General features: G+C 41.3%; 52 protein-coding genes, 17 tRNA genes, 1 rRNA gene and 3 pseudogenes (1 of these 73 running past the window's edge). 58 read left to right on the forward strand and 15 right to left on the reverse strand.

Annotation, left to right across the window (positions count from 1 at the left end; genetic code table 11):
* Nucleotides 1-171: 171 nt before the first annotated feature.
* The 17 genes from rrf (at nt 172) to ACSLGF_RS13360 (ending at nt 1819) form a co-directional block, all read left to right on the forward strand.
* Nucleotides 172-287: ribosomal RNA gene (gene rrf, locus ACSLGF_RS13280) — 5S ribosomal RNA — on the forward strand.
* A gap of 9 nt (nt 288-296) precedes the next feature.
* Nucleotides 297-371 (forward strand) — tRNA-Asn (locus ACSLGF_RS13285).
* Nucleotides 372-375: 4 nt separating this feature from the next.
* Nucleotides 376-466, forward strand: a tRNA-Ser gene (locus tag ACSLGF_RS13290).
* A 19-nt stretch (nt 467-485) separates the two neighbouring features.
* Nucleotides 486-560: transfer RNA gene (locus ACSLGF_RS13295), tRNA-Glu, on the forward strand.
* A gap of 32 nt (nt 561-592) precedes the next feature.
* Nucleotides 593-668 (forward strand) — tRNA-Val (locus ACSLGF_RS13300).
* Between the two features lie 15 nt (nt 669-683).
* Nucleotides 684-760 (forward strand) — tRNA-Met (locus tag ACSLGF_RS13305).
* Between the two features lie 48 nt (nt 761-808).
* Nucleotides 809-885 (forward strand) — tRNA-Asp (locus tag ACSLGF_RS13310).
* Between the two features lie 19 nt (nt 886-904).
* A tRNA-Phe gene (locus ACSLGF_RS13315) sits at nt 905-980 on the forward strand.
* 6 nt (nt 981-986) lie between these two features.
* Nucleotides 987-1059, forward strand: a tRNA-Thr gene (locus ACSLGF_RS13320).
* Nucleotides 1060-1086: 27 nt separating this feature from the next.
* Nucleotides 1087-1171 (forward strand) — tRNA-Tyr (locus ACSLGF_RS13325).
* A gap of 13 nt (nt 1172-1184) precedes the next feature.
* A tRNA-Trp gene (locus tag ACSLGF_RS13330) sits at nt 1185-1258 on the forward strand.
* A gap of 24 nt (nt 1259-1282) precedes the next feature.
* A tRNA-His gene (locus tag ACSLGF_RS13335) sits at nt 1283-1358 on the forward strand.
* A 9-nt stretch (nt 1359-1367) separates the two neighbouring features.
* A tRNA-Gln gene (locus tag ACSLGF_RS13340) sits at nt 1368-1439 on the forward strand.
* Nucleotides 1440-1446: 7 nt separating this feature from the next.
* A tRNA-Gly gene (locus tag ACSLGF_RS13345) sits at nt 1447-1521 on the forward strand.
* Between the two features lie 5 nt (nt 1522-1526).
* Nucleotides 1527-1597: transfer RNA gene (locus ACSLGF_RS13350), tRNA-Cys, on the forward strand.
* A gap of 14 nt (nt 1598-1611) precedes the next feature.
* Nucleotides 1612-1700 (forward strand) — tRNA-Leu (locus ACSLGF_RS13355).
* A gap of 37 nt (nt 1701-1737) precedes the next feature.
* Nucleotides 1738-1819: transfer RNA gene (locus ACSLGF_RS13360), tRNA-Leu, on the forward strand.
* 311 nt (nt 1820-2130) lie between these two features.
* On the opposite strand, the gene ACSLGF_RS13365 is transcribed toward ACSLGF_RS13360, so the two are convergent.
* The 6 genes and pseudogenes from ACSLGF_RS13365 to ACSLGF_RS13390 form a co-directional block, all read right to left on the reverse strand.
* Nucleotides 2131-2265: a hypothetical protein gene (locus ACSLGF_RS13365; protein ID WP_456006157.1), complete on the reverse strand. Its 135-nt coding sequence runs from the start codon at nt 2263-2265 to the stop codon at nt 2131-2133.
* Nucleotides 2266-2299: 34 nt separating this feature from the next.
* A pseudogene (locus ACSLGF_RS13370) lies at nt 2300-2869 on the reverse strand (aminoglycoside phosphotransferase family protein); the annotation flags it as partial.
* A gap of 257 nt (nt 2870-3126) precedes the next feature.
* Entirely contained in the window at nt 3127-3675 is a 549-nt protein-coding gene (locus tag ACSLGF_RS13375; RefSeq protein ID WP_456006160.1) for a histidine phosphatase family protein, read from the reverse strand.
* Nucleotides 3676-3744: 69 nt separating this feature from the next.
* A complete protein-coding gene (locus tag ACSLGF_RS13380; protein ID WP_456006162.1) occupies nt 3745-3933 on the reverse strand; it encodes a hypothetical protein in 189 nt (62 codons plus the stop codon).
* A 142-nt stretch (nt 3934-4075) separates the two neighbouring features.
* On the reverse strand, nt 4076-4345 hold the full coding sequence (locus tag ACSLGF_RS13385) for a hypothetical protein (RefSeq protein ID WP_456006165.1): 270 nt from the start codon (nt 4343-4345) through the stop codon (nt 4076-4078).
* 65 nt (nt 4346-4410) lie between these two features.
* Nucleotides 4411-4851, reverse strand: coding sequence for a DUF7021 domain-containing protein (locus tag ACSLGF_RS13390; protein ID WP_456006167.1), 441 nt, complete (start codon nt 4849-4851; stop codon nt 4411-4413).
* A 511-nt stretch (nt 4852-5362) separates the two neighbouring features.
* Between ACSLGF_RS13390 and ACSLGF_RS13395 the strand changes: the two genes are divergently transcribed.
* Together ACSLGF_RS13395 and lepB are read left to right on the forward strand one after the other, a co-directional pair.
* Nucleotides 5363-7306 (forward strand): LTA synthase family protein, encoded by a 1944-nt coding sequence (locus tag ACSLGF_RS13395; RefSeq protein WP_456006170.1) that lies wholly within the window; start codon nt 5363-5365, stop codon nt 7304-7306.
* Nucleotides 7307-7462: 156 nt separating this feature from the next.
* Nucleotides 7463-8029, forward strand: coding sequence for a signal peptidase I (gene lepB / locus ACSLGF_RS13400; protein WP_456006173.1), 567 nt, complete (start codon nt 7463-7465; stop codon nt 8027-8029).
* 231 nt (nt 8030-8260) lie between these two features.
* On the opposite strand, the gene ACSLGF_RS13405 is transcribed toward lepB, so the two are convergent.
* Nucleotides 8261-9553, reverse strand: coding sequence for a homocysteine synthase (locus ACSLGF_RS13405; RefSeq protein WP_456006176.1), 1293 nt, complete (start codon nt 9551-9553; stop codon nt 8261-8263).
* 292 nt (nt 9554-9845) lie between these two features.
* Between ACSLGF_RS13405 and ACSLGF_RS13410 the strand changes: the two are divergent.
* The 8 genes and pseudogenes from ACSLGF_RS13410 to ACSLGF_RS13445 form a co-directional block, all read left to right on the forward strand.
* A pseudogene (locus ACSLGF_RS13410) lies at nt 9846-9965 on the forward strand (FbpB family small basic protein); the annotation flags it as partial.
* A 743-nt stretch (nt 9966-10708) separates the two neighbouring features.
* On the forward strand, nt 10709-10921 hold the full coding sequence (locus tag ACSLGF_RS13415) for a hypothetical protein (RefSeq protein WP_456006179.1): 213 nt from the start codon (nt 10709-10711) through the stop codon (nt 10919-10921).
* A gap of 116 nt (nt 10922-11037) precedes the next feature.
* The gene (locus tag ACSLGF_RS13420) at nt 11038-11784 is read left to right on the forward strand and encodes an ABC transporter ATP-binding protein (RefSeq protein WP_099728241.1); all 747 of its coding nucleotides are present in this window, start codon (nt 11038-11040) and stop codon (nt 11782-11784) included.
* Nucleotides 11762-13228: a hypothetical protein gene (locus ACSLGF_RS13425; protein ID WP_456006183.1), complete on the forward strand. Its 1467-nt coding sequence runs from the start codon at nt 11762-11764 to the stop codon at nt 13226-13228. The genes ACSLGF_RS13420 and ACSLGF_RS13425 overlap by 23 nt, the downstream gene beginning before the upstream one ends.
* Entirely contained in the window at nt 13212-14117 is a 906-nt protein-coding gene (locus tag ACSLGF_RS13430) for a PqqD family protein (RefSeq protein WP_456006186.1), read from the forward strand. Before ACSLGF_RS13425 ends, ACSLGF_RS13430 begins: the two co-directional genes overlap by 17 nt.
* Nucleotides 14114-14395, forward strand: coding sequence for a hypothetical protein (locus ACSLGF_RS13435; protein ID WP_099728238.1), 282 nt, complete (start codon nt 14114-14116; stop codon nt 14393-14395). Before ACSLGF_RS13430 ends, ACSLGF_RS13435 begins: the two co-directional genes overlap by 4 nt.
* A 279-nt stretch (nt 14396-14674) precedes the next feature.
* Complete coding sequence (locus ACSLGF_RS13440) at nt 14675-15331, forward strand: hypothetical protein (RefSeq protein ID WP_456006189.1); 657 nt, start codon at nt 14675-14677, stop codon at nt 15329-15331.
* Nucleotides 15332-15458: 127 nt separating this feature from the next.
* A tRNA-Gly gene (locus ACSLGF_RS13445) sits at nt 15459-15532 on the forward strand.
* Nucleotides 15533-15631: 99 nt separating this feature from the next.
* On the opposite strand, the gene ACSLGF_RS13450 is transcribed toward ACSLGF_RS13445, so the two are convergent.
* A complete protein-coding gene (locus ACSLGF_RS13450; protein ID WP_456006191.1) occupies nt 15632-16228 on the reverse strand; it encodes a hypothetical protein in 597 nt (198 codons plus the stop codon).
* A gap of 83 nt (nt 16229-16311) precedes the next feature.
* On the opposite strand from ACSLGF_RS13450, the gene queG reads away from it, so the two are divergent.
* From queG to ACSLGF_RS13500, 10 genes and pseudogenes are all read left to right on the forward strand, one after another.
* Nucleotides 16312-17460, forward strand: coding sequence for a tRNA epoxyqueuosine(34) reductase QueG (gene queG, locus ACSLGF_RS13455; RefSeq protein ID WP_456006338.1), 1149 nt, complete (start codon nt 16312-16314; stop codon nt 17458-17460).
* A gap of 61 nt (nt 17461-17521) precedes the next feature.
* Entirely contained in the window at nt 17522-18424 is a 903-nt protein-coding gene (locus tag ACSLGF_RS13460; RefSeq protein WP_456006194.1) for an amidase domain-containing protein, read from the forward strand.
* Nucleotides 18425-18467: 43 nt separating this feature from the next.
* Nucleotides 18468-18941 (forward strand): tRNA (uridine(34)/cytosine(34)/5-carboxymethylaminomethyluridine(34)-2'-O)-methyltransferase TrmL, encoded by a 474-nt coding sequence (gene trmL / locus ACSLGF_RS13465; RefSeq protein WP_456006196.1) that lies wholly within the window; start codon nt 18468-18470, stop codon nt 18939-18941.
* A gap of 166 nt (nt 18942-19107) precedes the next feature.
* A pseudogene (locus tag ACSLGF_RS13470) lies at nt 19108-19816 on the forward strand (YrpD family protein).
* Between the two features lie 578 nt (nt 19817-20394).
* Entirely contained in the window at nt 20395-22290 is a 1896-nt protein-coding gene (locus ACSLGF_RS13475; RefSeq protein WP_456006198.1) for a PrkA family serine protein kinase, read from the forward strand.
* A 140-nt stretch (nt 22291-22430) separates the two neighbouring features.
* Nucleotides 22431-23594 (forward strand): sporulation protein YhbH, encoded by a 1164-nt coding sequence (gene yhbH, locus ACSLGF_RS13480; RefSeq protein WP_456006201.1) that lies wholly within the window; start codon nt 22431-22433, stop codon nt 23592-23594.
* Between the two features lie 362 nt (nt 23595-23956).
* Nucleotides 23957-24589, forward strand: coding sequence for an HlyD family efflux transporter periplasmic adaptor subunit (locus ACSLGF_RS13485; protein WP_007497037.1), 633 nt, complete (start codon nt 23957-23959; stop codon nt 24587-24589).
* Between the two features lie 39 nt (nt 24590-24628).
* The gene (locus tag ACSLGF_RS13490) at nt 24629-26248 is read left to right on the forward strand and encodes a DHA2 family efflux MFS transporter permease subunit (RefSeq protein WP_456006203.1); all 1620 of its coding nucleotides are present in this window, start codon (nt 24629-24631) and stop codon (nt 26246-26248) included.
* 17 nt (nt 26249-26265) lie between these two features.
* Complete coding sequence (locus ACSLGF_RS13495; RefSeq protein ID WP_456006206.1) at nt 26266-26790, forward strand: NAD(P)H-dependent oxidoreductase; 525 nt, start codon at nt 26266-26268, stop codon at nt 26788-26790.
* A 13-nt stretch (nt 26791-26803) separates the two neighbouring features.
* On the forward strand, nt 26804-27163 hold the full coding sequence (locus ACSLGF_RS13500) for a hypothetical protein (protein WP_456006208.1): 360 nt from the start codon (nt 26804-26806) through the stop codon (nt 27161-27163).
* Nucleotides 27164-27274: 111 nt separating this feature from the next.
* On the opposite strand, the gene cspB is transcribed toward ACSLGF_RS13500, so the two are convergent.
* Together cspB and ACSLGF_RS13510 are read right to left on the reverse strand one after the other, a co-directional pair.
* A complete protein-coding gene (cspB, locus tag ACSLGF_RS13505; protein WP_003212277.1) occupies nt 27275-27475 on the reverse strand; it encodes a cold shock-like protein CspB in 201 nt (66 codons plus the stop codon).
* 211 nt (nt 27476-27686) lie between these two features.
* Nucleotides 27687-28778: a GGDEF domain-containing protein gene (locus ACSLGF_RS13510; RefSeq protein ID WP_456006210.1), complete on the reverse strand. Its 1092-nt coding sequence runs from the start codon at nt 28776-28778 to the stop codon at nt 27687-27689.
* Between the two features lie 97 nt (nt 28779-28875).
* On the opposite strand from ACSLGF_RS13510, the gene ACSLGF_RS13515 reads away from it, so the two are divergent.
* Both ACSLGF_RS13515 and ACSLGF_RS13520 read left to right on the forward strand, forming a co-directional pair.
* The gene (locus ACSLGF_RS13515; protein ID WP_456006212.1) at nt 28876-29001 is read left to right on the forward strand and encodes a hypothetical protein; all 126 of its coding nucleotides are present in this window, start codon (nt 28876-28878) and stop codon (nt 28999-29001) included.
* Between the two features lie 12 nt (nt 29002-29013).
* Entirely contained in the window at nt 29014-29256 is a 243-nt protein-coding gene (locus tag ACSLGF_RS13520; protein WP_456006214.1) for a hypothetical protein, read from the forward strand.
* Between the two features lie 35 nt (nt 29257-29291).
* On the opposite strand, the gene ACSLGF_RS13525 is transcribed toward ACSLGF_RS13520, so the two are convergent.
* On the reverse strand, nt 29292-29588 hold the full coding sequence (locus ACSLGF_RS13525; protein ID WP_456006217.1) for a spore coat protein: 297 nt from the start codon (nt 29586-29588) through the stop codon (nt 29292-29294).
* 253 nt (nt 29589-29841) lie between these two features.
* On the opposite strand from ACSLGF_RS13525, the gene ACSLGF_RS13530 reads away from it, so the two are divergent.
* Nucleotides 29842-30348, forward strand: a complete 507-nt coding sequence (locus ACSLGF_RS13530) for a YhcN/YlaJ family sporulation lipoprotein (protein ID WP_456006219.1) — start codon at nt 29842-29844, stop codon at nt 30346-30348.
* Between the two features lie 156 nt (nt 30349-30504).
* Nucleotides 30505-31380 carry a hypothetical protein gene (locus ACSLGF_RS13535; protein WP_456006222.1) on the forward strand — a complete coding sequence of 292 codons (876 nt, stop codon included), beginning with the start codon at nt 30505-30507 and terminating at the stop codon, nt 31378-31380.
* Nucleotides 31381-31409: 29 nt separating this feature from the next.
* Here ACSLGF_RS13535 and ACSLGF_RS13540 read toward each other — a convergent pair whose 3' ends face one another.
* Nucleotides 31410-32054 carry a spore coat protein gene (locus ACSLGF_RS13540; protein WP_456006225.1) on the reverse strand — a complete coding sequence of 215 codons (645 nt, stop codon included), beginning with the start codon at nt 32052-32054 and terminating at the stop codon, nt 31410-31412.
* 144 nt (nt 32055-32198) lie between these two features.
* Between ACSLGF_RS13540 and ACSLGF_RS13545 the strand changes: the two genes are divergently transcribed.
* The 3 genes from ACSLGF_RS13545 to ACSLGF_RS13555 all read left to right on the forward strand — a co-directional run bounded on the left by ACSLGF_RS13545 (nt 32199) and on the right by ACSLGF_RS13555 (nt 39192).
* Complete coding sequence (locus ACSLGF_RS13545) at nt 32199-35579, forward strand: CheR family methyltransferase (protein WP_456006228.1); 3381 nt, start codon at nt 32199-32201, stop codon at nt 35577-35579.
* Nucleotides 35580-35665: 86 nt separating this feature from the next.
* Nucleotides 35666-38572 (forward strand): 5'-nucleotidase C-terminal domain-containing protein, encoded by a 2907-nt coding sequence (locus ACSLGF_RS13550; RefSeq protein ID WP_456006231.1) that lies wholly within the window; start codon nt 35666-35668, stop codon nt 38570-38572.
* Nucleotides 38573-38625: 53 nt separating this feature from the next.
* Nucleotides 38626-39192, forward strand: a complete 567-nt coding sequence (locus tag ACSLGF_RS13555) for a class D sortase (protein WP_456006234.1) — start codon at nt 38626-38628, stop codon at nt 39190-39192.
* A gap of 41 nt (nt 39193-39233) precedes the next feature.
* Here ACSLGF_RS13555 and ACSLGF_RS13560 read toward each other — a convergent pair whose 3' ends face one another.
* On the reverse strand, nt 39234-40142 hold the full coding sequence (locus tag ACSLGF_RS13560) for an RluA family pseudouridine synthase (protein ID WP_456006237.1): 909 nt from the start codon (nt 40140-40142) through the stop codon (nt 39234-39236).
* Between the two features lie 109 nt (nt 40143-40251).
* On the opposite strand from ACSLGF_RS13560, the gene ACSLGF_RS13565 reads away from it, so the two are divergent.
* The 3 genes from ACSLGF_RS13565 to ACSLGF_RS13575 all read left to right on the forward strand — a co-directional run bounded on the left by ACSLGF_RS13565 (nt 40252) and on the right by ACSLGF_RS13575 (nt 43132).
* Entirely contained in the window at nt 40252-40602 is a 351-nt protein-coding gene (locus tag ACSLGF_RS13565; protein WP_327925494.1) for a DUF5365 family protein, read from the forward strand.
* Nucleotides 40603-40912: 310 nt separating this feature from the next.
* The gene (locus ACSLGF_RS13570) at nt 40913-41578 is read left to right on the forward strand and encodes an HAD family hydrolase (protein WP_456006240.1); all 666 of its coding nucleotides are present in this window, start codon (nt 40913-40915) and stop codon (nt 41576-41578) included.
* A gap of 15 nt (nt 41579-41593) precedes the next feature.
* A complete protein-coding gene (locus ACSLGF_RS13575; RefSeq protein ID WP_456006243.1) occupies nt 41594-43132 on the forward strand; it encodes a GNAT family N-acetyltransferase in 1539 nt (512 codons plus the stop codon).
* A gap of 45 nt (nt 43133-43177) precedes the next feature.
* Here ACSLGF_RS13575 and ACSLGF_RS13580 read toward each other — a convergent pair whose 3' ends face one another.
* Nucleotides 43178-43594, reverse strand: coding sequence for a hypothetical protein (locus tag ACSLGF_RS13580; protein ID WP_456006246.1), 417 nt, complete (start codon nt 43592-43594; stop codon nt 43178-43180).
* Between the two features lie 167 nt (nt 43595-43761).
* Between ACSLGF_RS13580 and ACSLGF_RS13585 the strand changes: the two genes are divergently transcribed.
* The 11 genes from ACSLGF_RS13585 (at nt 43762) to ACSLGF_RS13635 (ending at nt 57516) form a co-directional block, all read left to right on the forward strand.
* The gene (locus ACSLGF_RS13585) at nt 43762-44178 is read left to right on the forward strand and encodes a VOC family protein (RefSeq protein ID WP_456006249.1); all 417 of its coding nucleotides are present in this window, start codon (nt 43762-43764) and stop codon (nt 44176-44178) included.
* A gap of 88 nt (nt 44179-44266) precedes the next feature.
* Nucleotides 44267-45184, forward strand: a complete 918-nt coding sequence (locus ACSLGF_RS13590; protein ID WP_249705397.1) for an AEC family transporter — start codon at nt 44267-44269, stop codon at nt 45182-45184.
* Nucleotides 45185-45212: 28 nt separating this feature from the next.
* Nucleotides 45213-46805, forward strand: a complete 1593-nt coding sequence (locus ACSLGF_RS13595; protein WP_456006252.1) for a PucR family transcriptional regulator — start codon at nt 45213-45215, stop codon at nt 46803-46805.
* Nucleotides 46806-47058: 253 nt separating this feature from the next.
* The gene (locus ACSLGF_RS13600; RefSeq protein WP_456006255.1) at nt 47059-48399 is read left to right on the forward strand and encodes an aminotransferase; all 1341 of its coding nucleotides are present in this window, start codon (nt 47059-47061) and stop codon (nt 48397-48399) included.
* A gap of 179 nt (nt 48400-48578) precedes the next feature.
* Entirely contained in the window at nt 48579-49136 is a 558-nt protein-coding gene (locus tag ACSLGF_RS13605; RefSeq protein ID WP_034321630.1) for a glycerol-3-phosphate responsive antiterminator, read from the forward strand.
* A gap of 215 nt (nt 49137-49351) precedes the next feature.
* Nucleotides 49352-50167 (forward strand): MIP/aquaporin family protein, encoded by an 816-nt coding sequence (locus ACSLGF_RS13610; protein WP_456006258.1) that lies wholly within the window; start codon nt 49352-49354, stop codon nt 50165-50167.
* 15 nt (nt 50168-50182) lie between these two features.
* The gene (gene glpK / locus ACSLGF_RS13615; RefSeq protein ID WP_456006261.1) at nt 50183-51679 is read left to right on the forward strand and encodes a glycerol kinase GlpK; all 1497 of its coding nucleotides are present in this window, start codon (nt 50183-50185) and stop codon (nt 51677-51679) included.
* 139 nt (nt 51680-51818) lie between these two features.
* Nucleotides 51819-53480 carry a glycerol-3-phosphate dehydrogenase gene (glpD, locus tag ACSLGF_RS13620; RefSeq protein ID WP_456006264.1) on the forward strand — a complete coding sequence of 554 codons (1662 nt, stop codon included), beginning with the start codon at nt 51819-51821 and terminating at the stop codon, nt 53478-53480.
* 341 nt (nt 53481-53821) lie between these two features.
* Complete coding sequence (locus tag ACSLGF_RS13625; protein ID WP_456006268.1) at nt 53822-55567, forward strand: phospho-sugar mutase; 1746 nt, start codon at nt 53822-53824, stop codon at nt 55565-55567.
* Nucleotides 55568-55723: 156 nt separating this feature from the next.
* Nucleotides 55724-56869 (forward strand): GAF domain-containing sensor histidine kinase, encoded by a 1146-nt coding sequence (locus ACSLGF_RS13630; RefSeq protein ID WP_456006344.1) that lies wholly within the window; start codon nt 55724-55726, stop codon nt 56867-56869.
* The gene (locus tag ACSLGF_RS13635; RefSeq protein ID WP_456006271.1) at nt 56866-57516 is read left to right on the forward strand and encodes a response regulator; all 651 of its coding nucleotides are present in this window, start codon (nt 56866-56868) and stop codon (nt 57514-57516) included. Before ACSLGF_RS13630 ends, ACSLGF_RS13635 begins: the two co-directional genes overlap by 4 nt.
* A 152-nt stretch (nt 57517-57668) precedes the next feature.
* Here ACSLGF_RS13635 and ACSLGF_RS13640 read toward each other — a convergent pair whose 3' ends face one another.
* A protein-coding gene (locus ACSLGF_RS13640; protein WP_456006274.1) for a YhdB family protein crosses the window boundary here: on the reverse strand, nt 57669-57671 show its 3' end. 246 nt of this gene lie beyond the right edge of the window; 3 of the gene's 249 nt are visible here — the last part of the coding sequence; its start codon lies off the right edge, out of view — the gene reads right to left on this strand; its stop codon occupies nt 57669-57671.

Below are 57671 nucleotides of genomic sequence, written 5' to 3' on the forward strand. Positions count from 1 at the left end.
TGAGGTGGAAGCGTGGTGACACGTGGAGCTGACAGATACTAATAGATCGAGGACTTAACCTATATTCTAATGTGAAGCATGAACATTGTTATCTAGTTTTGAGAGAACATTTTTAAAATATCTCTTGATTTATTTTCAATACATAGTATAATATCTTTTGTCACTAAATTGTCTGGTGATGATGGCGAAGAGGTCACACCCGTTCCCATACCGAACACGGAAGTTAAGCTCTTCAGCGCCGATGGTAGTTGGGGGTTTCCCCCTGTGAGAGTAGGACATCGCCAGGCTTTCTTCATTCCGCAGTAGCTCAGTGGTAGAGCTATCGGCTGTTAACCGATCGGTCGTAGGTTCGAATCCTACCTGCGGAGCCAATTTGGAGAGCTGTCCGAGTGGCCGAAGGAGCACGATTGGAAATCGTGTAGGCGGTAACCCCGTCTCAAGGGTTCGAATCCCTTGCTCTCCGCCACAAGATACATATAATAGAGGGCCCGTTGGTCAAGCGGTTAAGACACCGCCCTTTCACGGCGGTAACACGGGTTCGAATCCCGTACGGGTCACCATTTTTATAGAATACATACCAGCATTTTTATTCGGAGGATTAGCTCAGCTGGGAGAGCATCTGCCTTACAAGCAGAGGGTCGGCGGTTCGAGCCCGTCATCCTCCACCATATCTTTTATATCGTCGCGGGGTGGAGCAGTTCGGTAGCTCGTCGGGCTCATAACCCGAAGGTCGCAGGTTCAAATCCTGCCCCCGCAACCAAATTATTTTATATACCAATAGGGAGTACTCATTGAGTGCAACCAAAATGGTCCGGTAGTTCAGTTGGTTAGAATGCCTGCCTGTCACGCAGGAGGTCGCGGGTTCGAGTCCCGTCCGGACCGCCATTTTTCAAAAGTAATACTTGGCTCGGTAGCTCAGTTGGTAGAGCAACGGACTGAAAATCCGTGTGTCGGCGGTTCGATTCCGTCCCGAGCCACCACTATTTGCCGGTGTAGCTCAATTGGTAGAGCAACTGACTTGTAATCAGTAGGTTGGGGGTTCAAGTCCTCTTGCCGGCACTGTTTTTCTTTATTATTTCCATATGTGGAGGGGTAGCGAAGTGGCTAAACGCGGCGGACTGTAAATCCGCTCCCTCCGGGTTCGGCGGTTCGAATCCGCCCCCCTCCACCATTTTTACTTTCATAGGGGCATAGTTTAAAGGTAGAACAGAGGTCTCCAAAACCTCCGGTGTGGGTTCGATTCCTACTGCCCCTGCCAATTATATGATTCATAACATCTATGGCGGTTGTGGCGAAGTGGTTAACGCACCAGATTGTGGCTCTGGCACTCGTGGGTTCGATTCCCATCAATCGCCCCATTTTATTATTGGGCTATAGCCAAGCGGTAAGGCAACGGACTTTGACTCCGTCATGCGTTGGTTCGAATCCAGCTAGCCCAGTTGATATGCGGAAGTAGTTCAGTGGTAGAACACCACCTTGCCAAGGTGGGGGTCGCGGGTTCGAATCCCGTCTTCCGCTCCAATCATGGCGGCATAGCCAAGTGGTAAGGCAGAGGTCTGCAAAACCTTTATCCCCGGTTCAAATCCGGGTGTCGCCTTTTTTGAAAAGACTGCCGGGGTGGTGGAATTGGCAGACACACAGGACTTAAAATCCTGCGGTAGGTGACTACCGTGCCGGTTCAAGTCCGGCCCTCGGCACCATTGATTTTTATCATAAGTTGCGCTCTTTAATGATCATGCCGGTGTGGCGGAATTGGCAGACGCGCACGACTCAAAATCGTGTTCCTCACGGAGTGCCGGTTCGACCCCGGCCACCGGTATCTATTAAAATTTTCATAATCGGTAATTGAATTTAATATACCGTTAAACTAACGTTTCTCCATTGTGGTGAGGCGTTTTTTTGTTTTCCCATCACCTCTAATCGAAGTTGCGAAGGGGAGAAAGCTATCGTAAGAACAACTTAAATGTTATAGTTAGTGGGTAATGTTCGTTCTTCAATATCCTTGAAAAAAGAAACACATTTCACAAAATTCAATAGAAAATTTGATTATTTGTCTGATGGGACGACTTATTCTCATCACCAAGTAGATCCTTTGTATAACTGTATTTATATATGGGCAAAAATACATCTCTAGATCATGACATCTTGAATGCCCTGAATTCGCTCTTGATCCACCTCAAATGTACTTAAACAAAGATCTTCATGTATATGATGAAACGAATACCACAAAGCGGATAGATAGGTTTCACAAATCTGAACAATCACACGCTGCTCCTCACTGCCCCCAAGCTCTAGTGCCTTCAATATGTTCTAATGAATCATAATGAACTACCTTACCTGTTTCGGTGCGAAAGAATCTACTTAAAGGAACACAAGTGTAAAGTGTATATGCTATATCCCAAAGCCTTGGACCAGGACTAGCAACATCAAAATCAATGATTCCAACTGGTTTTTCATGATTGAAAATAATGTTGTATATTGCAAAGTCATTATGGCACACAACCTCTATTTTGTTAGGAGTATTATCCATAAGTTCCCAATCGTCTGAAATTGGAAAGTCACGAACGGCATCATGATAAAGTCTTAGCATATTCGCTATTTCTTTTAAAGCATCATTAGAACACATGTATCCTTTTAAAGGATCATTCCCAGCTTCTCCTTCGATAAATGATAGTATCTCTCTACCTTGTTCATCAACACCTAAATATTTTGGGGCATAGCTGAAATTCTTTTTTTCCAAATGCTTTAGTAACTTGTGTATGTTAATATTGCCTGACTTTAATTCCCGTCGAACCGTATCTCCCGAACGATATACGTTTGAGACATTCCCTCCTGTCAGCAATTCTTCATTGTCGTACTGTTTTTTCATTAAAAGCCCCCTAAAGCCGGGTCACAATGACATTATCAAGCTGATACAAGATGAAAGAACAGTACCTATTTTCAAAAACAAGCAGTCTACTATGCTCAGCTTTTATCTGACTGGATTGAATTTCAGCAAACGGAGACAAGCGGGTTTATGAAATGGTGTGCGGAACTTGAAAAACCATATGAATGAGTGGAAGCCTTTTATTATCGCCAATAGGTGTATTGTGATGAGAAAACGACAGAATGGATTCTGCCGTTTTTTTATATGTTATGCCATATTCGTTCTATTTCTAAATGATCTGAGTTAAAGTATTTCAATACATAGATATCTGGATTGCTGAGCTTCTCCCACTCATTGAAGCCAATGTTCGAATCGGCGTGTTTGAGGAGCAGGCTCATGATATTGCCGTGTGTGACGAAGAGAGTATGATCTTCTTCTAAATATATTTGTTCGTATAGAATCTCTACGATCCTTTTCATGGCTTCCTGGCTGGATTCTCCGCCTTCATATGTGATGATTAAATCCGTAAAAGTGAGCTTTAGCTTTTCATACCAATCGTCCATTGATTTGCAGCTTAACACACGTTCAGAGAGACGTTCATCAATTTTCATCTTAAGTTGTTTTGCAAGGGCAAGAGGCTGAATGGTTTGGATCGCTCGTTTATAAGGACTTGAGATGATCTGATTGAGGTGTATGCTGGAAAAGAATTGGGCAAGTGTGTGTGATTGAGCGATGCCCTGCGCTGTTAAAGCCGCGTCTTTGGATTGTCCATCTGCTTGGCAGTGTCTGACGACATAATAGGTTTTCATGGGATTACACCTTTCATTAAGTATAAAAAAATCATCCAGTATTGGATGAGCATTCATGATCTAGGTTCATTAGTTCGTATCTGTTTCTTTATAGGGATCTGTGAGTTTGGAGGTCAGGTCTAAGTTGAACAAAAAATCATCTACGGTGTCTGTACCAAAGGGAAGTGTGGAAAAGTTGATTGGAATGCTGTCTTCTTGCGTTTCTGAAGCGACCGGCTGTTTGTGCTGCTTTTTTCGCCAGTTCTTAAACAAGCGCATGTGAAGCCCCCTTTTCTAAGAAAAAGATGGATTTATACATAATATACGGGGAGAGTTGTCCAAGCGTCAATTGTTTTCTTCAAAAGGTTCTATTAAATTGATACGAAAAGAGCCACAGTCAAGAGCGGCTCTTTTTGCATATTTACATGGCACGGCGTAATGCTTGCTGTACCTTTCGTTCGCATCTTAAGTTGTATCGCTTTTTATGGAGTTTATTCGTTTTCAATTGACCAATGACACGGCGAACATCTTGGTCATAAATGATGAGCTCTCTGCAAGTTTGATCATTTAATAACGCTTGAAACCAGCTATATTTTTTCAGATGTGCTGCGTTCCTTGAGATCTCTTCTTCATCTACCTGTAGAAAAAGGATGTACAGAGCAAGGGTAAAGATGTCTAAAATGAATCCCACATGACCTCCTCCTTTCATATGTTTCATTACGCTTAGAAAGAGGAAAGGTTTCATTCAATAGACATCTAAAAACAATCCCAGTGCATCAACCATTCTTTCGTTTCTTTGTCGTAATAGAAATACATGGTGCCATTATCACCGATCATGAAACGAGATTTTTCTTCTGAGGCGATTTGCAGCATGAATTCACCTGTACCTTTTCGTACCTGAAGAGTAATGATTGATTCTTTATGTAATTGTGCCTGTTTTTCCCGTAACCCCTCTTCATCTGTTAACCAGCAGAGTCTCACTTTTTCGGTTGTGATGCGGCCTTTTTCCTTCCATGCAATCAGTGGAATTGAAGCGGTCCAAAGAGATTCTTTTCCTGCTTTTCCTGCGCCTACTCCAGAAGGTCCTGTGACAGCAATCATGTCTACTAGTTCTTCTGAAAATCTTTCTTCAAATGCGTTCTTTGTTTGTTTTTCTTCATGTGATGTCCCCCCCAGCCATAAGAATGATATGATCAAAATCTATATCTTTATCACACCGCACATTAGCAGGGGAAATCAAGCCTTTTTTGCTTAAAACTGTTTTTTAGACTTACAGAAGGAGTGAAAATACATGGATTGCTGGAGTTGAGTCACAATAAAAGAGCAAATTGAGGAGTTGGGTTCGAATTTTGTATAAATTTGGGTAAATGAGTCGAAAAGCCTAGGTGATTCTTCCTTTTCTTTATAATTACTTTGACACGATTAGATGAAAAAAGTAAAGTAATACTAAGTGATTTACAAAACCTTCATCATCCACTGAAACATGAAGTGTTAGTGAATTTAATGTAAATGGATATTTTCCCTTTTATTTACTCGTATTTTTTTTGAAACTTATGATGCTTCTCATCCGTTATATTAAAGGAGCACATGTAACCGGCGGAGACAGGGCATCGGAATGCTGGGTGCAGAAGATTTACATTTGCAAAATGAATGTAAATTTTTTATGATTTCATTTATATCAGATCGAAAAAAAGAAAGAAGAGGTTTTATGAAAAAAATATTTGCGAACAAATATAGCTTTTTTGTTTTGGCTGTTCTTTTATTCTGGGCAAAATCTTACACAGCCTACAAAATGGACTTTAATTTAGGAGTGAAAGGTTCTTTTCAAGAGGGTCTTCTCTTATTAAATCCATTTAGTTCAGCCATCGTGTTTTTGGGACTTGCTCTCTTTTTGAAGGGGCGTAAATCTGCCATTGTTTTAATTGTCATTGATTTTATTATGACCGCACTTTTATATGCAAATGTAGCGTACTACCGTTTCTTTGATGATTTTTTGACTTTCTCAACAATGAAACAAGCAAGCAATCTTGGGGGAGGCATGACTGGCGGTGTGTTATCGAGCATTAAGCCACATGATCTTTTGTACTTCCTTGATATCATCATCTTGATTGCCATTGTGATTTGGAGACCGGAAGTGAAGAAATTCCAAATGAAAAAGACGTTTGCACTGCTTATTGTGGCTGCAGGTGTTGGGTTGTTCTTTGTCAATCTGCATTTAGCTGAAAAGGATCGTCCGGAATTATTAACGAGAACATTTGATCATAAGTATGTTGTCAAATATTTAGGTGTTTATAATTATACGATTTATGACGGGGTACAATCAGCGCAAAACGCAACGCAGGTCGCAAATGCGAGCAGTGAAGATTTAACTGATGTCGTGAACTATACGGCTTCTCACTATGCGAAGCCAAATGCAGAGTATTTTGGTAAAGCGAAAGGTAAAAACATCATTAAAATCCATTTAGAGAGTTTCCAGTCGTTCTTAATTGATTACAAACTAAATGGAGAAGAAGTAACGCCGTTTTTAAACAAACTGGCTCATGGAAAAGATGATTTTACGTATTTCGATAACTTCTTCCATCAGACAGGTCAAGGAAAAACAGCGGATGCTGAGCTGATGATGGATAATAGTATGTTTGGCTTGCCAGAGGGTGCAGCGTTTGTGACAAAGGGAGAAAATACCTACCAGTCGCTTCCTGCGATCCTAGATCAAAAAGCAGGCTATACAAGTGCAGTGCTTCACGGGGACTATAAGTCTTTCTGGAACCGTGACACGATTTATAAGCATATGGGAATTGATCAATTCTTCGATGCTTCATATTACAACATGGATGAAGAAAACCTTGTGAATATGGGTCTGAAGGATAAGCCGTTCTTTAAAGAATCAATCCCAATGTTAGAATCATTGAAAAAACCATTTTATGCACACTTAATGACACTGACAAATCACTATCCATTTAATTTAGATGAGAAAGATGCCACTATTCCAAAAGCAACAACTGGCGATAAAACAGTGGATAATTACTTCCAGACAGCAAGATATTTAGATGAGTCATTAGAACAATTCTTTAAGGATTTGAAAAAATCAGGTCTGTATAAAGACTCAGTTATTTTATTATATGGGGACCATAACGGTATTTCTGAAAACCATAACCGTGCCATGAGTGAAATCCAAGGAAAAGAAATTACACCGTATCAAAATGCACAAAATCAGCGTGTACCACTGATGATTCGTATCCCTGGTAAAGATGGCGGCGTGAATCATACGTATGGTGGTGAGGTTGACGTGATGCCAACACTTCTCCACTTACAAGGTATCGATTCAAACGAGTACGTGAATTTTGGGACAGATCTATTTTCTAAAAAACATGATCAAACAGTTGCATTCCGTAACGGAAACTATGTGACACCAAAATACACACTTGTAGATAACACTGTCTACGACACGAAAACGGGTAAAGTGATGAAGCAAAATAAAAAGACAGAGGCGATCAAAGCCCGTGTGGATAATCAGTTAAGTCTTTCAGATAAAGTGCTCTACAGGGATCTTCTTCGATTCCATAAGCTATCTGATTTTAAACCAGTGAATCCATCTGATTATTTCTATGGTAAAACAAACAAAGAGCAAGAAGCGGATTCTTCTGCTAAGTAACTGAGTTTTGGGCAAGCACAGAAAGGTGCTTGCCTTTTTCTCTCTTACAGCTTGATTTGTTGGCAAAATATGTTTATATTTAGGGGGAAACAAGCGTGACGTCAGCTGGAAGCTGGTGAAAACTCATTTCGTCCTAGAGGATTTCAGGAGGAGCTTATGACAACAAATACAAAAACACAAAAAAAGAAATCAGAGTTATGGGGCTGGATCAAAGCCATCTTAATCGCATTCATTGCTGTTTTTATCATTCGTAATTTTTTATTCGCACCGTACATTGTCAAAGGGTCTTCTATGGACCCGACATTGCATAATACAGAGCGGGTCTTTGTGAATAAAACCGTCGATTATTTCGGTGATTATAAACGAGGACAGATCATTGTACTTGATGGGGAAGACCGCAGCACTCATTACGTGAAACGATTGATTGGCTTACCAGGTGATAAAATTGAAATGAAAAATGACCAGCTATATGTGAATGGTCAAAAAGTGCCGGAGCCTTATTTAGCGTCAAACAAAAAGAAAGCAGCCGCAGATGGCACCTTGCTGACGCCTGATTTTGGTCCTCTTACAGTCCCTAAAGGAAAGTACTTTGTCATGGGCGACAATCGCCAGAAATCAATGGACAGCCGCAACGGCTTAGGTCTTTTTACAAAGAGTGATATTCAAGGGACAACATCATTTGTATTTTATCCTTTCCAAGATATTCGATTACTCAACCAATAATAAACAATAAAAAAGCACACAGCCGTGTGCTCAGATTAAAGAGAAAGTGGGGGTTTTCAAGACAAGGTGTCAACAAAGCCCTCATTTTTGTCTTTTCAACTGTTCACGAAACGATATATGGTGTTTTTTGCTTTCGTTACATTCAATATACGGTGTATCTAGACCTTCAAAAAAACTGTCGAGATTTTCTCGACAGCCTGAGCACACAGCCGTGTGCTTTTTTCTGTTTCTTTAAGACTGGCTTTTTGCAATCGCCTGCTCAAGATCTGCAAGGATGTCTTCAATCGCTTCTGTTCCAACAGATAAACGAATGAGTTCTGGTGTGACGCCTGTCGCCTTTTGCTCATCTTCACTTAATTGTTGATGTGTCGTACTGGCAGGATGAATGATCAGTGATTTAGAGTCGCCCACGTTTGCAAGGTGTGAGAAAAGCTGCACGGAATCAATGAGCTTTTTACCTGCTTCTCGTCCACCTTTAATACCGAATGTGAGGATTGCACCTTGTCCTTTTGGTAAATAGGTTTGAGCCAGCTCATAGGATTCATGGCCTTCAAGACCTGGGTAGCTTACCCACTCTACAAGAGGGTGATCCTGTAAAAATTGCGCTGTTTTTAACGCATTTTCACTATGTCGCTCGAGACGTAAATGCAATGTTTCTAAGCCTTGAAGAAGCAAAAATGAGTTAAAAGGTGACAGTGCTGCCCCTAAATCACGTAAGAGCTGTACACGTGCTTTTGTGATATAGGCCGCTTCTCCAATCGCTTCAGTATACGTGAGGCCATGATAACTTGGATCTGGTTCAGTCAGCCCTTTGAACTTATCACTGTCAGCCCAAGGAAACCCGCCGCTATCGACGATGACACCGCCAATTGATGTGCCATGTCCGCCAATGAATTTCGTAGCTGAGTGGACGACAATGTCTGCGCCAAACTCGATAGGTCTTAATAAATAGGGGCTGGCGAGCGTATTGTCCACAATAAGCGGAATATGGTGTTTGTGTGCAATGGCTGAGACGGCTTCAATATGTAAAATGTCGCCTTTTGGATTCCCGATGCTCTCTGCATACACTGCTTTTGTTTTATCCGTAATCGCTGCTTCAAGTTCTTCAAGATTGGATGAATCAACAAATTTCACTGTAATCCCGAGCTTTTTTAGTGTATGAGCAAACAGATTGTAGGTGCCTCCATAAAGACTGCTGGAGGATACAATTTCGTCCCCGGCTCCTGCAATGTTTAAAATAGAGTACGTAGTGGCTGCTTGTCCAGAAGAGACAGCAAGTGCACCAATTCCACCTTCAAGCTCAGCGATCCTTTTTTCAAATACGTCGTTTGTAGGGTTCATAATACGTGAATAAATATTTCCAGGTTCCTGCAGTCCAAATAAATTCGCCGCATGCTCACTATCTCTAAAACCGAAAGAGCTTGTTTGATAAATAGGTACGGCTCTTGAATAGGTCGCTGAATCAAGTTCCTGACCTGCGTGAATGGCTTTTGTTTCTAAACGAAATTGAAGTTCTTCTGACATGTGTGTATCCTCCTTTTGTTAGATAAAACCAACTACTTTGATAAGAAATATTTAATAAGACTATAAATCTTGTTTCATGCTTGGTCAACCATTTTTTAGATAAATCTGAAAAAACAATAAATATAGTTTACGGGTAGGAATAGTATGCATTAATATAAGCATACTGAAAACATCACCAAGAATGGCTGAGAAGGCTCTATCACTCAAGCATGAGTGAAGGGCCTTTTTTTATTTTCATCAGAAGGGAAGAGGAACATGGAGAAAAAGAGAAAAAACGAAAAAATACAGAAATCATATGGATCTCACACTAGACATTTTGATTGAGCGGAACAAATATGAGATTTACAGCAATCAAGAACGAATAGAAGCGATTTACGATCGAATTGATGAAAAGCATATAAGGTCAAAATAACTTTTGGGGTTAAGGGCCTTACTGTGTATATGTCTGATGACAACAGGGATCGAGATTTCATTGACAATTTCAATTATTATTGCGGATCAGTCTTTTTGGGAAGACATCCGAGCGGATGCGGAAAAATACATTGCCAAGCTGGTGAAATCAATGGGAACAATTATTTTTCTGATACAGTCTCTGCCGCAAGTTCCTCATAAATATAGAGAAAGTACAGCAGTCACTTCTAGGCAGCTGTGCTTTTTTCATCGAAAGGAAAGCGAGTCATATGTTGTGTCCTGCTAAAGAAGGTAAGGGCTTTTTTCCCAAAGTGCTTTCTTGTATATACATATTTTCGGTGTCAAGAGAAGAAGGAAAATATACTCACTTTTTTGTCGGAATTATCAGTAAATATTTCATAATTGGTGACATAACGACATGGAATTAGGACTTTTATATCTGATATATCGGAGGAATTCTTTCTATCTCACAAAAAAGAAAGAAGAAATAAATAAGATGATGAAAATGAACTATTTCAAAAAAAGAAGGAAAAATATGGTTTTATTGACATTATGTGGGTTTGTTAGTTCTTATGGGGTGGTAAAATCTAGTGGAAAAGAGAGGGTATACGCAGTTGAGAGTGAATAATTGAATAAAAAGTCACATTTTATCCAAAAGTATGTTCGGTCAAAAATGGGATCTTCTGTTGATGTTTGGAATGTGACGCCTATGATACGATCATCATAAGCTGGGAGGTGAAAAGTATGACTTATGCAGCGCCGCAAGTTGACTATTCCACTATGGAACCTGCTATTATGGACCAAGCTTGGTTCTTAGTATTTGTTGCAGTCCTTCTCGGATTGGGAGCAACAGTTGTTCTAGGAGCAGCAGTTTGGTGTTTAGCAAACGGCAAGGGTAGCTTTACAGGAGCCGTTCAGTGGGACAGTGGCTTAAAAGTCAAAATTGAATGTAAGTAGCTATACTTAGAATTCATCTTTTTACTTCTAAGATATGACACCAGGGCTAAACCGTCTGTGGCGGGCGGTTTAGCCTGATCTGTTTTTTAAAGAATATGCAGACACTTGGAGGTTATATGTTTACGATCGAGAATTTAACCAAGACGTATAAAAATAATGTGACTGCTGTCAATGATTTTCATTTAAAGGTTGCCCCTCATCAAATCGTTGCTGTTGCTGGACCGAATGGATCTGGTAAAACAACGATGATTAACTGTATACTCGGCATCATTAAGCATACAAAAGGAACGATTCACTTGCAGGACGTCACAAATGATGACCCATCCTTTAAAAAACAAGTAGCCTATATTCCAGATGACCTGCTGCTCCCTGAAGCATTGACTGGTGCTGAATATTTAGATTTTGTTTCTTCTATGTATGAATGTAAAACAATTCATAGAAGAAATCAACTAATTGAACTGTTTGATATGGACTCGGCTTTATCAAGACCGATCGAAACCTATTCACATGGTATGAAAAAAAAGACACAGCTCATTGCCGCCTTTATGCTTGATAGTCAATTGGTGATCATGGATGAGCCCTTTAGAGGACTTGATATTGAAGCGGTTATAAACACAAAGAAACTGATGAAGCGTTATGCCGAGAACCATGGTGCAATCTTGCTTTCAACGCATGATATGCTTTCAGCGGAAGAGCTGTGCCACAAAATCGCCATTATTTCTAAGGGAAATAAAATGGATGAAGGAACGGTCTCAGCCTTAAAGGAAAAGTATCAATCAAGCACACTGGAACAGGTGTTTCTGAAAGCTTCAATGTTAAGTGATAGGGGTGCACATTTTGATGAAATCATTAATCATTTCTAAAATGATGCTTAAAATGTGGCAGCAGGAGATGTATAAGCTCTTTGATACTCAAACGAAGCGAATCATTGTGGTCTTATTCTTTTTGTTTGCAGTCACAATGGGGGCCATCATTGGATATAGTTTTACTGGTGTCTTTATGAAGGCTTTCTTAAATGGAGATGAACGTTCACTTGGATTATTGGTTGTGTCGATGGCGATCAATGCATCTATTTTTACAAGCTTGTTATTTGTTCTGATCAAGGTCAGAACGCCTGAACAAGACCGGTTTTCTATGCAGCTCAGCTGGTTCCCGCTCTCTACCTTTCAGAAAAGTCTTGGATACTTCATTCCGATGGTGACAGTGGTGGCAGGGCTTGTTTTATTTTTTATCGGCATCTTGCTTTTACCTAATTTTATTGCCCAAGGAATCGGTATTTTCTTTATCCTCACTTTCTTTTTGATGGTGCTTTTGCAATCGCTGTTTGTCCTAATGCTGCTGCAGTTCATTTACAACATCACCTATTTGCTCGTTCTGAAATTAAAATTGCCGTTGCAAAAATTTGCAGCGATATTTGTTTTATTGGCACTGGTTGTGGCATATGGGTTGACGCATTTTGACATCAGTAAAATTCAGCAATCATATGTACAGTTTGATTATCATTTAATGTATTTGACAGCACCGTTTTTCCTTGCGGCACAAGGGATGTCTCCTGCAGGGGTAAATTATGCGATCTTAATCCTGTTCATCCTCTTATCTGCGGGCGGCGCATTTCTTTCTCTTGCTCTTATGCCGATTATGGCTGAGAAAAAAGCGTTAATTTTTTTAAACAAACTGCCATTCTCTTCTTCAAAAAAGTGGTCACTCATTGTAAAGGAAATCAAATCACAGGTGAGAAATGAAGAAAACATTTTAAACTTTCTCATTCTTCTTATTGTGATCTTATTCGTCCGTTATCAGTTTGCCTTCCGCTTTGAAGGAGAAGCGTTTTTTGTTCTATGTGCTCTAGCTGGATTAACAGCCTTTAATTCATTTGGCAATGATAAACGTATGCTAGGGATGTATAAAACATTTGGCCTAAGGTCGTGGGAAGTGGCTCTGTATAAGTTTATTGGACTTCTGTTCGTTGGTGTGATGCAAATTGCTTTATTCATGCTTACAACATTGACGTTTCCTGATCAGATCTCGATCCTTTTGATTGGGGCTGCTGTCCTCTGTAATGCAACGGCTCTCTTTTATGTGGTGGGTATTTTACTGCCCCTTGATCGAAATAATCCATACACCGGCATTTTTTCATTTGGAGCGCTTATTTTAATCATGATTCCCATTGTTTTTATTGGAAATTATGTCATAGGGGAGTCGAGTCAAACGCTTCAGTGGCTGCTTCTGGCAGGATTTGAAGGTCTGCTCATCTTTGCCATATACAAAGGTTTTTCATGGAGGTATTCACATGATTCAACTTCTTAACAGTAAGCTAAAGATTGAGCGGGTACCGGCTCTTGGACCGTATGTGACCTTACAAAAGAGACATTTGACTGATACGCAGTATGGAAGCACACTCCCGATTAATGAAAGTGCATATCATATGTTAACGAAAGTTGACGGCAAGAGGACAGAAGCGAGTATTACGGCAGAGCTCGCCGATTTGTTTCAGGTCGATGAGTCTGTGATTGCTCGTGATTTTTATCAATTGATGATGGGGCTGAATCAGCATCATTTGCTGTCTATTCATTATCAATCACCATATCGGATTGTCACAGCCTGCTGTCAATTTTTTAAGCAGTATCAAGTAAAGATGAAGGAACGGTTTGATTGCACAGGACACTCATTCCTTCAAATATTTGGGACGGCCTTGCTCATGGTGATGCGTAAAATCATCTTTTTCTGGGTGCTTTTCATGGTCATGGCAGGCATCGCCTTTTTATTCATCCCTGATCCATCGATTGCAGCCATTGCGATTTATTTTTCTATTATTTATTTCGGATTAATTACCGGGACCGCCTTGCATGAGGCAGCACATGGCTATGCACATCGGAAGTTTGCGGGACGGGATGGTCCCCAAGGTTTTTTTGCGAGTGATATGATGTCTGTGAAATTTGTGAGACCTGTATTAGATCCGTTTCAGAAAAAGCAGGTATGGATTACGCTGCTTGGACCGCTCGCACCAGGTGTGATCGGGGCAGCTGGCATCATTGTGACCGTGTTATGTCTGGAAGAGAACCCGATCTCGACAGGTTTCTTCATTTTTTCAATTACGTATTTTATTCAATTACTCTACCTTCTTCCGTTTATGGGGGATGGTAAGTCCATTATGAAGCAGTTATTGCTTCGTGGAATGGGAGGACAACGATCATGAACGTTCAGGCAATGAAACAAGGTGCTATTGTTGGTGGTTTCCTAGGATTCTTAGGCTTTCCGATGCTGACAATTGGTGTACTGTTCTATCATTTATTTCAATCAAAAACAAATGATGCATTATTATTTAACAGTCTCGCTTTTGAGATGGAAGGTTCGTCAGCGTTTACTTTTCAGATCAAGCCAAACTTTTTTATTTATATGATTGTCATTTTTGCGGCGAGTTTTCTCATTGTGGCATTGCTGTCGGCAATGAAACAGAAAAAAGCGAAAGATTAGGAGAATCCTCCTAATCTCAGCGTGTAGACAAACCCTCGCATTCGGTGTCAGTCCTGCGTGCCGGTGCTCACGAATGTCAAATTCGCTCCGCTCCAGTACTCGTCCTTCCTAGACTGCAAAGGTTTTCTATCACGCTGAAAAGAAGACAAAGGGCTAAAATAAAGGTCATTTTAGCCCTTTGTCAACAGTCTCAGATTAGGAGAATCCTCCCAATCTTTTTTTGTATGCTCAACCAAATTTTAGTATAATAAAGAATAAAAAATATCAAAGGGGATATCAATGATTAAAAAATGGAGCATACTTTTGTTCACTGTTTTTCTATTAGCAGGATGCGGTGAGAAGGCCGAAGAAACAACAACGACAGTGAAGACAGTATCTAAAAAAGAAACAGAACCCATATATAAGGATCAAGTAACAATCGAAAAAATGAAACTGACAAAGAAAGAAGAAAGCTTACTAGATGCCACAACCACTAATGAAATGGTGGCTCTTACCCTAAAGGGATTAACGAAGAAGAATAAGAGTATCACTTTTATTGGGAGTCATTATAAAAATGGTCGATTAGTTGATAAGGAAGCATCATCTGCCACCTTTGTTTTACATCAGGATGGAACCGATCAAACGATGAATGTGCTCTTACAACTGAATCATCAGAAAGATATATACGAATCACAATTTAGTATTTGGTCAGACAAGAAGAATGATGGAATGACAAAAGCGACTTCAAGCTTTCCATTCAAAGTAGATGATTATGTTTTTTCTGCACAATCTGAATCTGTCAAAGTGGCTTCAGGAGAAAAAGCACTAATTGCGTATACAGCTGCAATGGGGAAAGATGGGAATTTACCAATGCTTGAGGCCATCGAGAAGAACCCAGAGAAAGCGTTGAAGAATATGTCACATGCATACTTGTTTTATATCCAGCTAGATAAATAACTATCTTAATATATATGGAGAATATGAAGTTTTTTGACGAAAAATCTTCATATTCTCTTGACGAATTGTTAAGAAAGTTGTAACATAATAAAAGTCAAAGCAATGATGTTGCTTTTAAAAGATTGATGCGGGTGTAGTTTAGTGGTAAAACCTCAGCCTTCCAAGCTGATGTCGTGAGTTCGATTCTCATCACCCGCTCCAATACATAATTTTGTTTATAACGCAGTATTTCGTTTCTTAGATAAACGAAGTGTTGCGTTTTTTATTATGTCAGTATAATGTGAAAAAAGCACTGTCAGGCTACAGTGCTTTTTCAATGAGTTCATATTTGCTTTCTCTACCATGTATTTGTATAAACATCTTCGTCAAGGATTGTATAAGAGCTTCACTCTTTTCCCGGGAAATAGATGGCGGGAAAAGGATGATTTGAAGAATGTTCTTTGTGTCTTGAGAAATTTGTGCTTTACTTGCTTGAGAAAATAACCCTTTAAGTCCCGTTTCGTCCTGCCATTCGATGTGACCAGCATCATTTTTTGCAAGTGAAAGTGGCTCTTTTAGGCGATCGGCATCTAATGTCAGGATGGGCAAGAAATATTTTAATGAGAAAAATATCGACAAATCCTGTACGGAATTGGTCGAGTCAATAAATTGTTCCTTTTGAATATCAGAAAGAAGTGGAAGGAAAGGAATGTCTTCTATAAGATCAGTCCATTCTTTGATCGCAGGTACTTCTTCCAAGGCTTTATCTTCGTATTCAAAAAACAAAGACTCTTGAAACAAGCGTAATCGACCTTTTAACATTTGAGGTGATTTACCGACCTCAATATGTGAATATTCAATCTGTCCAACATGGATAGACGGGCTTTGAGGATAAGGAATTTCCATATGTATCTTCACAGTGACTCACTCCAATCGGTCATGATACACTCGTATTATACTGAAAACAACAGAAGAAACAAAGAAAGGAGGTTTACAAGGTGATTCATGTTGGAGAATTAAAAGAAGAATTGATTCAATATGCGAAAGAAATTGGTGTCGATAAAATTCGATTTGCAAGTGCTGATACATTTGATTCATTAAAGGACCGCCTGATCTTACATGAATCGTTAGGGTATTTGTCCGGCTTTGAAGAGCCTGATATCGAAAAACGAACAAACCCTTCTTTGCTGCTTCCAAAGGCCAAATCAATTGTTGCAATAGCGCTCGCGTACCCTTCCAAAATGAAAGATGCCCCTCGAAGTACAAAGGATGCGAGAAGGGGGATCTTCTGCAGGGCTTCATGGGGAACGGATTATCATGTTGTATTGAAAAAAAAGCTTGATATGCTCGAGGAATTCTTGCGAAGCAAACATGTCGATATACGAACAAAATCAATGGTGGATACAGGGGAACTGTCTGATCGTGCTGTAGCAGAACGCGCTGGCATTGGTTTTAGTGCAAAGAACTGTATGATTATCACACCAGAGTTCGGCTCTTATGTGTACTTGGCTGAAATGATCACAAATGTCCCATTTGAACCGGATGAGAAAATTGAAGACCAGTGCGGGACGTGCAATAAATGTGTGGATTCGTGTCCAACGGGTGCGCTTGTGAATCCAGGACAGCTGAATTCTCAAAGGTGCATTTCGTTTTTAACTCAGACAAAAGGGTTTTTACCTGACGAGTTCCGTTCGAAAATAGGGAACCGCTTGTATGGGTGTGATACGTGCCAAATAGTCTGCCCGATCAATAAAGGAAAAGACTTTCATCTGCATCCTGAAATGGAGCCGGACCCTGAAATTGCAAAGCCGCTTTTAAAGCCGCTCCTTACGATCAGCAATCGTGAGTTTAAGGAAAAATACGGTCATGTATCAGGATCATGGCGGGGGAAAAAGCCCATTCAGCGGAATGCGATTTTGGCACTCGCTCACTTTAAAGACGCATCTGCCTTACCAGTTTTGATTGAATTGATGCACAAGGATCCAAGGCCGGTCATTCGAGGCACGGCCGCTTGGGCCATTGGCAAAATTGGCGACGTGCAGCAGCTTTCAGAGCTGGAAAAAGCTCTTGAGCGGGAAAGTGATGAAGAAGCGAAACAAGAGATGATCAAAGGGATTGAGTTCTTACAGACACCTTTAAATACTAAATAACACCCCTATGAACATAGAATGTACCAAACAGAGATTTTAAAAAAAGTTTGGTGGTGTCTGTGTGAATCAATTATTAGCGCAAACGTTAGAAGACAGGCTGGCGTATTTATTAAATGACAGTGCGATTAAACAGCCGCAGCTCATGTCTGATGTGGAAGCAGTAGAACGAAAAAAGGAGCTTTTTGCTAGAAGACAGGTTGAGATTGTGAAGGCGAAGGCAAAAACAAAGCTTCTAGATTCAACAATTCAGGATGATGGGGCTCAGCATGTGCAATATCTTGCCCATCTCACTTATGTCTGTAAGGATGTAGACGATTCTTTTTATTTGGAGGAACAGGTTGAAAAAAGAGAAGCGTTTCTTTATAACGACATGCTTGTCAAAGATCGCATGATGCAGGAGGAACGGCAAAAGGAGGAGCAGGTGGATGAGCGCTTCCAGAACGAGGAACAATTCGGGAGAGCCTTTCACTATGATCGGCGGGCAGCCGTGCAATATGCGGAGACGTACTGGAATAAACGGAATCCAGCCTACAAGAATTTTGAAGATAACTGTACAAATTTTATTTCACAATGCTTGAAAGCAGGGAATGCACCAACGAGAGGGTATCCGAATCGCGGGTCTGGCTGGTGGGTGCGTCCACATACGTGGAGCTACAGCTGGACGGTGGCCCATTCGATGAAAAACTATTTAGCGAATTCTAAAGCGGGCTTAAGGGCAAAGAAGCTAAAAGAAGCGCAGGAGCTTCAAATTGGTGATGTCATTTGCTACGATTTCGAGGGTGATGGAAGGTATAATCATACAACCATTGTTGTTGATCATGATAAAGGCGGAATGCCTCTTGTGAATGCACAGACGTATGACAGCCGCATGCGGTTTTGGTCATATGAGGATTCGACTGCCTATACTCCAGCTATTCGTTATACGTTTTTTCACATTTTGGACGATGCCGCAAAGGATAGTTAATGGTATAATGTTGAGCGGAAAAGAAAATTAGAGGTGAACTTTTTTGGGACTTCATGTCGTTTTATATCAACCAGAGATTCCAGCTAATACTGGAAATATTGCGCGTACATGTGCAGCAACAAATACAACACTTCATCTGATTCGTCCGCTTGGTTTTTCGACAGATGACAAAATGCTGAAGCGTGCTGGACTCGATTATTGGAAGTATGCCAATGTGGTCTATCATGATTCGCTCGATGAATTGTTTGAGGCCCATCCGAAGGGGCAATTCTTCTATATCACAAAGTTTGGCCAAAAGCCGCATACAACGTTTGATTACTCTCGGCTAGATGAAGACTATTTCTTCGTCTTTGGCAGAGAGACAAGTGGATTGCCGAAAGATTTGATTGAACGAAATATGGACCGCTGTCTTCGTTTACCGATGACAGAGCATGTTCGTTCGCTTAATCTATCGAATACAGCAGCGATCCTTGTTTATGAGGCACTTCGCCAGCAGCAATATCGAGATCTCATATAAGATCATGATGAAAGCCGAGATACCCATCTCGGCTTTTTTATGTGAGATTAGAATCAGGGAAAAATATGACTTACTTATACTTTTTTTGACATGTTAAAAAATAGGTAATTTGATAGATTGTGATCGCATTTTCAAAAATGATGAATCCATTAGGAGGAATAATGAGATGAAAAAACTACTGATCACTAGTGCCATTAGCTCAGCTATTTTAATGGGGATCGTTCCAGTCAGTATCCCAGGCCTCTCTCAGACGCAGGAAATAGAAGCAGCGCAATGATCTAAAGGAATTGGCGGGCGTACTTATATCAATAGTAATGGATCTATATTGGTCACAAAAATTCAACTTCCTTCCACGATGAGTGTGTCTAATGGGACAGCTTATATTTTATTCTGGATTCACAGGATCAAAAGAAGCGGATATTGGTCTTCAATACAGTCCAACCTATAATGTATGGAAACCTACGATGAAGGTAGGAACAAATAATCAAGAAACATATATCGAAGGACAGAGTGATTTTACGTATACAAAAGGATTTAAGCCTGGAAGTACTGTTCAAATGACCATTTATCAAAATTTGAATGGACATACAAGAGCGACTTTCTGGGGGACAAACAATGTTGGTTATACAAGACGCATTATCACAGAAATTCAAAACTCAAACATTGGATCTGTGACCAAATGGAAATGACTTTCGACGGTTGCAGTGACTGACGATATTTATCGGAAAGATATTCGGGCAAACTTCTCTACTCGTTTTACTGATATCACATTAGATAATCGAGCAGTCACACCGGTGATAGCTATGCAAGACTTTACTTCGATTCAGGTGTCAGGAAATACAGTGAATATGCAAGTGCTGAAAACAACGAACTAAATGAAAAAAGGATGTTCCGCTGATGGAACATCCTCAGCGTGTAGACAAACCCTCGCATTCGGTGTCAGTCCTGCGTGCCGGTGCTCACGAATGTCAAATTCGCTCCGCTCCGGTACTCGTCCTTCCTAGACTTCAAAGGTTTTCTATCACGCTGAAAAGAAGACAAAGGGCTAAAATAAAGATCATTTTAGCCTTTTGTCAACAATCTGAGGATGCTCCACTGATGGAACATCCTTTTTTTCATTTACCAGGCTTGCCTTCGTAGCCAGCTGTGAAAATGGATACTAAAAACGTAATGATGACGCCCATCATAATGACCGTTCTCATATAAGCTCCCCCTTATCCCTTTGTTCCTGTCCGCTGCCTGTTTCATATGATGTGAAGTTCGCCTTGAAAAGCAGGAGAAGAAGATCATTTTTCTCCTGTTTTTCCTTTATTATGAAGGGTCTTGCGGATGGTTGTCAATTCAGTTTGGCAATTCGTCATTTTGAAGAACGAAAGCATGTAATAGGACGCCTGCGCATAGATTGTAAAACAGTATCTGATTACTAGCTTCAATCTTGAAAGAGGAGGTTCATATGGATATTTTAAAGAAAATTGAACAGCACAGAGAAGAAGAGCAGCGTCTCAAATGGGAAGGCACATTCAGCGATTATTTAGACATTATTAAGGAAAATGCACTTGTCGCTCAATCTGCTCATTCTCGCGTTTATCATATGATTAAAGACAGCGGGATTGAAGAGGAGAATGGGGTCAGAACCTACAAATTTTTTGATCAGGAGCTTTTTGGATTAGAGGAATCACTGGAAAGGCTAGTGGAGGAATATTTTCATCCTGCTGCAAAGCGATTAGATGTGCGGAAGCGTATTTTATTATTGATGGGACCGGTAAGCGGCGGGAAATCGACGCTTGTAACAAGGCTGAAAAGAGGACTCGAAGCCTATTCCTTGACAGACAATGGCGCAGTCTATGCGATCAAAGGCTGTCCCATGCATGAAGACCCGCTTCATCTCATTCCGCAAAATCTGCGGGAGGATTTCTATAGAGAATATGGTATTCGTGTGCAGGGGAATTTGTCGCCTCTGAATATGATGAGACTGGAAGAGGAATATGGCGGCAGAATTGAGGATGTAAGGGTTGAGCGGATCTTTTTCTCAGAGGATAAACGGACCGGCATTGGTACCTTCAGCCCGTCTGATCCGAAATCTCAGGACATTGCCGATTTAACAGGCAGCATCGATTTTTCAACCATTGCTGAATTTGGATCAGAGTCAGACCCTCGTGCATACCGGTTTGATGGGGAACTCAATAAAGCAAACCGCGGGATGATGGAGTTTCAGGAGATGTTAAAGTGTGATGAGAAATTTCTGTGGCACCTTCTTTCATTAACGCAGGAAGGAAATTTTAAGGCAGGCCGATTTGCCTTGATTAGTGCGGATGAATTGATTGTCGCTCATACGAATGAAACCGAGTACCGGTCGTTTATTTCAAATAAGAAGAACGAGGCCCTTCATTCAAGAATTATTGTGATGCCGATTCCTTATAATTTAAAGGTGACAGAGGAAGAACGGATTTATCATAAAATGATTTCAGAAAGTGATGTTTCAGACGTTCATATTGCACCGCATACGCTGAAGGTGGCAGCGATGTTCTCTATTTTGACGAGACTCAAAGAGCCAAAGCGTTCTGATATTGATTTGGTGAAAAAAATGCGTCTGTATGATGGGGAAAGTGTCGAAGGCTTTCAATCTGCTGACATAGATGAGATGAAAAAGGAATTTCATGACGAAGGGATGAGCGGAATTGACCCGCGTTATGTGATCAACCGAATTTCATCCACCATTATTCGAAAGAATATGGAATCGATTAATGCGCTGGATGTGCTTCGTTCCTTAAAAGAAGGGCTTGATCAGCATCCATCCATTTCAAGCGAAGATCGGGAGCGTTATTTGAATTTTATTTCTGTCGCGCGAAAAGAGTATGACGATATTGCGAAGAAAGAAGTTCAAAAGGCATTTGTGTATTCGTATGAGGAGTCTGCGAAAACACTAATGGATAATTACTTAGATAATGTCGAAGCTTACTGCAATAAAAACAAGCTGCGTGATCCGTTAACTGGTGAAGAAATGAATCCTGATGAAAAGCTTATGCGCTCAATTGAGGAACAGATCGGTATTTCTGAAAATGCCAAAAAGGCATTCCGAGAAGAAATTCTCATTCGTATTTCGGCTTATGCGAGAAAGGGCAAGCGTTTTGATTATAATTCTCATGAGAGATTACGAGAGGCGATTCAGAAGAAGTTATTTGCTGATCTAAAAGATGTGGTCAAAATTACGACATCGACGAAGACACCAGATGAACAGCAGCTGAAAAAGGTAAATGAGGTAGTGGCTAGACTGATTGATGAGCATGGCTATAATTCAACAAGTGCAAATGAACTTTTAAAATATGTAGGCAGTCTTCTGAATCGTTAATAAATGAAGGAGGCATTATTGGCGCACATCCGCACCGGTAATGTCTTTTTTAGAAATGATCGTCATCTTGGATGACCGCAGCATACGATAAAGGAATCGATAGTTAGAAGAATTGCGCAAACAGGTGAGGAGGGGGATGGATGTCCCGGCAAGAAAAAAGTCAGTTTATTGTTTCTCAGGAAGACTGGTCCCTCCATCGAAAAGGCTTTGACGACCAGCAGCGTCATCAGAAAAAAGTCAAAGAGGCGATTAAAAACAATTTGCCGGATCTTGTCACAGAGGAAAGCATCATCATGTCTAATGGAAAAGATGTTGTCAAAATTCCGATTCGTTCATTAGATGAATATAAAATTCGGTACAACTACGACAAGAATAAGCATGTGGGTCAAGGTGCTGGAGATAGCCAGGTTGGTGATGTTGTCGCGCGTGATGGATCAGACAGTAAGCAAGGGCAAGGGAAGGGTCAAGGTGCTGGAGATCAAGCAGGTGAGGACTATTACGAAGCAGAAGTTTCATTAATGGATCTGGAGGAAGCGCTGTTTCGTGAACTAGAACTGCCAAACCTGAAACAAAAGGAGCTTGACGACATCATTGTCGAGCAAATTGAATTCAACGATATTCGCAAAACGGGCTTAACAGGAAATATCCATAAAAAACGAACGATGCTTTCCGCATTTAAACGAAATGCGATGACGGGAAGTCCTTCCTTTTATCCAATCTACCCAGAGGATATCAAATATAAAACGTGGAATGAAGTGACCAAACCAGAGTCGAAAGCCGTCGTTTTGGCGATGATGGATACGAGCGGAAGTATGGGACTTTGGGAAAAATATATGGCGAGGAGTTTTTTCTTTTGGATGACACGTTTCTTACGGACAAAGTATGAGACGGTTGATATTGAATTTATTGCCCACCATACGGAGGCGAAGGTTGTAGAAGAGGAACACTTCTTCTCGCGGGGTGAGAGCGGGGGAACCATTTGCTCGTCTGTCTATCGAAAGGCACTAGAGCTCATAGACGAACGATATCCGCCGTCACGATATAATATTTATCCTTTCCATTTTTCTGATGGTGACAATCTGACCTCAGACAATGCGCGGTGTGTGAAGCTTGTTCAAGAAATTATGAAAAAAGCCAACTTATTCTGTTATGGTGAAGTGAATCAATACAACCGGCACTCTACGTTAATGTCAGCATATAAGCATATTCAGGATGAGAAATTTAAGCATTATATTTTGAAGCAAAAATCAGACGTTTTTCTCGCATTAAAAAAATTTTTTCAGCAGGAAGAAGTTCTTTCTTAAATAGCACATTTGAAAAAACCTTTCAGCATAAGGGCTGAAAGGTTTTTTGTGTGGAAAAGGAAGGGATCACCAGAAAAAAAGTAAAACTTTCTCTTTGACATTTCAATTTACATTTATTAATATTTAATCTTGTTAAATATAAGTTTTTCAAAAAAGATGCCGATCGTCTTTTCTTCTTTTTCTGCTTTTTGCTCATGAGTGAACAATAAGTATAAATGGGCTGCACACCATTTTTCAGCGGAGTAGATGAAGGGGAAATGTCAGCTTTATGAGCTTGTTTCATATTCTGTAAGATGATGGGCATTCTAAGCTTGCTAAAGCAGATGACACTATATTTTTATACATGAAAGGAGAAACAAAACATGAACAGAGGGCGTTTATTACTAACGAATATCATTGGCCTTATTGTGATTCTTGCTATTATTGCCGGGGGTGCTTATTACTACTACGAAAGCACAAACTTTGTAAAAACAGACGAGGCAAAAGTGACAGGTGACATGTATCAAATTACAGCACCAGCAGCTGGACAAATCAAAGGCTGGGATATCAATGAAGGTGACGAAGTGCAAAAAGACAGCACAGTTGCAAAAGTTGAAGGGGAAGCAAAAACAAACATTAAAGCAGTAGCTGATGGCACATTAGTCAAAAAAGAAGTACAAAACAATCAGCAAGTGCAGCCAGGTACAGTTCTTGGTGAAACAATTGACCTAAGCAAGCTTTATATCACAGCAAATATCAAAGAAACAGACATTAAGAACATTGAAAAAGGTGACAAAGTCGACATCGTGGTAGATGGTGATCCTGATACAACATTTGAAGGAACTGTTGAACAAATTGGTTATGCGACAAACTCAACATTCAACATGCTGCCAGCAACAAATTCAAGTGGTAACTATACAAAAGTGACACAAAAAGTAGCAGTCAAAATTTCAATTAAAAACCCATCTGACAAAGTACTTCCAGGTATGAATGCTTCTGTCAAAATTTCATCTTAATGATGATTGATATTAAAAAATGAAAGGAGGTTGTCTGGGATGGCAAATCAACCTGCAGCGACAAAACAGGGAACAGGCTCCTTGTCTTTACTGATCATTTTAATGGCCGGTTTGTTCGTAGCGATTTTAAACCAAACGCTTCTGAACGTAGCCATGCCCCATTTAATGACTGAATTTAATGTCAGTGCGACGACCATTCAGTGGCTTACAACAGGTTACATGCTTGTCAACGGTGTGCTGATTCCGTTATCCGCATTTTTAATCACACGTTTTGGACAGCGCAGCTTATTCCTAGTGGCCATGATCTCGTTTACACTTGGTACCTTTATTTGCGGGATTGCACCGAACTTTTCTACGATGCTCATTGGCCGCTTGATTCAGGCAGTCGGTGGCGGTATCTTACAGCCGCTCGTTATGACAACAATCCTTTTTATTTTCCCTCCGGAAAACAGGGGGAAAGGAATGGGGATTTTTGGTCTTGCGATGATGTTTGCACCAGCTGTAGGACCAACATTATCTGGTTACATTATTGAACATTATTCTTGGCGTATTATGTTTTATGGCCTTGTACCAATCGGTGCGATTGTCATTATCGCGGCTTTCTTTATGTTTAGAAATATTGTAGAGCCTAAAAAGATCAAGCTGGACACCCTTGGCGCGATTCTTTCAATCGTTGGTTTTGCTTCGCTTCTATACGGAGTGAGTGAAGCGGGGAGTGATGGTTGGACAGATCCGATCGTCTTATCGACGATTATGATTGGTGCGCTTGCGATTATTCTCTTTATTTTCCAACAGCTAAAAGCCGATAATCCGATGCTTGATTTCCGTGTATTCAAATACAGCATTTTCTCATTATCAAGTGTCATTAATATCATTATTACCGTTGCCTTATACACTGGGATGTTCCTCCTGCCGATTTATCTGCAGAACCTTGTTGGGTTTACGGCATTGCAATCCGGGCTATTAATGCTTCCAGGGGCACTTGCGATGCTGATTATGTCCCCGATTTCAGGGATTTTGTTTGATAAATTTGGACCTCGTCCGCTTGCGATTGTGGGGATGCTCATTACCGTTGTCACCACATACGAGTTTACAAGGCTGACCATTGATACATCCTATAGTCACATTGTGCTCATGTATGCAGTACGTGCATTTGGTATGTCACTGCTTATGATGCCTGTTATGACAGCTGGGATGAACCAATTACCACAGCATTTAAACAGTCATGGTACAGCGATGTCTAATACATTAAGACAAATAAGCGGTTCAATCGGTACGAGTTTGATCACAACGATTTATACGAATCGGACAACTTTCCATTATTCCAATATGGCGGATCAAACAAATACTTCTGACCCGTTCTTTATGAATTCATTCCAAGCGGCTGTGTCGAATGTGATGCATCATATGGGCATGACAGCTGAAGCTGCTCAAAAATATGTATCCACCCAGCTCTTTACGAAAGCACAGGTCGATTCAAACGTGATGGGCATCAATGATGCTTACATGTGGGTCACATTATTCTGTGCGGCCGGTGTCATTCTCAGCTTGTTCCTGAGAGATGTACGTAAGGATAAAAAACGAAAAGATCAGCAGCATAAGAAACAAGAAATGACGCTGCTTCCAGCACCTAAGGAAGCAAACCAAGATGCAAGATAAGTGTGGAGGGACCGTACATGAAAATTTATGTCGTATACGATAGTGAAGGTGACCATACAAAAGCACTTGCAGAAGCTATTGCAGCAGGCGCAGGTGAAACAGAGCAAGCTGAAGTATTCATTGATCATGTGAAAGATGCGGATATTCGCACGCTTGATCAAATGGATGCGATCATTTGGGGCTGCCCTGGTCACTTTGGTACCATTAGTTCTGGATTAAAGACATGGATTGATCGTCTTGGCTACTTATGGGCAGAAGGAAAACTCATCGATAAAGTCGGTGCTGTTTTCTGTACAACTGCTACAACGCACGGCGGTTTAGAAATGACGATGCACAATTTGATTACGCCAATGTTCCATCAAGGGATGCTTGTGGTAGGCCTTCCTGGAAATGTTCCAGAGAATGCTTTATACGGCTCTTATTATGGAGCAGGTGTGACATGTCCAATTGATTCTGATGAATTGATTTCTACGGAAGGCATTGAACTCGGGAAAGCATTAGGAAGACGTGTAGCATCAGTCACTGCGTCATTTAAGCGATAAGGAGAGGGTTCTTTTGGCGACGATTATTGTAGCGTTAGTAGCTGCTGTTCTAGTCATTATCGGATTAGTAGCGTTCAATGTCAGACACGCTTCGGTCGAGAAGGAAGAGATCAAAGAAGGTGTGTCTAATCAGTCTGACGTGCCGCGCAGTGAGCCAGAAGTTGCGGCGAGACCTGTAGAGCCTGAAGAAGAAGAAAAAGCGTCAGAGCCTTCTCAAACGGACGAACACGTGTCTGGCGACGATTTCTATAGACAGGCGCTTCAAAAGTTTAAGCAGCCAGAACCACCTGTCAAAAAAGAAGAACCAGAGACAAAAATGAATGATGATATGTATCGTTCTGCTTTGCAGAAGCTAAAGCAGAAGGACAAATAAAAAGAGAACCTCTCGTCAGGTTCTCTTTTTGATTGCATAAAAAAACCGCCGGCAGAAGCCGAGCGGTTTTCCTTCACTCTATAAAGTGCTAAAAGAGCAGATGCTCTTAAATTACGCTTTGTTAACGTTAGCAGCTTGTGGTCCGCGGTTACCTTCAACGATTTCGAAAGAAACTGCTTGACCTTCTTCTAAAGTTTTGAAGCCTTCGCCTTGGATAGCAGAGAAGTGAACGAATACATCGTCTTGACCTTCTACTTCGATGAATCCGAAACCTTTTTCAGAGTTGAACCATTTTACTTTACCTTCTAACATGAAATTTCCTCCTAAAGCGATCTTAACGCTTAAATTCACTATTCTTGCTCTTACACAAACTTCAAAGACGAAAACTCTTTCAAAACTTTCTTCTTAAAGATGATACGAACAAAAATAATTACCTTTACTTTACCAGTGTTTGCGGGAAAAAACAACTGTTATACGAAAACTTTTTTAAAAATAATTAGTGCTAGCAAATTGAGGAAAAAGCCTATGCCAAAGGGTCTCTTTTTCTCTCTGAAAAGCTCACTTGATTTCGGCCTGACTGCTTCGCTTTATAGAGTTCCTGATCAGCAATAATCGGTAATTGTTTGATGTTTGCACTTGTTCCACGATAATAAGCACATCCGAGTGACACAGTAATGTAAATGGACATTCCATTTTGTAAATAAATCGGCTGATCCGCAATTTTTCTCCGCAATCGTTCTGCAATTTGCCATGTTTTTTCAACTGAACAATTCGGTAGAAGCACAGCAAATTCTTCACCGCCGATCCGTCCAATATAATCAGAGCTTCTTGTGTTTTTGATCAGCCTTGTCCCGATTTCTTTTAAAACGATATCTCCCTCATGATGTCCATATTGATCATTGATGGATTTGAAATAATCGATGTCTAGGTAAATAAGGGACATTTGATGGATAGGCTGCTTTAATTTTAGAGAAAAAGCATCACTTAATACCTCATCAAATTTCCGTTTATTTAAAACACCTGTTAAAAAGTCATAATGAGCTTGGAATTTATACAAATTTAACAGCTGATAGGCTTTTGTTTGTTGCTCAATGACATAAAAATTAAATAATACGGCAATATACGAGAAAATCCAATAAGCGAAATGCATTTCAAATGATATTTCATGTGCGAAGGTGATAAACAAAATGGTTGCGATCACGTTGCTGATCGTAATAGATAACAGCATTTTCAAGACATGATTGATATGACGTTCAGCAATCAAAAAAGAGGCTGTGGCGATAAATATCATGGAAAAAATATTGATGAAAGAACCGACGTTGGCTTCGATTAATAATCGACCAATAATGACAACACATACCGCAATGAACGTTTGCGCGATGCCTCCATAAAATGCTGTTAAAATAAGAGGTATATGTCTTAAATCGATGATGGCTGGTCCTGCTTTAATAGAAAAAAACATTATGAGGACACCGAGTAACCCAGAAAGCATGCCTTTACATAGTTGTCTGAGCAAGGTATCTTCTTTCTTTAAAAAATTCTCTCTAAACACAAGCATAAATAAATAATGGAAAGTGACAAGAATTGTTATATTAATAAAGAGGTCTCTTAGCAAAATAAAATCACCTTTTTAAAATTACTAAAATTTGTTGCAAAAGAAAAGGGAAAAGGGATAATTAATAAAAATTTCAATTATGAGAGGTTTGAAAAGAATGCGGAGAAAACGATTCCCAGATGAAACGGATTGGCTTTCTTTTTTTGAAACAGAGCCTGATGAAGAGCTTGATCAACAGATGCCGATTGAATATCAAGATGTGACGTTTCGATTTGAGAACTAAGAGGAGTAATTCGTGGTCACCATGTCGCTCGAGATGCAAGAATTCTACTTAAAGGCCGTTCGAAAAATGAACGCTTCGGTTTTAGGGATATATGATTTTAAAACCGTGCGTCATGTAGAGATTAAAAAGGACCGGCAAAAGGAGAAAGAGCTGTTGCTCATATTAGATACTCGTGACCGGTTTATCACAACGGTTGAAATCACTTTTTTACCTTCCTTTTGTCTGATGGTCAAAGAACATTTTTCAGGAGAATAAACAGGAGCCTTTTTCTAGAAAGGCTCCTGTTTGACTTATTTGTGCTCGATGTCATTGATCACTTGCTGGATGGATTCATCATCCATCACATTCATGACACTTTCATCAATGTGAAGAGACTGTGCATAAGACTCTTTTGGCTGATGTGTTCTTGATGCTGACTGATGCTGATTCGTGTGATTTGGTTGGACAGCTGTGAACGCTTGCTTGATCATTTGCCCAACTTCAGCAGTCCCTTTTGATTCTTTGTGCGAGTGTGTTTCATGACGAAACGGCTCTTGATGTTGATGAGCATTGCCTTTCATCATTGAAAACATATTCATTTGAGTCATGCTTCTCAACCTTCTCCGTAATACTGGGGAGAATAATGCAATGATGGCTGTTGAAGCAGCGATTATTGTGCCAGTGCTCATGCCTGTTCTTTTTTTAAACAAACGAATCCCTCCATTTGGTCGTGATGATCTTTCATCATGTTTAGGATGACCAAACGAGGCTGAATTATGAATTCATTTTGCTGAAATAGAGAATGTGTGCATAAAAAGTTGATTGAATGAAAAACCTATAATCAAAAGGAGGGAATAATTGATGAAAAAGAAATGGATGCTTTCTTTACTACTCGTTCCAACATTGATCACCACTGGATGTGGAATGAACAACCAAGGAAATGAGCGAAGAGGAGCAATGGAGCGACAGTATGAAAATGTCACATATAAGAACGACAATATGAGACAGGATCAGCCAAATGTCCAAACACCTCAGAACGTCAAAGAGGCAGATAAGGCATCAGAGCTTGTAGCCAACATGTCTGAAGTGAAAACAGCTAACGTGCTTGTCACAGGGAAAAATGCATTTGTTGCCGTCGTGCTTGAAGGTAATAAAAGCGGCGATGTGACAGACGATTTAAAGAAGAAAATTTCAGACAAAGTAAAATCAACGGATCAAGAAATTAATAACGTGTATGTATCCACTAATCCAGACTTTGTTGATCGTATGGAAGGGTACGGAAAGCGTATTAGAAGCGGAGAGCCAATTTCAGGATTCTTCGATGAATTTACTGAAACCGTTAGACGCATCTTCCCTGAATCAAAATAGCTACGACAAAAGCCGTATGTCATATGCGGCTTTTTTGTTTGGAACCGCACCTTGCGCACCTGACTGCATAAAGTAAAAAATATATCACCTCTTGTTGATCTTTGTTTTTTCATAGAAAGAGAAAGAGGTTGCAGGATGAATTCAGGTGGGGAGTAAATGAAAGCAAAGCCGTCATTGATTCATAAAAAGCTTGTAGGCGGAATGATTGCAGCAGGTCTTATTTTTTATGCTTTCACCGCGTACTTGATTTATGTTACGTTTCAGCTGACAGAACAATATTTAGAGCAGCAGTTTTCTCCTAAAACGGTATTAACGGAGGGACTCAATAAGCAGGTCTATGAGCATATCAGAATTTACTATGCAGAGGAAGAGGCTGAATTTGTCGATCTGACAATAGAGGCCTTGGATCAGGCAAAGAAGAGAACAGCGTCGGTGTTTCAGTTTAATACTGACAAACCTTTAGACATTATTTATTTTGATGATAAGGATACGATCGAACAATTTGCCGGCATCAAACATATTACGGGTTTTTACTCTGATGATGAGCAAATGATTGGATTATACCCAGATAAACGTGAAGAATTGTTAAAGAAAGAGACACTGCCTTTATACTTTTTCAACACGCTATTCATTCATGAGTATGCGCATTTGGTTTTCTATGAAAAGGTGCACGCATACAAGGTGTCTCCAGTGATCTTTCCTCTTTGGTTCCATGAAGGAACAGCAGAATGGACGGCCTATGACGTGTTAAACGCCACGTCTGAACGGTTCGACGTCGTTCCTTTTCAATCTCTTCATTCTGATCAAGATTGGCAAGAATCTCGTATGCTCTATGAGACGGATGTTTATTTACAAAGCTATTATATGATCTATGAGCTAGTGCAGCTTTACGGACGAAGCATCATACATGAGATCATGGAGGAAACGGCGAAAACGGGCCGATTTGATAGAGGCTTTGAACAGGCGACAGGGCAGCGGCTAACTGACTTTGAAGAACAGTTTAAAGTGATGTATCAAAGAAAAAACAGCTGACCGGAGAAATGGGTCAGCTGTTTTTTTGTTTAATGAAGTGGTTTTTGCTGATTGGCTTTGCTTGGCGGCATTTGTACTTGCCCCTGCAACGGAACGAAAGTAGATGTCATGGCTTGCATGTCTTGGCTAGAAAGCTGCGGAACTTGATAGTAGGCATGTTTGTTTTGATACAAGAAAATTTCATACGCCATTTCGATAAAGTTCGGAATTTGCGCTGCAAGCACACGTCTGACAACAGGATTGGTTACTTCTAATGCTGTCATCGAAAGTAGCCCTGCGTGTGATTTGACTAGGCCGAGCATATGCCCTGTGATGCCTGAGTCTTTTACATCTTGTAATGACTGATTCGGCTTCTTCGGCTGAGAAGGTTTAATCCCATACGTCACCTGTGTATCTTCTTTCATCATATAAGTGGCAGTTTCTTCACTAGGCTTTTGTCCAGTAGAAAAACAATCTACAGTGACATTGTACTGGGACAAAACAAATTGATATTGTCGATCTAAGATGTCGGATAATGCTGGATCTTGGATGAATTGTCGTAAAATCATATATTGATCCAAAATATTGATCGTACCTGCTAAAATTTCATGTAAATCGAATAATTCATGTCCGCCATGGTTGAATTCAGGCTGGGGGGCAGTTCCTTGAACGGATGGTTGCTGATCGTTTTGCATAGAGATTCCTCCTTTTGGTTTATACAATCTGTTTTAATGTGAGGATGTTTTCCTTTTTTCATGCAAAAACATTATTTACAATTAGAGGGTTTTCTTCCTTTTTGTCGAAAAAAAGTATCAGACGAATGAACATGGGGGTACCAGATGCAGGACAAAATCATTAATCGTTTGATAGAAGATGAACTTGTGCAGGCACCAGTGATTGGCATCGGAGTTTCGCCGTATGAACAGCACCATCTTGAGGCTTTTTTTCAATCGTTTCCACACAAGCTAAATGCCTCTTTTATTGTTGTGCAAAATCGTGTGACGGCCAGTTGTATAACGGATGTGGAAGCACTTGTTTTACCGATTGGCTACCGGGCAAAAACGATTAAACATGGTGAGAAAGTCATGAAAAACACGATTTATTTTTGTCCGCAGGGTGCGGTTGTGACATTGACAGAAGACAAGCGTCTGCACATATCAGAGCAGCTTTCAACTGATCAGACATGCGCTGTCAACTCGTTGTTTCAGTCGCTTGCCAATGTGCAAAAGGAAGAGGCCTTTGCCATCTTTTTTCAAAAAGGCTTTTGTGTGGGGAATGGTTTGCTTCAATTGGTTGATCAAGGCGGTACAGCCTTATCATGCAGTGAGACAGATAGTAGACTAGACAGTATCTATCATCAACATTTTAAAGACCCTTCTACCCTTGCAGCATATATGACCAACATCATTAACATCCCACATGTCGATGTGGCAGATCCCGTGTTGGGAAGAATTGTTGAACGTCTTGAAATGCATAAAGGTATTGCCTTTTCACCCTATGAAAAGCAAAAAATGCTCTCTGTGATTCAAAAGAGAATGCGAAATGCAAAACAACCAATTTCATTATTGTCTGAGTACGATCGTTTATTAGAAATAGAACCAGATGAGCTTGAGCGTTTACATGTACAGCTGTTAAGCGGCATGACTTCTTTTTTTAGAGATATGGAAGCTTTTCGTGTATGTGAACAGAAAGTCATACCGTCGATTATTGAGAATACGATGAAAAACGGGACATCTCGATGCCGCGTTTGGATCGCTGGATGTTCTACAGGGGAAGAAGCCTATTCCTTTACAATTTTATTTTTAGAAGAAATGAAGCGAAGGCAAGTATCAATTGAACTTCAAGTATTTGCAACTGACATCAACCGGAAAGCCATTCAAACGGCAAGTAAAGGTCTTTACTCGGTAGAGTCTATGGCAAGGATGCCGGAAAAATGGCGGGCGCGATATTTCGAAAAAAAAGGTGACGTTTTTATTGTGAAGCAGTCGCTTAGAAAACATATTGTCTTTGCTCCTCACAATTTATTGATCGATTCACCTTTTATCCACCTCGATTTTATCAGTTGTCGAAATGTTCTCATGTACTTCCAGACGGAAGTACAAAAACGAGTATTGTCCCGATTCCAATATGCTTTAAAGGATCAAGGAATGTTGATATTAGGGCCAAATGAAACTGTACCCAATATCCCTCGTTTGTTTCATTTATTCAATGAAAGGTGGAACATTTACACCCATTCAAACGTTCCTAAATACAATGTACCTTGGACACATGATGCTCGTTATGTGGAGTTAAAAGAGCGAGCTGCACAATATATGCAAGAAGTGAGGAAGGATTATGACGCATGCATGGTGATCAATGATTGTGACAAAATCCTGGCGATATCTAAGGGTGCCTATTCTTTCCTAGAGCATACAGAAGTGCCAGATCAATCATGTGAATATGTGACACCTGATTATATGAAAGAGATGTTGAGCCAAACCTTTCAAAAGGTGTGGACAGATGAGACAGAGGTTGTGTTTCAGCACGTCCTCATTTCGGAAAAAGGCAGAAAGCAGTATGCAGATTTTACCGTGAAAAGTTTTGACCGCCGTTTTAAGGGAGTATACGTCATTCTTATTCGGATGAATGAGAGAGGAAAAAATCAAAAGAACGGTAGGGACAAAGGGATGCTAGATCAGAATTCAGTCTATCAACAGCGTATTGTCGATTTAGAAAATGAACTCAATGAAGTCAAACAAAAAGAGCAAGAGGCAAGGGCTCAATTAAAAGCGAAAAACACGCAAATAGAGGAGCTTGAGAAAAAACACGAACATTTTATTAATATCATAAACAACTTAAAGGTGACAAGAGAAGAACTGTACCGCCCCTCTGTGAAGCCAGAGCTTGCGACGTTGTTTGTGGACCGGGACATGAATATTCGCTATTACACTCCTACAGCTGCCTCTTTATTTACTTCAGCTCAAATAAGGCACCAGCAATCCTTTCAGTCGATGGCTAAGAAAATAACACAGGAAACGCTTTATCATGATATTCAATCCGTCATATCAGACAGGCGCGTGATCGAACGTGAAATTGAAACGAACGAAGGAGAACAATTCACTGTTCACATTACACCTATCTATGATCAGGATCATGAGGGGGCGGTGATGACATGGATCAAAATGACGGAAATGACGAAAATGAAACAGTCACTTCATCTTGCGGTGACAGCGCTTGATAACAGCCATATTCATATTGTTGTCGCAACAGAGGAAGGCACCATCCAATGTGTGAATCAGCGCTTTTGTGAGTTTGTACAGCAGCATGAATATGATCTCATCGGCAAAGATATTTTTTCTGTCTATCATTCGCTGTGTCAATGTGATGAACTAGTGAAGCAATGGGACGTTTGTTTAAGAGATGGCAGCTGGACAGGTGAGCTTTACTTTCAGGATTTATCAGGACGCGAACGATGGGAGAGAGTTTCTTTACACAGAATAGATGACCCGGACAAAATGCAGTCAACCGTGATGCGGATTTCGGAGGATATTACAAATCAAAAGCAGTCAGAGAAGATGCTGATGAAGTCTGAGATGCTGTCGGCAGTGGGCCAGCTTGCAGCCGGCATTGCACATGAGATACGTAACCCGCTTACGTCGTTAAAGGGATTTTTACAGCTGATGATTCAAAGTAAAAAGTATCAAAAGGATTATGCAGATGTGATGATGTCAGAGTTTAATCGGCTTGAGGCGATTATTAACGAATTCCTAGTGCTTTCTAGAAGCAAATCTGTGAAATTCGAGCCGGTACATGTCAATCTTCTGCTCGAAGAAGTCATCATGGTCGTTGAATCGCAGGCGGTCTTAAAAGGCGTGTCCATTCAAAAAAACCTTTCTCCGTCACTGCCAAACATTCAAGGCATACCGAATGAATTGAAACAAGTTTTCCTGAACATCCTTAAAAACGGAATTGAAGCCATGGATGGCGTGACAGGTGTCATCCAAGTGACCTCGGTACTGAAAAACAATCAAATGATGTTGATATTTGAAGACCAAGGAAAGGGCATACCAGAAGACGAAATTGGGAAACTGGGTGAACCTTTTTATACAACGAAAGAAAAAGGGACGGGCCTTGGATTGATGATGACCATTAAAATCATTGAAAGCCATGGCGGCACCATTCGTTTTGAAAGCAAAAGCCTTGAGGGGACACGGGTGATTATTACGTTTCCAATGAGTTGATGGAGATAAGTTTTACATGAAATCCATTCAACATCAATATTTACTTTGTACACTATGAGAGATGAAGTTCAAAGGGGAGAGATCTAATGAAACGTATTCTATCAATTCGAATGATCTGTTGTTTGGTTTTGGTGATCTTTAGTCTGCAATCCTTACTGCCTGGCATGATGGCAGCAGAGCAGGCCAGGGCATCTGAGAAGAAGGAAACCGTGTGGAAACAAATGAAGCCAATGAAGATCAAGAAAGCCCGTCAGCTGATAGGAGAGACGGTTATGGTGAGCGGAATTGTGACAGCAGATCAATCCGCTATAGGCAATGGGAAACTATCAACATATATTCAAGACAAAACAGCTGGAATCAATATTTATTCAGCGCAGCCTAAAAGTTTCCCGGAACTGAAAGCCGGCATGAAGGTGACGGTGACTGGCAAGGTTACGTCTTATAAAGGGCTGATCGAAATTGTGCCAGTTCAAAACCGCCTGAAGATAGATGCTGTGAATCAAACATTGCCAGCGCCGAAACGAGTCTCCATTCAACAACTGGAAACGGATCAGGCAGGTAAATATGAAGGAAGACTTGTGAAGGTAAAAGGCTACGCAGAATCAAAGCCGGATCAGCCTGCTGGCGGTGGATACAATGTGGTCATCATAGATAAAAAATATCACAGTACTATCCTTAGAGTGATGGCCGATACAGGTGCCATTGATCAGGTGAAGACAGGGAAATGGTATGAGTTTACAGGGGTTTTAAGCAGGTACGATACGCTGCAGATGCTTCCAAGACACAAGGATGATGTCAAACTGCTGAAACGCCAGCCAAAGCCGCCGAAAATCAAGAAAGAATATCAGGCAACGGTTGACCGTGTGGTGGATGGAGATACCATTCATTTAAAAAAGCCTGTGCTAGGTACAACCAAGGTGCGCTTTGTCAATATGGACACGCCTGAAACCTATCATAAGCCAACAAATGAATTAGATCAAAACCAACTGCGCTTTGGACAGCAAGCGACTGACTATTTAAAATCGCTTCTTTCAAGCGGTGATAAAGTCACGTTAAAAATTGGTCCTGAAGCGAAGGATGGCTACGGACGTCTGCTAGCTCAAGTGAAAACCAAAAAAGGGGTCAATACGAATTTAGAGCTTGTGAAAAAAGGATATGCCCCCACTTATTTCATCTGGCCAGTTGGAGATGAAAAAGACTATCATACGTTCCAACAAGCAGTTAAAGAAGCGAAGGAAAAAGGGCTGGGTATTTGGAACGAAGCGGATCCTCTGCTGGAACAGCCGTTTGAATTTAGAGCACGCGAGCAGAAAAAAGGACTCACACGTTATGTCGGTGATTCATCTGCGAAAACCTATGTATCCCCTGAAAACTGGAAAGATGTAGACGTAGATAAACGTGTCTTTTTTGCTTCAAAAGAGGAAGCAGAGCAAGCTGGATATCAGCCGGCAGAGGAATCCAGCGAAGTACCATTAACGATTTTAAGCATAAATGATTTACATGGTAAAATTGATCAAGAATACGAGCTGGATATAAAAGGTGATGGCAGTAAAGGAATGTACGGACGAATGGATTATGTGGCGGCATATATGAAACAAAAACAAGCAGCACACAAAAATACAATTACGGTCCATGCAGGGGATATGATTGGTGGAAGCTCTCCGGTATCTTCTCTTCTGCAAGATGAACCAACAGTTGAACTCATGGAGAACATTGGCTTTGATGTTGGCACGGTCGGCAATCATGAATTTGATGAAGGCGTAGACGAGCTATTGCGTATCTTAAATGGCGGAGATCACCCTAAAGGCACAAAGGGGTATGATGGCCAGAACTTTCCGCTCGTTTGTGCGAACTGTGAATACAAGGATACTGGCAAACCGCTTTTACCTGCCTATGAAATCATAGATGTCGAAGGAATTCCTGTGGCATTTATCGGTGTTGTGACGAAGTCAGCCGCAGGAATGGTGATGCCAGAAGGGATTAAAGACATTCAGTTTACAGATGAAGTGAAAGCCGTCAATGAAGCAACGAAGGAACTAAAGCAAAAAGGGGTCAAAGCCATTGCGGTACTGGCTCATATGACAGCCTCTCAAAATGGCGATACCATTACTGGGGAGAGTGCGAAGCTTGCCAAAGAAGGTGATGACGAAATTGATGTCATTTTTGCAGGACATAATCACGAAGTGGTCAATGGAGAGGTCAATGGGAAACGAATCGTTCAAGCCTTTGAATATGGGAAAGCAATTGGCGAGGTCAATGTAACACTTGACCGGAAAACGAAGGATATTGTCAAAAAGAGTGCTAACATCCAATATGTAGACCAATCTAGTATTGAAAAAGACAAGGAAGCAGCCGCCATTTTAGCTCATTACGGAAAAGAAGTTGAGCCAATCATTAGTGAGGTTGTGGGAGAAGCAGGCGTAAAAATGGAAGGCGGCTATTCAAATGATGGAGATACACCGCTCGGTAACCTCATTGCGGATGGCATGAGATATTCAATGAAAAGTGACTTTGCCATGATGAATGGCGGTGGCATCAGGCAAAACCTCGAAAAAGGGCCGATTACTTGGGGAGATCTCTTTAATATTCAGCCATTTGGCAATGTTTTAGTCAAGCTGGAGATTAAGGGGAAGGACTTGGTTGAGATCATTGAAGCACAAATATCTCCTCAATTTGGGCCAGATTATAGCATTTCGGGTTTTTCATATTCCTATGATCCGTTAACATATAAAGTAGTCGACTTGAAGCTGCCAGATGGTTCAGCCGTTGCTTTCGATCAAACGTATACACTCACGGTGAATAACTTCATGGCAACCGCAACTGGAAGTAAGTATGCGCCGATAGGCCGGCTAGGGAAAAACCCTGAAACGGGCCCAGAAGATTTAGAAGCAACCGCTTCCTTTGTGAAGAGCTTTGAGGGTGCTTCCATTGTGTATCAAAAAGAGGGAAGAATTCAAAAAGCAAAACAAGAAGAAAAGGCAGCAGCAAGCTGAAGGAGTATCATCTAAATAAAATGTAATGGTTCATCAAACGAAGGAGCTTAAGCATGAAAAAGTGGCTGGCACTTACTGTGATGACAGCAGGTATTGTCCTGCTCGGCTGGGGAATTTGGCAAATCGCCTCTACTCATCTTCAAACAGCACAATCATTAGAAGAAGCGAAGAAGGCCGTAGCGGTCGATCAAGGGATGTCAAAGAAGCAGTTTGCTCCTCAAATGGGGAAAGCTGCTGGCATTTTGACGATTCCGAAATTAAAAGCAGACCTTCCCATTGTCGAGGGGACAGATGCGGACGACCTTGCCAAAGGAGTAGGGCATTATAAAGGCAGTTATTACCCTGATCAGAATGGACAAATCGTTCTGTCAGGTCACCGGGATACGGTGTTTCGCCGGACAGGGGAGCTGGACATTGGGGATCAGCTGAAAATCACTGTGCCGTATGGTGAGTTTGTTTATGAAATCACGCATACGAAAATTGTGGATCAGCATGATACATCCATTATCACCTTGCAGAATGAAAAAGAAGAGCTGGCGTTAACTACATGCTATCCATTCCATTTTGTCGGCAATGCACCAGAGCGGTACATTATTTATGCAAAAAGAGCATCTGTATAATGGAACAAGAGCCTGCTGTTCATATGCAGGCTCTTGTTCGTTTAATGGATGATCTTGTCCATTAGCTCTGCCATATCAGGTGGAAGCGGCGCCTCTATGGTGAGATGCTCACCTGTAAATGGGTGTTTCATGTCTATTTTTTTGGCGTGAAGGGCACATCTATTTATACGATCACGTATACCGCCGTATAATGTATCTCCAGCTAAAGGGTGCCCGAGGCTGCTAAGATGGACACGAATTTGATGCGTCCTTCCCGTCTCCAATTGAAGCTTGACGGCTGTCATCTGTAGGTGTTTATTGTTTTCGATGACCTGAAAATGAGTCACAGCACTTTGTCCAGTAGGAGAGATTCTCCGTCTGACTGCATGGTGCTTGTCACGGCCGATTGCGGCATTGACGGTGCCTTTCTTTTTCTTGAACAGTCCTTCTGCGATGGCGATGTATGTTCTGTTAATCGTTTTTTTAGAAAGCATTTGATCAAGGACAGCATGTGCTAACCTGTGCTTTGCAAAAATGACGGTGCCGCTTGTGTCTTGATCAAGCCTGTGTATATGTCTCACCCGCTTCTCTTCCCCATTTGCTTGAAAGTGGAAGGCGACAAGGTTGGCCAGTGTGCCCATTTGTCCTTTCTCATTCGGATGCGTCGGTCGACCAGCTGGCTTTTGCACAATCAATAAATGCTCGTCCTCAAACAGCACCTCTAATTCACCATATTCTGGCGTGACATCACTTTCTTCCGTTTCAAATAAATCGATGATGATCTGGTCACCTGTACTGACTTTTGCTGCGTGAAGGGCAGGCTTCTGGTTTAAACGTATTTTATGATGCTCCATCCAAAAATGGATGATCGGTTTAGAAGCAGACACTTCTGTTTTTAAAAAATGACTCAATGAAGTGCCATGCTGCTGCTCACCTACTTTTAGTGAGAGTGTGTGTCCTTTTATGATCATGATATCGATTCCTCTCTTTGGGTATATATAGGAAACACTTACCTTGGCGAACGCCTTTTTTTCTGTGCTATTCTGAATGGAGAAATAACGACAGAGAGGTAGATGTCACGTGAGATTAATGAAAGCTGCTACAGACCTGCAGGAGCAGGCAATTGAAGAAATATCAAAGGATGTTGAAGATCTTTTATCCCATGTTGTCAATGAAGAGCAGCAGGAAGCGCGTCAAAAACAGCGCCCGCTTACATTCATTGATGGGGTTTATAACGGGACGATGGATGATGCTTTTCGTATTTTATCGGGCCTTCAGCTATTACATACCATTATTTTAAAACCTAAACGTCATGTAACAAAACAAGATCGTGAGTTATTCGAGCGGAACCGTGAGCAGGTCAATGCGTGCGGCTTTTCTTTTCCGTTTGACTTAGACGATTTTGTGAGCCGCCACCTTCAAAATGCGTAAAAGTTGGTGTGAACTTCCTTGTTAACTTACAAGGTGGTCGCACATACTATTTTTAAGGGAACGGAGAAACCTTCAACATCTGTAATACCAAACCCGCTCTTTTTCAACATTGCTTATTTCTCCACGAATCGGAGCGCTTGGACCTCTTGCAGAATGAATCGAACATGATAGGAGCCTGACAAAACGATGCAGGCTCCTTTTATACATAATCATTTTAGCAGACATTCATCTTTGAAAGTCAATTTTATTCACGATATGATAGCAGTGAGTATCATGTTTCAGACTTTCGTAAAAAAAAGGAGTGGCCTCGTTGGTAAAGGCGATTATATTTGATTTTGACGGATTAATTTTAGATACAGAAACACATGAATATGAAGTTTTACAGGAAATGTTTGCGGAGCATGAATCGGAGCTGCCTCTTTCTGTATGGGGGAATGTCATTGGGACGCAGGCAGGCTTTAAGCCATTTGAATATTTGGAAGAGCAGTTAGGGAAGACGTTAGATCATGAGGCACTCACATCGGACCGGCGTTCCCGTTTTCAAAAGAGAATGAAGGACGAATCAGCAAGACCTGGCGTAGAAGCTTATTTAGAAGCAGCTAAGGAGCTGGGGATCAAGATTGGACTTGCTTCCAGTTCAGATTATAAATGGGTGTCTGATCACCTGAAGCAAATTGGTCTTTTTGATTACTTTGAATGTATCCGCACGTCTGATGATGTGGAAGAAGTCAAACCAAATCCAGAACTTTATTTGCAAACCGCAAGCTGCTTAGGGGTAGAGCCGAAAGATTGCGTGGCATTTGAGGATTCTGTGAATGGCTCAGTTGCTGCCAAACGAGCAGGCATGAAATGTGTCATCGTGCCAAACAAAGTGACGAGCACGCTGCAATTTGAAGAATATGATGTCAGATTAGAATCCATGGCTGAAATCGAATTGCTCCAGCTATTCCATCAGCTTGAAAAAGAGGACCAGTAAGGGGGCAAAGACATCATGGCAGAAAAACTAGATTTAACGCGTTTTGAAAAAAGAATGGTGATCCGTAATATTAGGGAAGAAGATATTGACCGAATCATTGCGCTGCAAGAGGTATGCTTTCCGGGCATGGATCCTTGGAAACGAGAGCATCTTGAAAGTCATCTCGAGTATTTTCCGGAAGGACAGTTTTGTGCGGAATTTGAGGGAGAAATCATTGGCTCTTGTTCAAGTTTATTAATTAACTTTGATGAATACGATGATCGGCACACTTGGCAGGACATTACAGATGATGGGTACATCACGAATCATAATCCAGATGGAATGAACATGTATGGAATCGAAGTGATGGTTAGTCCTGAGTACCGCCGCATGAAAATTGGTCATCGTTTGTATGAAGCTAGAAAAGATTTAGCAAGAAGATTAAATTTAAAAAGCATCATCATTGGCGGACGCATCCCGAATTATCATAAATATCAACAGGAAATGACGCCTCGCCAATATGTTGAGCAGGTGATGCTGCACCAAATTTATGATCCAGTTTTATCTTTTCAGCTGTTAAATGAATTTAGTCTCATGCGGATCAATCCGAATTACTTGCCGGATGATAAAGCGTCTAGCACATATGCGACGTTAATGGAATGGAACAATGTAGATTATCGTCCGCAATCGAAAAGATATTATAAATCGGCCTTCCCGGTTCGAATTTGTGTGATTCAATATGCGATGAAACAAATTCATTCCTTTGAAGAATTTATGAATCAGGTGGAGTATTACGTTGATGTCGCATCAGATGCGTCGGCTGACTTTGCCGTTTTCCCAGAAATTTTCACGACACAGCTCATGTCTTATTTAGAAGAACGATCACCAAGTCTTGCGGTACAGCGGATCACGGAATATACCGAGGACTACATTAATTTGTTTACAGATCTCTCTGTGAAGTACAACATTAACATTATCGGTGGGTCCCACTTCGTTGAAGAGGAAGGGAAAATCTACAATATTGCGTATTTATTTAGACGTGATGGAACGATTGAAAAACAATATAAGCTCCACATCACACCGAATGAAAGAAAATGGTGGGGAATTTCAAGCGGTGATCAAGTCCGGGTATTTGATACTGACTGCGGCAAAATCGCGATCCAAATTTGCTACGATATTGAATTTCCTGAGCTTGCTCGGATTGCTGCTGACAAAGGAGCAAAAATTATTTTCACTCCGTTCTGTACAGAAGACCGCCAAGGCTATTTACGGGTGCGTTACTGTGCGCAGGCTAGAGCGGTTGAAAATCAGATTTATACCGTCATCTCTGGAACTGTCGGAAATCTTCCGCAAACCGAAAATATGGATGTTCAATATGCACAATCTGCTATTTTTGCCCCTTCTGACTTTGAATTTGCAAGAGATGGGATTGTAGGAGAATGTAATCCAAATATTGAAATGGTTGTCGTCGGTGATGTCGACTTAGAAATTTTAAGAAGACAGCGGCAAGATGGCACGGTACGCCAGCTGAAGGACCGAAGAAGAGACGTGTATCATATTGAATATAAGAAATAACCAAAAGAAGCGCCCCGTTATGATGCGAGGCGCTTGTTTTTATGTTTACATTTTCTTTAATGCTGATGTAGCAATGTGAGCAAAGCTTTTGGCAGCTAAAAATGGAACACCTGATTTGACGAGAGATTGATAAATCGTTTTATCTACTTGTTTCCATGTAAGAGTCGGCTCTTCTAAAAGACTTTTTAAATCAGGCCCTACATGTTGATTGAAAAATTGTTCAAATTGTTCACGCTTTTCTTGTCCTGCAATCACTTCTAATTTTTGTAACCATTTTTCTTGTTTTTGAAATGAAAGTTCAATGTTTTGTTTAATTGTGTCGGTGATTGAAGGAAGCTGAAAATCACTCTCTGTTGTGACCTGCTTAGTTTGAATCGATGCAGCATCAGCTGTCTGTGTGAATGGTGAAGCGAATAAAAGGACAGTAGTGGAGAGCATCAAAGATTTTGCGATTGTTTTCATAATGAAAACCTCCTAGTTCATTTAGTATTGTGTTCGATATTTATTATACATTTTTGTTAAAATAAGGTAATGGGTCTTGGCGCTTATTTTTTCATGTGACAAAGGGATGCCGAAGCAAAAGACGAATATACTGGAATGGAGATCATGGGTTCAAAAAGGAGAGGAATATGGGACGACAATCGAAACATTTGTATATCAACTTGCCGGTAAAGCATGTCAAGGAATCAAGGGTTTTTTTTGAGCAGCTCGGCTTTGACTTCCAACAGCAGTTTACGAATGATCAGGCCGCTTGCTTGGTCATTGACGACACGATCACCGTCATGCTGTTATCCCTTAAGCATTTTCAATCCATTTCAGAGAAACAATTGGTCGATGCAAAGCAGGCATCTGAGGTGATTATCTCCATGCGGGTCGATTCAAGAGAAGAGGTTGATGAACTGGTAGAGCAAGCGATTGCAGCAGGCGGTTCGCCGTTTAAGGAAAAGCAGGATCATGATTTCATGTATGGATGGAGCTTTCAGGATCTTGATGGTCATTTGTGGGAAGTGTTCTATATGGATGAGGAGAGAAGCGACCTTTCATAAGGGTGCTTCTTTTTTATTGTTTATCAGTGGTATGATAATGAGGAAGCAAAAGGAATAAGGAATTCATCTAGAGAAAAGTAGGTGCAGCATGGAGTTTTTACTTGTCTTAATGCCAGTGTTCGGCATTTTCCTCATAGGGTATATCGGGCAGAAGGCAATTGGTTTTGACATACATACGCTCTCATCAATGTCTTTATATTTAATGTCACCATTTCTTGCGTTTGAAACCTTTTATCAAAACAAAGTATCGATGGACTATGTGTACCTATCCATTTTTGTCGTAGGGCTTTGCCTGTCACTTGTTTTATGTGTCTTCATTTTATCTCGGATTTATGGTTATTCGAATGAAACGTATTGTGCCATGATTCTGTCGTCAGCATTTATGAATAATGGGAATTACGGTACGCCCGTTGTCCTGCTTGTTTTCGGAGCAGCTGGCTTAGATATAGCAATCGTTTTAATGGTTCTTCAGCAGCTTGTCATGAGTACAATCGGCATGTATTATGCAGCCAAGGGCGGAGAGGATGCGGGAAATCTAAGGGTCGTTTTGAAAAAAGTGCTGCGGATGCCGATTGCTTATGGGGCACTCATCGGTCTATTATTTCAGCTCATTGACCTTTCATTACCTAAAGAGCTCATGACGGGTGTACAGCTTGTTGGGGATGCAGCCATACCGACGATTATGCTCATATTAGGCATGCAGCTGGCAGTGATTTCTTTTAAACAAGTGGAGTATCGAAATATTTCCTATGCTGTGCTGTTGAAGCTGTTTATCTCACCACTGATCGCATTCGGCTTTACGCTCATTTTACCGGTAGATGATTTGGTGAAACAAATTATGGTCTTAGTTGCAGCCATGCCGACAGCAGCGAATACAACGCTGATGGCTGTACAATTTCGAACGAAGCCTGAGTTTGTCTCAAGCACGACGTTTCTCAGTACAATCTTAAGTATCGTCACTTTACCTGTTTTATTATGGATTTTATCCATGCACCCTCTGGGATAGGGGACGGCAAACAAAGGGGGACATATGAATGAATACAGATGTTCATTTTCAAGTGAGTGATGTGTTGAAAACGAAGTATTTTACGCATGCGAAAGTATTAGCTGGGGAAAAGGGACTGTTTCGGCAGGTCAAATGGATACATGTGTTAGAAGTACCTGCTGTAGAGGATTTGTTAAATGGAGGCGAGCTTATATTAACAACGGCCGCAGGTTTCCATGATCAGTTGGATGTATTTAAAGAGTTTTTAAGGCAGCTGATTGACTCAGGTGCAGCCGGCTTGTGTATTGAATTTGTTCCGCTGCGCTTCGATGTGCCGGAAGAACTGATGGCCTATGCAGAAGAAAGAGATTTTCCACTTATTCTGTTTACAAAAGAAGTGAAATTCGTCAACATCACGCAGCATCTTCATACGATGATGATCGAGCGCCAGTATCAAATGATGGCCGACTTAGAAGCACTATCATCAAAGCTGAATGAGCTTTTACTGACCCCTCATCCGCAGATGGATATTTTAGATCAAGTGTATCAGCACTTAAGAGGCATTCTTTTACTCATACCTGTTCAAGGCGAGCCGATTATTTTATGTGATTCTTCTAAACAAACTGACGAGCTTGTCATAAATTATTTGCAGTATGCTTCCTTGCCAAAAGGATACGAAGTGACTCAAAAACAAGTCCTCGCACTCAAACAGACATTTGCAGATCTTGTGCTCATTCATCAATCGAACACACTCTCAGAATTTGAACTGCTCGTGATGGATAAGGGAGCGAATGCCCTTGCCCAGCAAACCTTAAGAGAGCTTTATACTGAAGAACTGAAGAAGACAAAAGAGAATGAATGGCTGCAAAAATGGTTCCAAGAAGAGCATACAGAAAGAGACATTTTAGAGCATCTTGAAGAAACGGAAGGACTGAAAAAACCAACCGGCTGTGTAGTCATGCTCTTTCAAAAACATCATCAAATCGAAGAAATTGCAGGAAATCTTTACTTTCTCGTATCTTGCCGCTCCATCTTTCAGCGTGCCGGTTTCCATCTGATCGCTTATGAGCATCAAGGACAAACCTTGTTTATTTTATTGAACACGAGAAAGGTAGAGGACTGGAAGGAGCGAGCAGAGAAGGCAGCAAATGAAATGAGGCAATTATATGATCGTGAGCAGCCTCGCGGAACCGTGATCAATTTTGGCATCGGTCAATATTGTGAGCAGTTTCAGCATATGAGAAAAAGCTTTCAAGCAGCGAAAGAAGTGCTCCATTTAAAAAAAGTAATGCCGCACCGAGTGGAAAGCCCGTTTTATCAAGATTTACATATGCTCCGTCTCATGCCTGTTATGAAGGAAAGCGGTCTATTAAAATGCATGGTAAAGGAGTATTTAGAGCCGGTGATTTTATATGATAAGCAAAATAACGGGAGGCTCTATCAAACGCTGAATATCTTTTTGCAGACGAACGGATCTAAAAAAGAAACAGCAAGCCAGCTCTATATTGTCAGGCAGACACTTTATCATAGACTGGATAAACTGCATGCTTTGCTTGGAGAGGATATGATGCAAGCACCGAAACGCCAAGCGCTTGAATTTGCGATCCTTGCTTATGAATTTCTGCAAGGGAATCGCCGTTAATGAGGTTTGTTAGATTTACGAATGCATCAAGTAGAATGTCTTATGGTTCTTTTCAATCAGTTGACGATCTGTCTAATGTAATCTGCCTGGCCCCTTTTTTATAATAAAAGTAACAATTGGTTCTCTCTTAGAGGCGGCCTTGTTTCAGTTTCATATGCCTCACTTTTCATCCATATAATGAATGAAGAGGCAATGTACTGGACCGGTCTAAGCTTCTTTAATGATGAAAACGGATACATGGGGGCGTGGGAAGATGAAAATACATGAGCAAGCTCAAAATCTTCAGGCAAAAGATGATCAGTTGATCTGGCATCATATGAAAGGGACAAACAAAGAAAATGAAAGCATGGTCATTCACGAGGCAGAAGGCGCATGGGTGACAGATATTCATGGGAATCGATATTTAGACGGGATGTCAGGCCTTTGGTGTGTAAATGCCGGATATGGCCGAAAAGAGCTTGCAGAAGCGGCGTATAAGCAATTAAATACGATGCCTTACTATCCGCTTACACAAAGCCATGTACCAGCTATTCAGCTGGCTGAGAAGCTAAGTGAATGGCTTGGGGGTGACTATGTCATCTTCTTTTCCAACAGCGGTTCTGAAGCCAATGAAACCGCATTTAAGATCGCAAAACAATATCATGCGCAAAAGGGAGAGAGTACACGAACAAAATTCATCTCCCGATATCGATCGTATCATGGCAATACAGCAGCAGCTCTTGCTGCAACGGGTCAAGCGCAGCGTAAATATAAATATGAACCATTAGGGCAGGGCTTCATCCACGTCGCGCCTCCTGATCTGTATCGGCACCCAGAGGACCAAGAGAATTTGGCAAGTGCTGCTGCGATTGATCAAGCGATGACGTGGGAATTAAGTGAGACCATTGCTGGGGTCATCATGGAGCCGATTATTACGGGAGGCGGTATCCTAATGCCGCCAAAAGGGTATTTGAAAAAGGTCAAAGACATCTGTGAAGCTCATGGAGCGCTCCTCATCGTGGATGAAGTGATATGCGGCTTTGGCCGAACAGGAAAGCGGTTTGGTTTTATGCATGAGGAAGTGAAGCCAGATATCATCACAATGGCAAAAGGGATCACAAGCGGCTATTTACCGCTTTCTGCAACATGCGTCAAACGGGAAATCTATGAAGCCTATGCAGGAGAAGATACGTATGACCGGCTGCGTCATGTCAATACATTTGGCGGTCACCCTGCTTCCTGTGCGGTTGCAGTTGCCAACCTAAATATCATAGAAAATGAGCAATTAGTGGAACGTTCTGACACACTTGGTCGAGACATGCTCGAACGTTTGCAAGAGTTAAAAGAACATCCATTTGTCGGTGATGTCAGAGGAAAAGGCTTGCTGTTTGGGATTGAACTTGTACAGGATCAACAGTCAAAAAAGCCAGCTGATCCTAGTGTTGTCGGTCAATTGATTGCAGAATGTAAAAAACGCGGTTTAATCATTGGGAAAAATGGTGATACGGCCGCTGGCTATAATAACGTTGCCCAGCTTGCACCACCGCTAAATATTACAGACGAAGACGCGGCATTTATCATCAACACCTTAAAAGAAAGCATGGCACAGCTATAGCAGAGAGACTTCTCTGCTTTTTTCTATGTGCGGGATCTATTCATTCGATAAATAAGATATCTTCATCAAGTTGCTAGGTGAAATCTGCAATGGGACACACTAGGTGTATTGAAAAAAAGAAGAGATTCTATTACTGTAAGGAGAAGGCTGAACCAATACACTTTAGAAGGAGACGGCATATGAGTTTTCATGATCAACCCATTCTACCTGCTGTTCGCAATATGAAGCAATTTGAGGAATTTTTAAAAAGCCCATTTACATATGGAGTCTTACTTGATGTTCACTTAGGCAGGCTTAAGGGCATCATGAATGAGGCGAATGCCCATCACAAAAAAATGTTTGTCCATGTCGATCTCATTCACGGGATCAAACATGATGAATATGGAACGGAATTTATTTGTCAGGAAATGAAGCCGGCAGGAATTATTTCTACTAGGTCTTCTGTCATAGTGAAAGCTAAGCAAAAAAAGGTATATGCGATTCAGCGAATGTTTTTACTTGATACAAGTGCGATGGAAAAAAGCATGGAGTTTGTCGGGAAACATCGTCCGGATTTTATTGAAGTATTGCCGGGGGTCGTGCCAGATTTAATTACAGAAGTGCGTGAAAGAACTGGAATACCAATATTTGCAGGGGGATTTATCCGAACAAAAGAAGATGTGGAAAGAGCGCTTGAAGCAGGAGCAACAGCTGTGACGACATCGAACACAAACCTTTGGAAAGCGTTCCAAAAGTGAAAAAGATAAAATGTGAAAATTGATTGACAACGTTTTCATCCTCTGATACTATAGCACTAAGTTAATATCATGTGATGGAGAAACGGAGATCCACAACAGCGCTTTACTAGGTGACAAATGACCCTGATGTAAAGTATGTTTGTTGTGGATCTTTTTTCTTTATCTTTTCTACACATTCATAGGGGATGGCAATCGAACCAGAGGAGGAATTTTTCATGACACCATTTTGGGGTGAAGTCGTAGGTACAATGCTGCTCATTATTTTTGGAGGCGGTGTGTGTGCGGCCGTAAATTTAAAGAAATCGCTCGCCTATCAGTCCGGCTGGATTGTAATCGCTTTCGGGTGGGGATTTGCAGTAGCCATTGCAGCTTATGCAACTGGAGGAATTAGCGGGGCGCATTTAAACCCGGCGCTGACAATTGGTCTTGCTCTAGAAGGAAGTTTTCCTTGGGCTGATGTTCCAATGTATATTGTCGGTCAAATGCTTGGCGCATTACTCGGAGCTATTATTGTCTTTTTACATTACTTACCGCACTGGAAAGCAACAGACGATCCAGGTGCAAAACTAGGTGTATTCTCAACTGGTCCTGCGATTCCGCATACCTTTGCAAACGTACTCAGTGAAGTCATCGGTACATTTGTATTGGTTCTAGGAATCTTAGCGATTGGTGCAAATAAATTTGCAGACGGAGTGAATCCGCTGATTGTTGGTTTCTTAATTGTAGCGATTGGTCTTTCATTAGGTGGAACAACTGGTTATGCAATCAACCCTGCACGTGATTTAGGTCCAAGAATTGCCCATGCAATTCTGCCGATTCCAGGTAAAGGTCCATCGAATTGGAAATATGCTTGGGTTCCTGTTGTTGGTCCCATTTTAGGCGGTGCATTTGGCGGTGTTTTCTACAATGCAGCCTTTAAAGCGAACGTCACTCCAGTCTTTTGGATTGTAAGCGTTATTTTAGTTGTGGTATTGTTAGGACTCTATGTCTCTACGAAAAACCAAACAAATGCTGTAAATGAAAGTATGTAAGGGGAGGAAAACACCATGGCAAAAGAAAAATATATTCTCGCATTAGATCAAGGGACAACAAGCTCAAGAGCGATCTTATTTGATCAAGAAGGTAAAATTGCACATACATCACAGAAAGAATTTAATCAATATTTTCCGAACCCTGGCTGGGTAGAACATAATGCAAACGAAATTTGGAGCTCTGTTCTATCTGTTATTTCAACCGCTTTAATTGAATCTGGCATTGAAGCAGATCAAATTGCGGGTATCGGAATTACGAACCAGCGTGAAACAGCTGTTGTTTGGGATAAACATACAGGCGCACCAGTTTATAATGCAATTGTTTGGCAGTCTAGACAAACGTCTGGCATTTGTGAAGAGTTAAAAGCCCAAGGACACAATGAGACGTTTAGAAATAAAACAGGTCTTCTCATCGATGCTTATTTCTCAGGCACAAAAGTGAAATGGATTTTGGACAATGTAGAAGGTGCCCGTGAGAAAGCAGAAAATGGCGACTTATTGTTTGGCACAATCGATACATGGCTCATTTGGAAAATGACAGGCGGAAAATCACACGTCACAGATTATTCCAATGCGTCAAGAACGTTAATGTTCAACATTTACGATTTGAAATGGGACGAAGAATTACTTGATATCCTAGACGTACCTGCTTCTATGCTTCCAGAGGTCAAACCATCTTCACACATTTATGGTGAAACGACGGACTATCACTTCTTCGGTAAAAATATCCCGATCGCAGGAGCGGCGGGAGATCAGCAGTCTGCTTTATTCGGTCAGGCTTGCTTTGAAGCAGGAATGGCGAAGAACACATATGGTACAGGATGTTTCATGTTGATGAATACAGGGGAAAAAGCCATTAAGTCGGATCATGGTTTATTAACGACGATTGCATGGGGCATTGACGGTAAAGTTGAATATGCTTTAGAAGGAAGTATTTTCGTAGCCGGCTCAGCGATTCAGTGGTTGCGTGATGGACTGAGAATGTTTAAAGACTCGAAAGACAGCGAGGCTTACGCAAAGCGTGTCGAGTCAACAGATGGCGTATATGTCGTTCCAGCATTCGTTGGTCTAGGCACACCTTACTGGGATAGTGATGTCAGAGGCGCTGTATTCGGTTTAACACGCGGTACTTCTAAAGAGCACTTTGTCCGTGCAACGTTGGAATCACTTGCTTATCAAACGAAAGATGTTTTAGATGCGATGGAAAAGGATTCAAACATCTCATTAAAAACATTGCGTGTCGATGGCGGGGCTGTGAAGAATGATTTCTTAATGGGCTTCCAAAGTGATTTGCTGGATGTACCAGTAGAACGTCCAGAAATTAATGAAACGACGGCACTCGGTGCGGCCTATCTTGCGGGAATAGCAGTTGGCTTCTGGAACGACCGTTCAGACATTGCAAAACAATGGAACCTTGAAAAGCGCTTTGACCCTAAGATGGAAGAGGACAGCCGTGACTCGTTATACAGCGGGTGGAAAAAGGCTGTAAAAGCAGCTCAAGCTTTCAAATAAACAAAAAGTATGGTATACTTCAAGTAAGTTAATAGAACGGTTGGAGAACTGGAGAGACCGCAGGCACCGAAGTGTAGAAATACGCTTTGGGTGTTTGCGGTCTCTTTTTCTTTACCGTACAACATGGGAGGAACAAGAGATGACTTTTTCTAGCTTAGAAAGAGAACAAATGCTGCAGGAAATGACAAAAAAACCATATGATGTGTTTATCATTGGTGGGGGTATTACAGGCGCCGGTACAGCACTTGATGCGGCTTCACGCGGGATGCGTGTCGGTCTTGCGGAAATGCAGGATTTCGCAGCAGGTACGTCTAGCCGCTCAACGAAACTTGTGCACGGTGGGCTTCGTTATTTAAAGCAATTTGAAGTGAAGATGGTGGCAGAGGTCGGTAAAGAACGTGCCATTGTATATGAAAATGGTCCGCATGTGACAACACCAGAATGGATGCTTCTTCCGATGCATAAAGGCGGTACATTTGGTAAGTTTTCAACATCAATTGGTCTAAGAGTGTATGACTTTTTAGCTGGAGTAAAGCATAGCGAACGCAGAAGCATGCTAAGTGCGAAAGAAACACTTGCAAAAGAACCGCTTGTGAAAAAGGACGGCTTAAAAGGCGGCGGCTACTATGTTGAATACCGTACAGATGATGCACGCCTCACAATTGAAGTCATGAAAGAGGCAGTGAAATTCGGTGCAGAAGCTGTCAACTATGCGAAAGTAAAAGAATTTATTTATGATAAAGGAAAAGTTGTCGGCGTTGTCATTGAAGATGTCATGACGGAGAAAACATATGATGTGTATGCGAAGAAGATTGTCAATGCGACAGGTCCATGGGTAGATCAGCTAAGAGACAAGGACCATTCAAAAGAAGGGAAACACTTACAGCATACAAAAGGAATTCACTTAGTATTCGACCAATCGGTTTTCCCGTTAAAACAAGCGATCTATTTTGACACGCCTGACAAACGCATGGTCTTTGCGATTCCGAGAGAAGGCAAAACGTACGTTGGAACAACAGATACGGTATACAAAAAACAGCTGGAACATCCGCGTATGACAAAAGCAGATCGTGATTATGTCATCCAAGCGATTCAGTACATGTTCCCAGATCTCAACATTACGGAAAAAGATGTTGAATCCAACTGGGCCGGTCTTCGTCCGCTCATTCATGAAGAAGGAAAAGACCCTTCAGAAATCTCTCGTAAGGATGAGGTATGGACATCATCTTCAGGCTTGATCACCATCGCTGGTGGTAAATTAACAGGCTACCGTAAAATGGCTGAGCACATTGTGGATCTTGTACGTGATGGACTGAAGGAGGAAACTGGAAAAGATTATGGATCATGTAAAACGAAACATATGCCAGTTTCAGGTGGGCATGTAGGCGGTTCTAAAAATATGGCATCCTTTGTTCAAGCGAAAACGGCAGAAGGAGCATCCGTTGGTTTAACAGAACCGATTGCTCAAAAACTAGCCGAAAAATACGGCTCAAACGTCAGCAGTCTCTTCCAGCGTGTGGAGCAGCTTCAAGGCGAAGCAGACAAACGAAACATTCCAGCGTACGTACTGGCAGAGCTTGTCTATGCGATCGAAGAAGAACTAGCCGTTACACCTGTCGATTTCTTCTTAAGAAGAACAGGAAGCCTATTATTTAATATCAACTGGGCAAAAAAATATGCACAGCCTGTCGTTGACTATATGGCAGATCGTTTTGGCTGGGATGAAGCGACAAAACAAAAACATCAAACAGAATTAGATCAACTATTCCATGAAGCAGTCGTACCGCTTGATGCCGAATAAGAGAAAAGCCGATCGCGTATCGTCTTTCAGCGTGTAGACAAACCCTCGCATTCGGTGTCAGTCCTGCGTGCCGGTGCTCACGAATGTCAAATTCGCTCCGCTCCAGTACTCGTCCTTCCTAGACTGCAAAGGTTTTCTATCACGCCTGAAAAGAAGACAAAGGGCTAAAATAAAGGTCATTTTAGCCCTTTGTCAACAGTCTCAAGCCGATCGTGTATCGGCTTTTTATATTTGTTCATCATTTTTCCATCTGCCAATGATATAGCATGACATAAAGGGTGATTCCATATAAAATAACAGTAGATATTATTTTATTGATGAAAAGAACTGGGAGGACGACCATGAGTTGGAATACGAATTATGAGCGATGGATCAATGAGAAGCACCTGGATACTGAACTAAGGGAATGGCTAGAGGCGCATCGAGATGATCATCAAGCTCTTGAAGACTGCTTCTACAAAAACCTTGAGTTCGGAACTGGAGGAATGCGCGGAGAAATTGGTGCAGGAACGAACCGAATGAACGTCTACACCGTTCGTAAAGCATCAGCGGGTCTTGCTGCGTATATTGCGAAACATGGAGAGGATGCAAAAAGAAGAGGCGTCGCCATTGCATATGATTCACGCCATAAATCTCCTGAATTCGCGATGGAAGCAGCCAAAACGCTTGCTTCACAAGGCATTCAAACGTACGTATTTGACGAACTGCGTCCGACACCAGAACTCTCATTTGCTGTTCGGGAGCTGAATGCATTTGCTGGTATCGTCGTGACAGCAAGTCACAACCCACCAGAATATAATGGCTATAAAGTATATGGAGAAGATGGCGGCCAGCTGCCTCCATTTGAAGCAGATCTAGTCATTAAAGAAGTAGATGCAATTGAAAATGAACTGGCGATTTCAGTAGAGTCAGAAGAAACGTTGAAACAAAATGGGCTCATCCATATGATTGAAGAAGAAATTGATCGTGCTTATATTGAAAAATTAAAAACCATCAGTGTGCATCCTGAGCTTGCAGATGAAGTCGATGTCAAAGTGGTGTTTACCCCGCTTCATGGTACCGCCAATCAACCTGTCCGAAATGGGCTTCAGGCTCTTGGCTATCAGCATGTGACCGTTGTGCCTGAACAGGAAAAACCAGATCCGCAATTTTCAACGGTGACATCGCCAAATCCAGAGGAGCATGCAGCGTTTGAATATGCCATGAAACTTGGTGAAAAGCAGAATGCGGATATCCTCATAGCAACAGATCCTGATGCAGATAGGTTAGGCATTGCCGTCAGAAATCATGAGGGAGAATTTACAGTCTTAACAGGGAACCAAACAGGAGCGCTGCTGCTTCATTATTTATTGTCCGAAAAACAAAAGCTAGGTCAGCTGCCGCCTCGTCCAGTTGTGATGAAAACCATAGTTACAAGTGAGCTTGGGCGTGCTGTCGCATCAGCATTTGGTGCGGACACCATTGACACGCTTACTGGCTTTAAATTTATTGGAGAAAAAATCAAGCAATTTGAAGAAAGTGGAGAATACACTTTTCAATTCGGTTATGAAGAGAGCTATGGCTATTTGATCGGTGATTTTGCCAGAGATAAAGATGCGGTGCAAGCAGCGCTGTTAGCCGTTGAAGTCGCTGCTTTTTATAAAAAACAAGGCAAGTCATTGTACGACGCTCTTGTCGATATTTTCAAGGAGTTTGGATTTTACCGGGAAGGATTAAAGTCATTAACCTTAAAAGGAAAAGAAGGAGCAGAGCAAATTTCAGCGATCCTTCATACCTTTAGAACAAATCCGCCAGCTGCCATCGCCGGTCAGCGCATCACTGTCATTGAGGATTACCAATCAAGTCAAAGACATCTCGTGACAGAAAAGAAAGAAGAAACCATTCACCTGCCGGCATCAAACGTGCTGAAATATTTCCTTGAGGATGGCTCATGGTTCTGCTTAAGACCTTCTGGTACCGAGCCTAAAGTGAAATTTTATATCGCAGTTAAAGGCTCATCTTTAACAGATAGCGAAGAAAAGCTGAAGCATCTATCAGAAGAAGTGATGAAAGTCGTTTATGATATTGTTGAAGAAACAGCTAAATAAAGAAAGTAACAAAGCCATCGTGTGAATGCATGATGGCTTTTTTCTCAGCCAAAAGTATGAGAAGAAATCATCCTTTTTGAGAAAGAGACAAAAGGGTGCTCATGGTATAATCAGCATAATGATAAGAGGAGGCAGCAAATGCCGGGGGGAAACAGCATGGGAGAATACAAAGAGAAGGTTAAAACATTAAAAACGTTAAAAGAAATTGCTGAAAAGTTAAATGAAGGCTTGGAAATGAAAGACACGCTTCATGAAGTGCTCCATATGCTTATGGATGTGACAGGCTTTCAGACAGCATGGATTTATTTTATAGAAGAAGACGGCTCGTATGAACTGATGGCAGAGGTATCTTTACCTGAAGCACTTGCAAAGCACCAAAAGCAATTGATGTGTCAAAACGACTGTTATTGCATTAATCGATACACAAAGGGATCACTGCAATCAGCCACCAATATTATCAACTGTAAACGGATTGAAACGGCCATCGAGCAAAAGCTTGGGGATACAGAAGGCATTACACATCATGCGACAGTTCCGCTCAAAGCGTGTAAGCGCACGTTCGGTTTATTAAATGTGGCTGCAAAAGGAAAAGTCACATTTACGCAAGAAGAGCTGAATTTGCTTGAAAGCATTGCGTTTCAAATTGGCACCGCCATTCAGCGAATGAAGCTTGTACAAAACGAACAGCAGCATGCACTTCTGGAAGAAAGAAACCGGCTTGCGCAGGACTTACATGATTCTGTCAATCAAATGCTGTTTTCAGTGAGTCTGACTGCAAAGGCTGCCCGTCAAATGACAAGCGATCAGAATCTAGGGGAAATGATTGATTTTATTCAGCATTTGTCACAAGATGCCCTCATTGAAATGCGGTCGCTCATCTGGCAGCTAAGGCCAAGAGGACTTGAAAAAGGGTTTACGACGGCGATTGAAGAGTACGCACAGCTCTTAGGATTGAACTGTACATTATCTTTATCAGGCTGTATGGAGATGGATCATTCGCGGCATGAAACTTTATTTCGCGTATGTCAAGAAGCGCTGAATAATTGTCAAAAACACGCGGGAGTAGAAGAAGTCGAGGTCAAACTCGAGCAATCGGCAGACACGTTTGAGATGGAAATCATCGACCGCGGAAAAGGATTTCAGTATGACGAGCAAATGAGCCTTCCTTCACTAGGGCTGAAAGGGATGGCTGACCGCATCCGAAGAACAGGTGGTACATTTTGTATTGATTCTGAGCTAGGTAAAGGAACCACGATTCATGTGAAAGTGCCATTTTCTCAAGAAAGGAAGGGGTCGTCGTGAGAGTAGTCATTGCAGATGATCATCATATTGTGAGAAAAGGGCTGGTGTTTTTCTTGCAAACACAGCCTGATGTGGACATCGTTGGTGAGGCATCCAATGGAAAAGAGGCGCTTGAAGTTGTCAGACAAACGCAGCCTGACATTGTCTTAATGGACCTCTCTATGCCCGTTATGAATGGCATTGAGGCAACGAAACAAATGACGCTGGAAATGCCGGATACGCGCATTGTGATCTTGACAAGCTATGCGGATAAAGATTATGTCATACCAGCCATTCAAGCAGGGGCGAAAGCCTATCAGCTCAAGGATGTAGCACCAGAAAAACTGCTCACGACAATGATTGAAGTACAAAATGGCACCTATCAATTAGATGGTCATATCACGACCTTCCTTGTGCAGCATCTGACAGAACCAAAAGAGCAGAAATGGGCACAAATGAACGAGCTGACCAATAGAGAACGTGATGTCCTATTTGAAATTGCAAAGGGTAAAAGCAACAAAGAAATCGCCTCAGCGCTGTTTATTTCTGAAAAAACTGTCAAAACGCACGTATCTCATTTATTATCAAAGCTAGAGCTGGCAGATCGAACCCAAGCGGCTCTTTATGCAGTGGATTATCAAAAAAATCAGTCAAAAGAGCTGCTTTGACAGAAAAAAATATAAACATGCAGTCACGACGCCAAATGAGGAGGATGTGCTGTTATTTTCACAAAAGAGACATGGATGAAAGGCCACTTTAAGTTTCCAATCACTTGGCACTGCTAAACGTATGTAAAAAGGCTGAAAATCAGCCTTTTTCTTTA

It is taken from the genome of Bacillus sp. A015 (genome assembly GCF_053851875.1).

What these genes read in the sequence shown, in the direction of transcription:
- ACSLGF_RS13375 (WP_456006160.1), bottom strand. Translation starts at nt 3,675, where the DNA reads ATGAAAACCTATTATGTCGTCAGACACTGCCAAGCAGATGGACAATCC.
- ACSLGF_RS13380 (WP_456006162.1), bottom strand. Translation starts at nt 3,933, where the DNA reads ATGCGCTTGTTTAAGAACTGGCGAAAAAAGCAGCACAAACAGCCGGTC.
- ACSLGF_RS13395 (WP_456006170.1), top strand. Translation starts at nt 5,363, where the DNA reads ATGAAAAAAATATTTGCGAACAAATATAGCTTTTTTGTTTTGGCTGTT.
- lepB (WP_456006173.1), top strand. Translation starts at nt 7,463, where the DNA reads ATGACAACAAATACAAAAACACAAAAAAAGAAATCAGAGTTATGGGGC.
- ACSLGF_RS13405 (WP_456006176.1), bottom strand. Translation starts at nt 9,553, where the DNA reads ATGTCAGAAGAACTTCAATTTCGTTTAGAAACAAAAGCCATTCACGCA.
- ACSLGF_RS13415 (WP_456006179.1), top strand. Translation starts at nt 10,709, where the DNA reads ATGACTTATGCAGCGCCGCAAGTTGACTATTCCACTATGGAACCTGCT.
- ACSLGF_RS13420 (WP_099728241.1), top strand. Translation starts at nt 11,038, where the DNA reads ATGTTTACGATCGAGAATTTAACCAAGACGTATAAAAATAATGTGACT.
- ACSLGF_RS13425 (WP_456006183.1), top strand. Translation starts at nt 11,762, where the DNA reads ATGAAATCATTAATCATTTCTAAAATGATGCTTAAAATGTGGCAGCAG.
- ACSLGF_RS13430 (WP_456006186.1), top strand. Translation starts at nt 13,212, where the DNA reads ATGATTCAACTTCTTAACAGTAAGCTAAAGATTGAGCGGGTACCGGCT.
- ACSLGF_RS13435 (WP_099728238.1), top strand. Translation starts at nt 14,114, where the DNA reads ATGAACGTTCAGGCAATGAAACAAGGTGCTATTGTTGGTGGTTTCCTA.
- ACSLGF_RS13440 (WP_456006189.1), top strand. Translation starts at nt 14,675, where the DNA reads ATGATTAAAAAATGGAGCATACTTTTGTTCACTGTTTTTCTATTAGCA.
- ACSLGF_RS13475 (WP_456006198.1), top strand. Translation starts at nt 20,395, where the DNA reads ATGGATATTTTAAAGAAAATTGAACAGCACAGAGAAGAAGAGCAGCGT.
- yhbH (WP_456006201.1), top strand. Translation starts at nt 22,431, where the DNA reads ATGTCCCGGCAAGAAAAAAGTCAGTTTATTGTTTCTCAGGAAGACTGG.
- ACSLGF_RS13485 (WP_007497037.1), top strand. Translation starts at nt 23,957, where the DNA reads ATGAACAGAGGGCGTTTATTACTAACGAATATCATTGGCCTTATTGTG.
- ACSLGF_RS13490 (WP_456006203.1), top strand. Translation starts at nt 24,629, where the DNA reads ATGGCAAATCAACCTGCAGCGACAAAACAGGGAACAGGCTCCTTGTCT.
- ACSLGF_RS13495 (WP_456006206.1), top strand. Translation starts at nt 26,266, where the DNA reads ATGAAAATTTATGTCGTATACGATAGTGAAGGTGACCATACAAAAGCA.
- cspB (WP_003212277.1), bottom strand. Translation starts at nt 27,475, where the DNA reads ATGTTAGAAGGTAAAGTAAAATGGTTCAACTCTGAAAAAGGTTTCGGA.
- ACSLGF_RS13515 (WP_456006212.1), top strand. Translation starts at nt 28,876, where the DNA reads ATGCGGAGAAAACGATTCCCAGATGAAACGGATTGGCTTTCTTTTTTT.
- ACSLGF_RS13525 (WP_456006217.1), bottom strand. Translation starts at nt 29,588, where the DNA reads ATGACTCAAATGAATATGTTTTCAATGATGAAAGGCAATGCTCATCAA.
- ACSLGF_RS13530 (WP_456006219.1), top strand. Translation starts at nt 29,842, where the DNA reads ATGAAAAAGAAATGGATGCTTTCTTTACTACTCGTTCCAACATTGATC.
- ACSLGF_RS13535 (WP_456006222.1), top strand. Translation starts at nt 30,505, where the DNA reads ATGAAAGCAAAGCCGTCATTGATTCATAAAAAGCTTGTAGGCGGAATG.
- ACSLGF_RS13540 (WP_456006225.1), bottom strand. Translation starts at nt 32,054, where the DNA reads ATGCAAAACGATCAGCAACCATCCGTTCAAGGAACTGCCCCCCAGCCT.
- ACSLGF_RS13545 (WP_456006228.1), top strand. Translation starts at nt 32,199, where the DNA reads ATGCAGGACAAAATCATTAATCGTTTGATAGAAGATGAACTTGTGCAG.
- ACSLGF_RS13550 (WP_456006231.1), top strand. Translation starts at nt 35,666, where the DNA reads ATGAAACGTATTCTATCAATTCGAATGATCTGTTGTTTGGTTTTGGTG.
- ACSLGF_RS13555 (WP_456006234.1), top strand. Translation starts at nt 38,626, where the DNA reads ATGAAAAAGTGGCTGGCACTTACTGTGATGACAGCAGGTATTGTCCTG.
- ACSLGF_RS13560 (WP_456006237.1), bottom strand. Translation starts at nt 40,142, where the DNA reads ATGATCATAAAAGGACACACACTCTCACTAAAAGTAGGTGAGCAGCAG.
- ACSLGF_RS13575 (WP_456006243.1), top strand. Translation starts at nt 41,594, where the DNA reads ATGGCAGAAAAACTAGATTTAACGCGTTTTGAAAAAAGAATGGTGATC.
- ACSLGF_RS13580 (WP_456006246.1), bottom strand. Translation starts at nt 43,594, where the DNA reads ATGAAAACAATCGCAAAATCTTTGATGCTCTCCACTACTGTCCTTTTA.
- ACSLGF_RS13585 (WP_456006249.1), top strand. Translation starts at nt 43,762, where the DNA reads ATGGGACGACAATCGAAACATTTGTATATCAACTTGCCGGTAAAGCAT.
- ACSLGF_RS13590 (WP_249705397.1), top strand. Translation starts at nt 44,267, where the DNA reads ATGGAGTTTTTACTTGTCTTAATGCCAGTGTTCGGCATTTTCCTCATA.
- ACSLGF_RS13595 (WP_456006252.1), top strand. Translation starts at nt 45,213, where the DNA reads ATGAATACAGATGTTCATTTTCAAGTGAGTGATGTGTTGAAAACGAAG.
- ACSLGF_RS13600 (WP_456006255.1), top strand. Translation starts at nt 47,059, where the DNA reads ATGAAAATACATGAGCAAGCTCAAAATCTTCAGGCAAAAGATGATCAG.
- ACSLGF_RS13605 (WP_034321630.1), top strand. Translation starts at nt 48,579, where the DNA reads ATGAGTTTTCATGATCAACCCATTCTACCTGCTGTTCGCAATATGAAG.
- ACSLGF_RS13610 (WP_456006258.1), top strand. Translation starts at nt 49,352, where the DNA reads ATGACACCATTTTGGGGTGAAGTCGTAGGTACAATGCTGCTCATTATT.
- glpK (WP_456006261.1), top strand. Translation starts at nt 50,183, where the DNA reads ATGGCAAAAGAAAAATATATTCTCGCATTAGATCAAGGGACAACAAGC.
- glpD (WP_456006264.1), top strand. Translation starts at nt 51,819, where the DNA reads ATGACTTTTTCTAGCTTAGAAAGAGAACAAATGCTGCAGGAAATGACA.
- ACSLGF_RS13625 (WP_456006268.1), top strand. Translation starts at nt 53,822, where the DNA reads ATGAGTTGGAATACGAATTATGAGCGATGGATCAATGAGAAGCACCTG.
- ACSLGF_RS13630 (WP_456006344.1), top strand. Translation starts at nt 55,724, where the DNA reads ATGGGAGAATACAAAGAGAAGGTTAAAACATTAAAAACGTTAAAAGAA.